The organism is Pseudomonas sp. 008, from assembly GCF_016861935.1.
Classification (GTDB): domain Bacteria; phylum Pseudomonadota; class Gammaproteobacteria; order Pseudomonadales; family Pseudomonadaceae; genus Aquipseudomonas.
In genome coordinates this window covers 57,413-114,604 of record NZ_BOMA01000013.1, presented here as the reverse complement: position 1 = coordinate 114,604, position 57,192 = coordinate 57,413, and the positions used below count along the sequence as shown (strand labels likewise).

Genomic DNA, 57,192 nt, shown 5'->3' with positions numbered 1-57,192 from the left:
CCAAAGGGTCTTTACTGGTTAAATTTTAACCAGACCTCATTATTCGCCGACACTGATCTTCAGGCCAGCAGCTATTGCAAAAGGTGCCAGGGTTATCGCCAGGGCGGTCAGGCTACCAAGCCACAAGAGATAACCGGTCGCCGGCATGCCCTGCAATGCCGCCTGCAAGGCGCCACTGCCGAGAATCAACACCGGGATATACAGCGGCAGAATCAGCAGCGCCAGCAACAGGCCACCACGCTTCAATCCTACCGTCAGCGCCGCGCCCACCGCACCGAGCAGGCTCAACACCGGTGTACCGAGCAATAAAGAAAGCAGCAACACCGGCAGACAAGCGGCAGGCAAACCGAGCATCAGCGCCAGCAATGGCGCGAGCAAAACCAGTGCCAGGCCGGAAAAGGCCCAGTGTGCCAGCACCTTGGCCAGCACCAGAAGAGGCAGGGGGTGCGACGAAAGGACCCACTGCTCAAGGGATCCGTCTTCGAAATCACTGCGGAAGAGCCCGTCCAGCGAGAGCAAGACCGATAAAAGCGCCGCCACCCAGACCAGTCCCGGAGACAAGGTTTGCAACAATTGAGTCTCGGGGCCGACCGCCAGCGGGAACAAGGAGACGACGATGGCGAAAAATACCAACGGGTTCGCCAATTCGGCAGGACGGCGGAACAGCAAACGGGCCTCACGGGCGACCAACAGGCCGAAAACACTCATACGGCCCAATTCCCCAAATCAATGTCGCGATAACCGGCCGGCATCCGGCTCAGCGTGTGGTGAGTGGTCAGCACCACCATGCCGCCGCGCTCGCAGTGCGCGGCCAGGTGTTCTTCAAGTTGCGCCACGCCTTGTTTATCGAGCGCGGTGAACGGCTCGTCGAGGATCCACAACGGCGGGCTGTCCAGGTACAACCGCGCCAACGCCACACGACGTTGCTGGCCGGCAGACAGGGTGTGACAGGGAACATCCTCGAAACCGCGCAGCCCCACCGCCGCCAGCGCTTGCCAGATCGCCTCATGGGAGGCCGGTTGATGCAAGGCGCAGAGCCAGCTGAGGTTTTCCTCGGGGGTCAGCAGGTCCTTGATGCCAGCGGCATGGCCGATCCACAGCAGGTTGCGCGCCAGTTCGCTGCGTTGTTCGTTCAGTGGCTGGCCGTTGAGCAACACTTGACCGGCGGTCGGGTGCATCAAGCCGCAAAGCAGACGTAACAGGCTGGTCTTGCCACTGCCGTTGGGGCCGCTGATCTGTAACATTTCGCCACTGGCCAGTCGCAATTCGAGATTTTCGAAAAGCAGCCGAAGGTCTCGCTCACAGGCAAGGGCAACGGTTTGCAGGACAGGACTGGTCAAGGGTTCACGGGCCTTATGCGGTTCAAGTCGGCTCTGGCGCGGCCGTTAAAGAGATGCAGCATAGATGCTATGACGGCTTGTTCTAGAGAGCTGCGTCAATCAATTGCAATGTTTTCGCCACTCAGCGAAAGACGGGCGGCATTATACATGGCGTTCCCTACTCTCAAGAGTGCAATTTCCTCAGGTTGTGTCCGCGTATGACAGGCGAAATGAACATCCTCCCGCTCCCGCCAACCACCCCGGCGACTTCGCGTCCATTGGTGATCAGCGGCGAGTTGCTCAAGCTGCTGACGCCGATGGAGGGCTTGATCACGGCCGGGCAGACTGCCAAGGCTGAAGTGCTGTCGCTCAAGCAGGCGGATCAGACCTTTCAACTGTTGCTCAAGGTCACCCTCGACAGCGGCCGCCAGACCACGGTCCAGGCCACCAGCACTCAGCCGTTGCCCCAAGGCGCCAGCCTGACGATTACCCAGCCGTCGGCGGGTAATCTGGCGGTCACGGTGCAACAGGCCATCGCCTCCAGTGTCGCCACCCTCACCCGTATCGACACCGCGCAACTGCCGGTCGGCACCCTGCTGCAAGGTAAAGTATTGACCTCTCAGATGATGCCGCAGGTGCCGGGCCAGCCGACGGTGTTTCGCTCGATGGTGAGCCTGCTCAACACCGCGCTGAGCGGCAGCACGCTGAGCATCGACAGCCCGACACCGCTGCGCATCGGCACCTTGCTGAGTGCCTTGGTGCAGGACACCCAGACACTCAAATTCGTGCCGCTGAGCAGCCGTCAGGAACAGTTGGCGGTGACGCAACAATTGGTCAGCCAGCAAAGCCGCCAAGGTTCTCTGGATGGCTTGATCAAACTCCTGCAAAACCTGCCGCCCTCGGATCAGACCTCCAGCGACCTGCGCGCGGCCGTGGACAAATTGCTCGCCGGCCTGCCGGACGTCCAACAATTGAGTACGCCCAAAGGCCTGGCCCAGGCGCTGGCCAACAGTGGCCTGTTCCTCGAAGCCAAATTGCTGACCGGACAAAACCCGACGCTGGCGCCAGACATGAAAGGCGACCTGCTCAAGCTGATCGCCCAACTGACGCCGGGCTTGCCGGCCAACACCAATCTCACCGCAATCATTGCCGCCAACACCCTGGCCCAGGCCATGCCGAGTTTCGTGCGCAATGCCCTCGGCATGCTCGGGCAAGTCAGCGCCAAACCGTCACCGACCAGTTTTCCGCTGCCCGAGCGCCTGCTGCAAAGCGCGGAAGGCGAAGATGATCTCGAGCACCTGCTGCGCCTGGCGGCTGCGGCGGTTTCACGTTTACAAAGTCATCAGCTGTCGAGCCTTGAGCAGACTGGCGTCACCAGTGACGGGCGGTTGATGAGCACCTGGCAACTGGAAATCCCCATGCGCAACCTGCAGGACATCGTGCCGTTGCAGGTCAAATTCCAGCGCGAAGAAGCCCCCGAAAAAGAACAACCGCGCGAACGGCGCGACGAACGCGAACCCAAGCAACCGCTATGGCGCGTCGAGCTGGCGTTCGACATGGAACCGTTGGGGCCGTTGCAGATTCAGGCCCAACTGATCCAAGGCAGCCTCTCCAGTCGGTTGTGGGCCGAACGGCCGTACACCGCGAGCCTGATCGAAAACAATCTGGCCGCGCTGCGCCAGCGCCTGCTGGATTCCGGGCTGAACGTCGGCGATCTGGATTGCCACCTCGGCACACCGCCACAAGGCCCTCAAACCCGTCTCGAACAACGCTGGGTCGACGAAACCGCATGAACGAATCCACCGCACCGCGCCAGGCCATCGCCCTCAAGTACGACGGCAGCCACGCCCCTACCCTTACGGCCAAAGGTGACGAAGAACTGGCTGAAGAAATTCTGCGGATTGCCCGTGACTACGAAGTGCCGATTTACGAGAACGCCGAGTTGGTAAAACTGCTGGCGCGGATGGAATTGGGCGAGAGTATTCCCGAGGAGTTGTACCGCACGATTGCCGAGATCATTGCGTTTGCCTGGAATCTGAAAGGCAAGTTTCCGGCGGGGCATGATCCGCATGCGGTGACGGTGGAGAAGGATGTCACCGAGCGCGGGGATGATTATTGAATCTTTGTTGAATGTAAGAAGATCGCAGCCTCGTTTCACTCGACAGCTCCTACAGGGCGTACACCATCCCAATGTAGGAGCTGTCGAGTGAAACGAGGCTGCGATCTTTTGCCCTTTTCAGTTTCTGTGCAACTTGCTCATCAACTCCGCCTCAGCCTGGGTCAACCCGCAAGACTGAGTCAGCTCATCGACGCTGGCCCCCATCCCCACCAGACGCGCGGCCTGGGCGAATGAAAGGCTCGATGGATCACGCTGTTCCAACTGCGCCAGTTTGTCCGGCAACGGTCCGACCACCGCGCGCAGTTCGTGCAGGTCTTCACCCATGCGCACGTTGCCGCTTTGGTAGTCTTCGACGCGTTTGGCCAGATCCTTGATGCGCTGATCGCGCAGCGCATCGCCCTGGGCCTGTTGTGCGGCGATCTGCCTTTGAGCGCGGATGTACGCCAGGAACATCGCCAGCGTGCCTGCCCACAAAAGGAACAGGACAATCACAGCCACCTCAAGAATCAATCAGATACTCTCCAGTTCCGACCATTCTTCTTCGCTCATCATCTTGTCCAGTTCGACCAGGATCAGCAATTCGTTGTTCTTGTTGCACACGCCTTGAATGAACTTGGCGGACTCCTCGTTACCGACGTTCGGTGCGGTCTCGATTTCCGACTGACGCAGATAAACCACTTCAGCCACGCTATCGACCATGATCCCGACCACTTGCTTGTCGGCTTCGATGATGACGATGCGGGTGTTGTCACTGACGTCGACCGTACCCAGGCCGAAACGCTGGCGGGTGTCGATCACGGTGACCACGTTGCCGCGCAGGTTGATGATACCCAGCACGTAGCTCGGGGCACCCGGTACCGGAGCGATTTCGGTGTAGCGCAGGACTTCCTGAACGCGCATCACGTTGATGCCGTAGGTTTCATTGTCCAGCTTGAAGGTGACCCATTGCAGGATCGGATCTTCGGAACCTTTTGCCGCCGTCGCCTTGTCATTCATACCCTGACCCCTCGAAAAACCGCCCTAGCGGTGTGTATTCAGTGCACCGGCACTTGAATGCCGATGCGTGTTTTTTATGTCGGTTTGTGGTTCGGCTTACTGCCGCCCATGTGCTTCGCCCCGCCGCTGGCGATCAATTCGGCCAGTGCGGCGACATCGAGCAAGGCGCACATGTGTTCAATCACCGTGCCGGCGAGCCATGGCCGCTGCCCCCGGTGACTTCTCCATTTGATTTCATTCGGGTCCAGGCGCAACGAGCGGCTGACCTGATGCACCGCCAGCCCCCACTCATAGCCCTGGACCGAAATAACGTATTGCAGGCCCTGGCGGAAATCATCGCGGTAGCGGTCCGGCATGACCCAGCGTGCGGTATCCAGCACTTTCAGGTTGCCGGCCTGGCTTGGCAGGATCCCGAGGAACCATTCCGGCTGACCGAACAACGGCGTCAGCTCGTGGCCGGCCAGGGAATAAATCGAGCCCAGGCACACCAGCGGCACCGCCAGGGTCAACCCGGCGACATCGAACAACAGGCATTCGAACGGCTCGGCCGCCCAGGCCGGACGATCGTCGTTTTCCACCGGAGGCGGCGTGTTGCTCGGCGGCAGATGAACTTCCACCACCGGCGGCACCAACGCTTGCAGTAGCGGTGCAATGGTCGAGACAGGTGCCAGAATCGGTGCCGGTGCGTCGATCACAGCTACCGGCGTTTTCACCACTGGCGCGACGACAGGAGCTGCGGCCACTGCGGGTGTCTGCGCATCCCGGGCCTGTTCTTCGAGCACCGCCGCCTGGAACTCGTCCAGGGCAGCTTCAGCCTCGACAACCTCGGGCAGCACCTCGACTTCTGGCAGCAACTCTTCGGTCGCGTCCTGCAGCAAGCCATCCAGATAAGACTGAAGGGCCAATTGCGGGCGCGAGGTGATCTTCACCGGCCGGGTCATGCGAATACCATCGTAGGAATCAGGCTCATCTCAAGCCACCTGCGGAACAAGTTGCTGGGCGAGCAGATGCTTGAGCAGTGCGCGGTAGGCGAGAACGCCGCGACTCTTGCCATCGAATTGCGAAGGCGTCAGCCCTGCCCGGCTCGCGTCACGCAAGCGGGTGTCGATCGGGATGTAGCCTTGCCAGATTTCTTCCGGGTACTTGTCGCGCAACACGCGCAGAGTGCCAAGCGAAGCCTGGGTACGGCGGTCGAACAGGGTCGGCACGATGTTGAACGGCAACGCCAGTTTGCGCGAGCGGTTGATCATCGCCAGCGTGTTGACCATGCGTTCCAGGCCTTTGACCGCCAAGTGCTCGGTCTGCACCGGAATCACCAACTGCTGGCTGGCCGCCAAGGCATTGACCATCAGCACGCCGAGCAACGGCGGGCTGTCGATCACGGCGTAATCGAAGTCTTGCCACAACTGCGCCAGACTCTTGGCGATCACCAGGCCCAAACCGCTCTGGCCCGGCGACTGGCGCTCAAGGGTGGCCAGCGCGGTGCTCGACGGCAACAGGGAAATGCGTTCGTCACTGGTGGGCATCAACAGCTGACCGGGCAAGCCTTGCGGCACGTTGCCCTTGTGCAGAAACAGGTCGTAGCTGCTGTGCTCCAGGCTGTCGGGGTCGTAACCGAAGTAGCTGGTCATGGAGCCGTGGGGGTCGAGATCGACCACAACCACGCGCTTGCCCGCCTCCGCCAGTAAACCGGCTAAAGCAATGGAGGAAGTGGTTTTACCGACACCACCCTTTTGATTGGCAACTGCCCAGACTCTCATTCGGATTGTTCCTCCCGGTCGAAAAGGCCAACCGAGAAATAGCTCAACGTATTAATGCGGGTGACGGAGAATTGACGGCACTCTCGCGTCCCGGCGACTTGACCGGGGTCGGTGCAGTTTGTGTGCCAGCCCGCTTCAATGCGGCATCCGGTTGTGCATGAGCCGTTCCGGTACCGGTGAGGCTACGGCGTACATCAAGATTGCGTGACACCACCAGCACCACCCGACGGTTGCGCGCACGGCCTTCTGCGGTGGCGTTGTTGGCCACTGGCTGGAATTCGCCATAACCCACCGATGCCAAGCGACCAGGGTTCACGCCCTGCATCGCCAGCATCCGCACGATGCTCGCCGAACGGGCCGAGGACAGCTCCCAGTTGGTCGGGTATTGCGCGGTGCGGATCGGCTGATCGTCGGTGAAGCCTTCGACGTGGATCGGGTTGTCGAATGGCCGCAGGATCGCGGCGACCTTGTCGATAATGTTGAACGCAATGTCGCTGGGCATGGCGTCGCCGCTGCCGAACAACAGGCTGGAGTTGAGTTCGATCTCAACCCACAACTCGTTGCCGCGCACGGTCATCTGATTGGAACTGATCAAGTCGCCGAACGCCGCGCTGATGTCATCGGCGATGCTTTTGAGTGGATCATTGGCGGCCTGGGCGATGCCGGCGTCGATCTGTTCGCTGTCCTTGACCAATGGCTTGGCCGGGGTCACGGTCTTCGGTCGTTCTTCGCCGATGGGAATCGGCTTGAGGGCGCGGTCAGAGTCGGTAAACACTCCGATCAACGCCTCGGAAATGATCTTGTACTTGCCTTCGTTGATCGAAGAGATCGAGTACATCACCACGAAGAACGCGAACAGTAAGGTAATGAAGTCGGCGTAGGAAACGAGCCAGCGTTCGTGATTGACGTGTTCTTCAGGTTGCCGACGACGAGCCATAATCCATTTCCCCCATCAATCCATGAAGCCCTGAAGCTTCAACTCAATAGAGCGAGGGTTTTCACCTTCGGCGATCGACAGGATCCCTTCCAGCAACATTTCGCGATAGCGCGACTGCCGCAACGCGATGGACTTGAGCTTGGCGGCAATTGGCAGCAGCACCAGGTTGGCACTGGCCACGCCGTAGATGGTGGCGACGAAGGCGACGGCGATGCCGCTACCCAGTTGCGATGGATCGGCCAGGTTGCCCATGACGTGGATCAGACCCATCACCGCACCGATGATACCGATGGTCGGCGCGTAGCCGCCCATGCTTTCAAAGACTTTGGCGGCTTCGATGTCGCGGCTTTCCTGGGTGTAGAAGTCCACTTCCAGAATGCTGCGGATCGCTTCCGGCTCGGCGCCGTCCACCAGCAGTTGCAGGCCTTTGCGCGAGTAGCTGTCGGGTTCGGCGTCGGCCACCCCTTCCAGCCCGAGCAAACCTTCCTTGCGAGCGGTCAGGCTCCAGTTCACTACGCGGTCAATGCCGCCGGCCAGGTCCACGCGAGGTGGAAACAGAATCCAGGCAAGAATCTGCATGGCACGCTTGAAGGCACTCATCGGCGATTGCAGCAGCGCGGCACCGATGGTGCCACCGAGGACGATCAACGCTGCCGGGCCGTTGGCCAGCGCGCCAAGGTGACCGCCTTCAAGGTAGTTGCCGCCGATGATGGCGACGAACGCCATGATGATCCCGATAAGGCTGAGCACATCCATCAGATGCAAGCCTCAACCAGGTGCCGACCGATGTCGTCGAGGCTGTACACCGCATCCGCGAGTTCGGCTTTGACGATGGCCATCGGCATGCCGTAGATCACACAACTGGCTTCATCCTGGGCCCAGATCGCACTGCCGCCCTGCTTGAGCAGACGCGCGCCTTCGCGACCGTCGGCGCCCATGCCGGTCAGTACCACCGCCAGAACTTTGTCGCCGTAGGACTTGGCCGCCGAGCCGAAGGTGATGTCCACGCACGGCTTGTAGTTCAGGCGTTCGTCGCCCGGCAGGATTTTCACCGCGCCACGGCCATCGATCATCATCTGCTTGCCACCCGGTGCCAGCAGCGCCAGGCCCGGACGCAGGATGTCGCCATCCTCGGCTTCCTTGACACTGATGCGGCACAGCTTGTCCAGGCGCTCGGCGAAGGCCTTGGTGAAGGCGGCCGGCATGTGCTGGATCAACACGATGGGTGCCGGGAAGTTGGCCGGCAACTGTGTCAGAACCCGTTGCAGCGCAACCGGGCCGCCGGTGGAGGTACCGATGGCGACCAATTTGTAGGCTTTGCGTTTCGGCGCAGGCGATGACGGAGTCGCTGCATGGGAGCGCGCCGCAATCGGTGCCGGTGCCGGACGCGCAGGCGCGCTGCTGCCGTAGCTGCCGACGCTCGAAGGCGCAGGCGTCGGGGCTGGCGCAGCGACCGGTGCCGGAGGTGTATAGGCACTGACACGACGGTTACTGCGCGAGATGCTGAGAATCTTCTCGCACAGCAGTTGCTTGACCTTCTCCGGGTTACGGGAGATGTCTTCGAAATTCTTCGGCAGGAAGTCCACTGCGCCGGCATCCAGCGCATCGAGGGTGACCCGGGCGCCTTCGTGGGTCAGCGAGGAGAACATCAACACCGGGGTCGGGCAGCGCTGCATGATGTGCCGCACCGCCGTGATGCCATCCATCATCGGCATCTCGTAGTCCATGGTGATCACGTCTGGCTTGAGGGCCAGGGCCTGATCGATCGCCTCTTTTCCGTTGGTCGCCGTACCGACGACCTGGATGTTTGAATCCGCTGCAAGAATTTCCGAGACGCGGCGGCGGAAAAACCCCGAATCGTCCACCACCAGGACTTTGACTGCCATAAACACTCCGTTAGACGGGGCGAGGCTCTGGCGCCCCGCTCCCCCAGAATCAAATACGCCGTGCGGCGTAACGCTTGAGCATGCTCGGAACATCGAGAATCAGAGCAATGCGGCCGTCACCGGTGATGGTGGCACCGGACATGCCCGGGGTTCCCTGGAGCATTTTGCCCAATGGCTTGATGACCACTTCTTCCTGGCCCACCAACTGATCGACGACGAAGCCGATCCGTTGAGTGCCCACCGAAAGGATCACCACATGGCCCTCGCGCTGCTCTTCGTGAGCGGCGGAGCTGACCAGCCAGCGCTTGAGGTAGAACAAGGGCAGCGCCTTGTCCCGCACGATCACCACTTCCTGGCCGTCCACCACGTTGGTGCGCGACAGGTCGAGGTGGAAGATCTCGTTGACGTTCACCAGCGGGAACGCGAACGCCTGGTTGCCGAGCATGACCATCAGCGTCGGCATGATCGCCAGGGTCAACGGGACCTTGATGACGATCTTCGAGCCTTTGCCCTTGGTCGAGTAGATATTGATGGTGCCGTTGAGCTGGGCGATCTTGGTTTTCACCACGTCCATGCCCACGCCACGACCGGACACGTCGGAGATCTCGGTCTTGGTCGAGAAGCCCGGCGCGAAGATCAGGTTGAAGCAATCGGACTCGCTGAGACGGTCCGCCGCATCCTTGTCCATCAAACCTTTTTTCACGGCGATACCGCGCAAAACGTCAGCGTCCATGCCCTTGCCGTCATCGGAGATGGACAGCAGGATGTGGTCGCCTTCCTGCTCTGCGGACAGGATCACTTTGCCGCTGCGAGGCTTGCCCATCGCTTCGCGATCAGCCGGCTCTTCGATACCGTGGTCGACCGAGTTGCGCACCAAGTGGACCAACGGGTCGGCCAGGGCCTCGACGAGGTTCTTGTCGAGGTCGGTTTCTTCACCGACCAGTTCCAGGTTGATCTCTTTCTTGAGCTGGCGAGCCAGGTCGCGAACCAGACGCGGGAAGCGCCCGAAGACTTTCTTGATCGGTTGCATCCGGGTCTTCATGACCGCGGTTTGCAGGTCGGCCGTGACCACGTCGAGGTTCGACACGGCCTTGGACATGGCTTCGTCGCCGCTGTTGAGGCCCAGACGGACCAAGCGGTTACGCACCAGTACCAACTCGCCGACCATGTTCATGATTTCGTCGAGACGCGCGGTGTCGACCCGCACGGTGGTCTCGGCTTCGCTGGTCGGTTTTTCCGCGGGCGGCGCGGCCGGGGCACGAGCAGGAGCCGGTGCAGCAGCGGCAGCAGGCTTCGGTGCTTCTGCTTTGGGCTCGGGGGCTTTTGGCTCGGGTGCTTTGGCCACAGGTGCTGGCGCCTTGGCAACCGGAGTCGCTACCGAAGCAACAGCAGAAGCAGTGCCCACTTCAGTGAACTTGCCCTTGCCATGCAATTCGTCGAGCAGCGATTCGAATTCATGATCGGAGATCAGATCGCTACCGGCCGCAGCGGCGGTTGGCGCAGCCGGGGCTGGCGCCGAAGCGATTGCCGATTCCAGCGCATCGACCGCAAAGTTGCCTTTGCCATGCAACTGGTCGAGCAGTGCTTCGAACTCGTCGTCGGTGATATCGGAGCTGTCGCCGGCGGCTTTCGGAGCAGCCGGTGCAGCAGGCGCTGCGGCCACTGCATCGGCGGCGAACTGGCCTTTGCCGTGCAGTTGATCGAGCAACGACTCGAACTCGGCATCGGTGATTTCGTCACTGGCGGCTGCATCGGCGGCAGGCTGCGAAACAGGCTGCGCAGCCGCTACGGGCGCCTCGGCCTGGGCCTTGACGGCGTTCAGCGAGTCCAGCAGTTGTTCGAATTCGTTATCGGTAATGTCGCCCGTTTCGCTTTCGGCGACCGGTGCTTCAACCACTTCAGCGACCGGTGCCGGTGCGGCTTCCATTTGCGGCTCGGCCAGACGGGCCAGCGCCGCGAGTAATTCAGGCGTGGCAGCCGTGATCGGGCTGCGTTCGCGGACTTCGCTGAACATGCTGTTCACCGCGTCCAGCGCTTCGAGAACCACGTCCATCAGTTCCGAGTCGACGCGACGCTCACCCTTGCGCAGGATGTCGAACACGTTCTCGGCGATGTGACAGCACTCCACCAGCTCGTTGAGCTGGAGGAAGCCGGCGCCCCCTTTTACAGTGTGAAAACCGCGAAAAATTGCATTGAGCAAGTCCGCATCATCAGGTCGGCTTTCCAGCTCGACCAGCTGCTCGGACAGTTGCTCTAGAATCTCGCCGGCCTCAACCAGGAAATCCTGAAGGATCTCTTCATCGGCGCCGAAGCTCATTAAGGGGGTGCTCCTACAGGTCTAAAAACCCAGAAAACTAAAATCCAAGACTGGATAACAAATCGTCCACATCGTCCTGACCGGACACAACGTCTTCTCTTTTATCGGCATGAATCTGCGGACCTTCACCCTGAGAGAGATGTTTTTGTGGATCTTTTTCAGCAAGCATCGCCTCACGGTCGTGTTCGATACCCGCAAAGCGGTCTACGTGACTGGCCATGAGCACGAGCTTGAGCAGATTGCTTTCAACTTCGGTGACCAATTGGGTCACACGCTTGATCACCTGACCGGTGAGGTCCTGGTAATCCTGGGCCAGCAGAATGTCGTTGAGGTTGCTCGACACGACGCGGTTGTCTTCACTGCTGCGTGTCAGGAAACCATCGACCCGCCGGGCCAGTTCGCGGAACTCTTCAGCCCCGACTTCGCGACGCATGAACCGCCCCCAATCCGTGCTCAGCGCCTGGGCTTCATCGCTCAGGCTGTTGATCAGCGGCGTGGCGTTTTCCACCAGGTCCATGGTGCGGTTGGCCGCGGCCTCGGTCAGCTTGACCACATAGGACAGGCGCTCAGTGGCATCCGTAATCTGAGACACTTCCTCGGCTTGCGGCATGTGCGGGTCAATCTGGAAATTGACGATCGCGCTATGCAGCTCGCGGGTGAGCTTGCCCACTTCCTGATACAGGCCGCGGTCACGGGTCTGGTTGAGCTCATGGATCAGTTGCACAGCGTCGCCGAACCTGCCTTTTTCAAGGCTTTCGACCAGTTCGACCGCGTGTTTTTTCAGGGTCGACTCGAAATCGCCCTGTGAAGATTCGTTATGCTCCATAGCTCCCCCGTGCGCAGTACATCAGCCGATGCGTTCGAAAATCTTCTCGATTTTTTCTTTCAACGCCTGGGCTGTGAAGGGTTTGACCACATAGCCGTTAACACCGGCCTGGGCCGCCTCGATGATTTGCTCGCGCTTGGCTTCGGCAGTCACCATCAGCACTGGCAGATGCTTGAGCTTTTCATCGGCGCGCACGTGACGCAGCAGATCGATACCGGTCATGCCAGGCATGTTCCAGTCCGTTACCAGAAAGTCGATGCTTCCGCTGTTGAGAACCGGAATGGCAGTGGTGCCATCGTCAGCCTCGACCGTGTTGGTGAACCCAAGGTCACGCAACAGGTTTTTTATGATCCGCCGCATCGTTGAGAAGTCATCAACGATGAGGATTTTCATGTTCTTGTCCAATTCGACCTCCAAGCAGTCTTAAACGCGCCCAGCACCTGGACGCGCCATTTCAATCAATCCGGCAAAGCACTCAATGACTGTCTGGAGCACAACAGATCGAGACCGGTACGGTTCAACACCACACCAGCTCCATTCGCAGTGTCCCCACACTGCCTTCAGCGCGCTCGCCACTCCCCCAAACGCCCCCGCAAACGGGCCGCGCACTGGCTGTGTAACTGGCTGACCCGAGATTCACTGACCCCCAGGACCTCACCGATTTCCTTGAGATTCAACTCTTCGTCGTAGTACAGCGCCAACACCAGTCGCTCACGCTCCGGCAAATTGGCAATCGCGTCCGCCAGCGCCGCCTGGAAGCGTTCATCTTCCAGATCGCGTGACGGCTCGAGATGAGCACTCGCGCCATCCTCATGCAGCCCTTCGTGTTCGCCGTCCTGCAACAGATCGTCGAAACTGAATAACCGGCTGCCCAGGGTGTCGTTCAAAATCCCGTAATAATCGTCGAGACTCAATTGGAGTTCGGCCGCAACTTCGTGATCTTTAGCGTCACGGCCGGTTTTAGCTTCAATCGAGCGAATCGCGTCGCTGACCATGCGGGTATTGCGGTGGACCGAACGTGGCGCCCAGTCCCCCTTGCGCACTTCATCGAGCATCGCGCCGCGGATTCGAATACCCGCGTACGTCTCGAAACTCGCGCCTTTGCTGGCGTCGTATTTGGTTGATACTTCAAGCAGGCCGATCATCCCGGCCTGGATCAGGTCTTCGACCTGGACACTGGCCGGCAGACGCGCCAGCAAGTGGTAGGCAATGCGTTTGACCAGTGGCGCGTAACGCTCGATCAGCTCGTACTGCGCGTCACGTGCCGACTTCTTGTAGAGGTTGTAACCGCTGGCTGTCATAGCACGGGTCCTGCCGTTTGTTGCACGAGGCGCTCGACGAAAAATTCCAGGTGCCCACGCGGGTTGGCCGGCAGTGGCCAGGTATCGACTTTCTGCGCAATGGCCTTGAACGCCAGGGCGCACTTGGAACGCGGAAAGGCTTCATACACCGCGCGTTGCTTCTGCACGGCCTTGCGCACGCTTTCGTCGTAAGGCACCGCGCCGACGTATTGTAAGGCGACGTCGAGGAAGCGATCCGTGACCTTGGTCAACTTGGCGAACAGGTTGCGGCCTTCCTGCGGGCTCTGCGCCATGTTGGCCAGGACGCGGAAGCGGTTCATGCCGTAGTCGCGGTTAAGCAGTTTGATCAGCGCGTAGGCGTCGGTGATCGAGGTCGGCTCGTCGCACACCACCAGCAAGACTTCCTGCGCGGCGCGCACGAAGCTGACTACCGAGTCACCAATGCCCGCAGCGGTGTCGATCACCAATACGTCGAGGTTGTCGCCGATGTCGCTGAATGCCTGGATCAGGCCGGCATGCTGGGCCGGGCTCAGATGAACCATGCTCTGGGTGCCGGAGGCGGCCGGGACGATGCGGATACCGCCAGGCCCTTGCAACAGCACGTCGCGCAGCTCACAGCGGCCTTCGATCACGTCGGCCAGCGTGCGTTTGGGTGTCAGTCCCAACAGAACGTCGACGTTCGCCAGCCCCAGATCGGCATCCAGCAGCATGACGCGCCGGCCGAGCTCAGCTAGAGCCAGGGACAAGTTCACTGACACGTTAGTCTTCCCGACGCCACCTTTGCCGCCGGTCACCGCGATCACCTGTACGGGATGCATGCTGCCCATGTTATTTCTTTACCTTGTCTTACTTAGACGGAGGCCACATTACTGGCTGCGCGTTCACCATCGGAACAATGCATGGCAGACCATCGATGTAGGTACAAAAAATGTTCATTAACACCTCAGCCAACCTGCTTGGTCGGGCTGTGGTAAATATCAGCGAACATGTCAGCCATGGCTTCTTCGCTGGGTTCTTCCTGCATTTGTACGCTAACGGCGCGGCTGACCAACTGATGACGACGCGGCAGATGCAAATCATCCGGAATCCGCGGACCATCGGTCAGGTAAGCCACCGGCAACTCATGACTGATCGCCAGGCTCAACACCTCGCCCAGACTTGCCGTTTCATCCAGTTTAGTCAGGATGCAGCCGGCGAGGCCGCAGCGTTTGTAACTGTGATAAGCGGCGGTTAGAACCTGTTTCTGGCTGGTGGTTGCCAGGACCAGATAATTTTTTGATTTGATGCCACGCCCGGCCAGGCTTTCGAGCTGCATCCGCAGTGCCGGGTCGCTGGCCTGAAGGCCGGCGGTATCGATCAGCACCACGCGTTTGCGCAGCAAGGGCTCCAGCGCCTGCACCAGGGATTGACCCGGGTCGACGTGGGTCACCGACACATTGAGGATCCGGCCCAGCGTCTTGAGCTGTTCCTGGGCACCGATGCGATAGCTGTCCATGCTCACCAGCGCGATGTTCTGCGCGCCGTACTTGAGCACGTAACGGGCCGCGAGCTTGGCCAGTGTGGTGGTCTTGCCCATGCCGGCGGGGCCGACCATGGCAATCACCCCGCCCTCTTCCAGCGGCTCGATTTCCGGGGTAGCGATCATCCGCGCCAGGTGCGCGAGCAACATGCGCCAGGCCTGACGCGGCTCTTCAATATCGGTAATCAGTGCCAGCAGATCGCGCGACAACGGGCCGGACAAGCCGATGCGTTGCAGGCGACGCCAGAGGTTGGCCTGCGCCGGACGGCTGCCTTGCAGCTGATTCCAGGCCAGCGAGCCAAGCTGCACTTCCATCAGTTCACGCAGGCTGTTGAGTTCGAAACGCATCGAATCGAATGCGCGCGGATCGACACCGGTCGCCGCTGCAGGCGCGGGAGCCGGGCGCCGAGGCTCGGCCAGCGTCGGTTCGATCAGCGGTTCGGCGGCGGTCAACGGCAGGCCGGCGAACAACTGGCGATTGGTGGTCTTGTCGCTCTCGCCATCGCCGCGCAGGCTCAGTTCGGCCTGGGCGGTGACGATCCGCGACTGGGTCTTGCGCAGCTCATCCTCGAGTTCCATGTTCGGAACACGCGGGGCCAGCGCCGACAATTTGTAATCCAGGGCAGCCGTCAGCTCGACACCGCCGGCGATCCGGCGATTGCCAATGATGGCGGCATCAGCGCCCAGCTCATCACGAACCAGTTTCATGGCCTGACGCATATCGGCGGCGAAAAAACGCTTAACTTGCATAAACCACTACCTCAGCCGTTGGGCCCTACTGTCGCAACGATGGTCACTTGCTTGTTGTCAGGAATTTCCTGGTAAGCCAACACGTGCAAACCCGGCACTGCCAGCCGACCGAATCGCGAGAGCATCGCGCGAACCGGACCGGCCACCAGCAGAATCACCGGCTGACCTTGCATTTCCTGACGCTGCGCCGCATCGATCAACGAACGTTGCAGTTTTTCCGCCATGCTTGGCTCCAGCAGAACGCCCTCTTCCGAGCCTTGTCCTGCCTTCTGAAGACTATTGAGCAATATTTGTTCCAACCTTGGTTCCAAGGTGATCACAGGCAGCTCCGACTCAGTGCCTACAATGCTTTGCACGATTGCACGGGATACGCCGACGCGCACCGCGGCCACCAAAGCGGCGGTATCTTGACTCTTGGCGGCGTTGTTCGCGATGGCTTCGGCGATGCTGCGGATGTCCCGCACCGGCACCTGTTCGGCCAGTAACGCCTGCAAGACTTTGAGCAGCTGCGACAGCGAAACCACCCCCGGCACCAGCTCTTCGGCCAGCTTCGGTGAGCTTTTGGCCAGCAATTGCATGAGTTGCTGGACTTCTTCGTGGCCGATCAGCTCGCTGGAGTGCTTGTACAGAATCTGGTTCAAGTGGGTCGCCACCACCGTACTGGCATCGACCACGGTGTAACCGAGGGATTGCGCCTGGGCACGCTGGCTGATTTCGATCCACACCGCTTCCAGGCCAAAAGCCGGATCTTTGGCGGTGATGCCATTGAGCGTGCCGTAGACCTGACCCGGGTTGATCGCCAGTTCGCGCTCCGGGTAAATCTCCGCTTCAGCCAGGATCACGCCCATCAGGGTCAGGCGATAGGCGCTAGGCGCCAGGTCGAGGTTGTCACGGATATGCACAGTCGGCATCAGGAAGCCCAGGTCCTGGGAGAGTTTTTTACGCACCCCCTTGATCCGCGCCAGCAACTGCCCACCCTGGTTGCGATCCACCAGCGGGATCAGGCGGTAGCCCACTTCCAGGCCAATCATGTCGATCGGCGTCACGTCATCCCAGCCAAGTTCCTTGGTTTCCTGAGCCCGGGCCGGCGACGGCAGCAACTCCTGCTGACGCTTGACCTCTTGCAGGGCCTGAACCTTGACCGCGTTCTGCTTCTTCCAGAACAGGTAAGCGCCACCAGCCGCCAGGGCTGCCATGGACAGAAAGGAGACGTGCGGCATGCCGGGCACCAGGCCCATCACCGCCATCAAGCCTGCGGCCACCGCCAAGGCTTTCGGCGAGGCGAACATCTGACGATTGATTTGCTTGCCCATGTCCTCCGAGCCGGAAGCACGGGTCACCATGATCGCGGCGGCGGTCGACAACAGCAGTGATGGCAATTGCGCCACCAAACCGTCACCGATGGTCAACAGCGCATAAACCTTGCCGGCATCACCAAAGCTCATGCCGTGCTGGAAAATACCCACCGCCATGCCGCCGATCAGGTTGATGAACAGGATCAGCAGGCCGGCGATGGCGTCACCGCGCACGAATTTGCTGGCACCGTCCATGGAACCGTAGAACTCGGCCTCCTGGGCGACTTCCATCCGGCGCAGTTTCGCCTGGTTTTGATCGATCAGGCCAGCGTTCAAGTCGGCGTCGATCGCCATCTGTTTACCGGGCATCGCGTCGAGGGTGAAACGCGCGCTCACCTCGGAAATCCGCCCGGCGCCCTTGGTCACCACAACGAAGTTGATGATCATCAAAATCGCGAAGACCACGATACCGACCACGTAGTTACCGCCGATCACCACTTCACCGAAGGCCTGGATCACCTTACCGGCGGCGGCATGGCCGTCCTGACCGTGGAGCATCACCACCCGCGTGGAGGCCACGTTCAGCGCCAGTCGCAGCAACGTCGCCACCAGCAGAATGGTCGGGAACACCGCAAAATCCAGCGGCCGCAAGGCGTACACGCAGACCAGCAACACGACGATGGACAGGGCAATGTTGAAGGTGAAAAACACGTCCAGCAGGAACGGCGGCACCGGCAACATCATCATGGCCAGCATGACCAGCAGCAACAGCGGCACGCCCAGATTGCCCCGACTTAAATCGGCAACGTTTGTGCGAGCACTGTTGATTAACTGAGAGCGATCCACCGGTTTTCCCCGTTCCTTTAAAGCAAACTTTTGACGCCTGAAGCAGGCGCAGGGCGGCTACTGCAAGAAGCCTTCCAACTTTTGCCAAGGAGGGAAATAGATAGATTTGTTGAGCCGGGCAGCAGCCGCCGAGCTGCGCGAGGCTGCGCAGCAGTCGCAAATCCTTTGCGAGGACTGCGTCCTCGAACGCAGCCTCGCAAGCTCGGCAGCTGCTACGAACAAGGTGGATCAGAGTTGGGGCATGACATCGCTCAAGTTCACTGCCCTGCCATTCGTCCAGAGACCTGCACAGCCGTAAGTTTTGATAGTAGCCAAAACGGCCTTATGGGTATTGGATGGTGATCATCAGCGTTGGTAATACCAAGCGCCGGAGCAGCGATCATGCCCAAGAAAGCGGTCAAGTCATTCAACGATGCCAAAGGCTTCGATCTGGTTGCGCCCAAGCAACAGGACGACAGGAAGAAACAGGAGAACAGTATCGCGAAAGAGCCCGGCAATGAAAAAGCCAATAAGCGGCATCAGCGCCCGTAGGCGCTGTCGAAGGCGGCGATCTTTTTGATTTCAGAACCGTAGACCCAATCAGGAATCGCGCCGCAGATCCGGCGGAATCGGCAAATCATCCTTCAACGGATCCGGACGTTTACCCTTGCCCGCGCGGTACTGGCGGATCTGATAGACGTACGCCAATACCTGAGCCACCGCCAGATACAGCCCGCCAGGAATCTCCTGATCCAGTTCCGTTGAGTAGTAGATCGAACGCGCCAGCGCGGGCGATTCGAGTAACTGCACTTGGTTGGCCACGGCAATTTCACGGATTTTCAAGGCCAGGAAGTCGCTACCCTTGGCGATCAGCATCGGCGCCCCACCCTTCTCCGGATCGTACTTGAGCGCTACGGCGTAGTGGGTCGGGTTGGTGATGACCACGTCGGCGTTGGGGATCGCGGCCATCATTCGCCGCTGCGACATCTCGCGCTGCAACTGACGAATGCGTTGCTTGACCTCCGGTCGCCCTTCCTGATCCTTGTGTTCGTCACGGATTTCCTGCTTGGTCATCAACAGCTTTTTGTGGCTTTCCCAGAGCTGCACCGGCACGTCGACCAACGCGATGATGATCAGCCCGCACGCCATCCACAACGTGCTCCAGCCCACCACTTGCAGACTGTGGATGATCGCCATGTCCAAGGGTTCATGGGCGATGCGCAGCAGATCGTCGATGTCTGACGACAACACCGCCAGCGCCACGAACAACACGATGAAGAACTTCGCCAGGGCCTTAAGCAACTCCACCAGCGCCTTGGCCGAGAACATTCGTTTCAGGCCTGCGCCGGGGTTCATGCGACTGAACTTGGGCGCCATGGAGCCGGCTGCGAACAGCCAACCCCCCAGGGAAATCGGACCAATCAGCGCGGCCAGCAGCAATGTGATCATCACCGGCTGAATCGCGATCAAGGCGATTTTTCCCGAATGCAGCAAAAAAGTGCCCATGGAGCGCTGGTCCAGAATCACTTCCCGCGACAGCGTGAAGTTCATCCGCATCAACTCCATTAAATCCTGGGCCAATGCGCCACCAAAAATCAGCAAGGCGCCGGCGCCGGCCAGCATCACCGCCAGGGTGTTAAGCTCCTTGGAACGCGCAATCTCGCCCTTCTCACGGGAGTCCTTTTTGCGTTTCTCCGTGGGGTCTTCTGTTTTGTCCTGACCGCTTTCGCTCTCAGCCATGACTCAGCGCGCCTGTGCCAGTTCGCGTAACAACTGCAAGGCTTCGGCGGCCAGTGGTTGATACTGATTGAGGATGTCCGCCAGGCCGACCCAAACGATAAACAAGCCGAGCACCAGGGTCAGCGGGAAGCCAATCGAGAAGATGTTCAACTGCGGCGCCGCCCGGGTCATCACACCAAACGCGATGTTGACCACCAGCAGCGCGGTGATCGCCGGCAACACCAGCAACAGCGCCGCACCAAGCACCCAGCCGAGCTTGCCGGCCAGCTCCCAGAAATGACTGACCATCAACCCGCCACCGACTGGCAGCGTGGTGAAGCTTTCAGTGAGGACTTCGAACACCACCAGATGGCCATTCATCGACAGGAACAACAGCGTCACCAGCATGGTGAAAAACTGTCCGATCACCGCCACCGACACGCCGTTCGTAGGGTCGACCATCGAAGCGAAGCCCATGCCCATCTGGATCGCGACAATTTGCCCCGCCACCACGAACGCCTGGAAGAACAGTTGCAAGGAAAAACCCAACACCGCGCCGATGATGATTTGCTCGGCGATCAGCAGCAGCGCGCTCAGGTCCAGCGCGTTGACCGCGGGCATGGGCGGCAGACCCGGCGCGATAACCACAGTGATCGCCAGCGCGAAGTACAAACGCACACGCTTGGGCACCAGCGTCGTGCCGAAAATCGGCATGACCATCAGCAACGAGCCGATGCGAAACAGCGGCAACATGAACGTCGCCACCCAGGTGCTGATCTGGGTATCGGTCAGTTGCAGCAGCGACATGGCTTAACCGATGACCTGAGGAATGCTGTGGTACAGCTGCAGGATGTATTCCATGAAAGTCTGCACCAGCCACGGGCCGGCAACGATCAGCGTCACCAGCATCACCAACAGACGCGGCAGGAAGCTCAGGGTCTGTTCGTTGATCTGGGTGGCAGCCTGGAACATCGCCACCAACAGCCCCACCAACAAGCTCGGGATCACCAGCACAGCGACCATCATGGTGGTCAGCCACAGCGCTTCGCGAAAGATGTCTACGGCAACTTCGGGCGTCATGGTGAAACACCGCCGAAGCTGCTGGCCAACGTGCCGATGATCAACGCCCAGCCATCCACCAGCACGAACAGCATGATTTTGAACGGCAGGGAAATGATCAGTGGCGAGAGCATCATCATACCCATCGCCATCAGCACACTGGCCACCACCAGGTCGATGATCAGGAACGGAATGAAGATCATGAAGCCAATCTGGAACGCGGTTTTCAGTTCCGAGGTCACGAACGCCGGCACCAGAATCGTCAGCGGCGCCTGATCCGGCGTAGCAATATCAGTGCGCTTGGACAGGCGCATGAACAGCTCCAGATCGCTGCTGCGAGTCTGGGCCAGCATGAAGTCCTTGATCGGCACCTGAGCCTTGGCGACTGCATCCTGAGCGGTGAGTTTCTCCGCCAGATACGGCTGCAAGGCATCCTGATTCACCCGATCGAACACCGGCGCCATGATAAACATGGTGAGGAACAGCGCCATGCCGGTAAGGATCTGGTTCGACGGTGTCTGCTGCAACCCCAGGGCCTGACGCAGGATCGAGAAAACGATGATGATCCGGGTGAAACTGGTCATCAGCATGACGAACGCCGGGATGAAACTCAGCGCCGTCATGATCAGCAGGATTTGCAGGCTGACCGAGTATTCCTGAGCGCCATTGGCATTGGTGCCCAGGGTGATCGCCGGGATCGACAACGGATCGGCGGCGAACGCCAGTGGCGCAGCCAGCATCAGGGCCAGCGTCAAGACGATGCGTAACGCACCCATTACTTCTTATCCTTCTGATCCTTGCCAAGCATCTCCAACAGACGCTGGGCAAACTCCGGAGTCGCTTTCTCGGTTGCGCTCGGCACTTGCACCGGCTCCTTGAGCACATGCAACGCGGTGATGGTGCCGGGGCTCAGGCCGAGCAGAATCTGTTCGTTGCCGACCTGCACCAGCATCAAACGGTCACGGGGGCCGAGGGCTCGGGAACCGATCAACTCGATCACTTGCCCCTTGCCGGCCGGCCCGGCCTGCTGGACCCGGCGCAGCAGCCAGGCGAGGAGGAAGATCAACCCCAGCACCAGCAACAAACCGAACACCAACTGCGTCAATTGCCCGGCCACACCACTGCTGACCGCTGTCGCAGCTGTCGTCACTGGCTCGGCCGCCAGCACGCTGGATGGCAAGGCCAATAGAACCGCAAGAACCTTGTTCACTCAGCGCAGCTTCTTGATGCGTTCGCTTGGGCTGATCACGTCGGTCAGGCGGATGCCGAACTTTTCGTTGACCACGACCACTTCGCCGTGGGCGATGAGCGTGCCGTTGACCAGCACGTCCAGCGGCTCGCCGGCCAGGCGATCGAGCTCGATCACCGAACCCTGGTTGAGTTGCAGCAGGTTGCGGATGTTGATGTCGGTGCTGCCGACTTCCATGGAAATCGACACCGGGATATCGAGGATCACATCCAGGTTCGGACCATCCAGCGTCACTGGATCGTGGTTCTTCGGCACGCTGCCGAACTCTTCCATCGGCAGACGGTTGGAGCCCGACGTACCGGCATCGGCCGCCAGCAGCGCATCAATATCGGCCTGCCCTGCGTCACCGGTTTCTTCCAGGGCCGCAGCCCATTCGTCGGCCAGTGCCTGGTCGTCCTGGGCGTTCATATCGTCGTTCATCATTTGTCCTCGGCGGGCAACAATTCAGTTAAATGCGTAGGGAGGTACGAGCGCCGGTCAGCGGCGCTCGATCGGCTCGATCACTTGCAACGCGAGGTTGCCCTTGTGCGAGCCCATCTTGACCTTGAAGGCCGGCACGCCGTTGGCGCGCATGATCATTTCTTCCGGCATCTCGACCGGGATCACGTCGCCGGGCTGCATGTGCAGGATGTCGCGAAGGCGCAGCTGGCGGCGGGCAACGGTGGCACCGATCGGTACGTCGACGTCCAGCACGTCCTGGCGCAAGGCGTTGATCCAGCGTTCGTCCTGATCGTCGAGGTCCGACTGGAAGCCGGCATCGAGCATCTCGCGCACCGGCTCGATCATCGAGTACGGCATGGTCACGTGCAGGTCGCCGCCACCGCCATCGAGTTCGATGTGGAACGTCGACACCACAATGGCTTCGCTCGGGCCGACGATGTTGGCCATGGCCGGGTTCACTTCCGAGTTGATGTACTCGAAGTTCACTTCCATGATCGCCTGCCAGGCTTCCTTCAAATCGACGAAAGCCTGCTCCAGCACCATGCGCACCACACGCAGTTCGGTGGGGGTGAATTCACGCCCTTCGATCTTCGCGTGACGGCCGTCGCCGCCGAAGAAGTTGTCCACCAGCTTGAACACCAGTTTGGCGTCGAGGATGAACAGTGCGGTGCCGCGCAGCGGTTTGATCTTGACCAGGTTGAGGCTGGTCGGCACGTACAGCGAGTGCACGTATTCGCCGAACTTCATCACCTGCACGCCACCGACGGCAACGTCCGCCGAGCGGCGCAGCATGTTGAACATGCTGATGCGGGTGTAGCGGGCGAAACGCTCGTTGATCATTTCCAGCGTCGGCATGCGTCCACGGACGATGCGATCCTGGCTGGTCAGGTCGTAGCTTTTGACACTGCCGGGTTCGGCAGCGTTATCGGTCTGTACCAGACCATCGTCGACGCCATGCAACAGCGCATCGATCTCATCCTGGGACAGCAGGTCCTGCACGGCCATGTCGTGTTCCTACTGCAGTACGAAATTAGTGAAAAGCAACTGTTCGATCACCACTTTGCCCAGCTCTTTCTGCGCCACTTCCTGGACGCTGGCCGTGGCTTTCTGACGCAACATCTCCTGGCCGACCGGGGTCGCCAGCGTGGCGAAATCCTGACCGGAAAACAGCATGACCAGGTTATTGCGGATCACCGGCATGTGGACTTTGAGCGCCTCCAGATCAGCCTGATTACGCCCCAGCATGGTGATGCTCACCTGCATGTAGCGCTGACGGCCATTCTGGGTGTAGTTGGCCACGAAGGCTGGAGCCATTGGCTCGAAGATCGCCGGCTGCTTGCCGACCACAGCGGTTTCAGCCGCGGCGGCAGGCTTGCTCTGGGCGCTGTGCATGAAGAACCAGGTCGCTCCCACGGACAAGCCGATCGCCAGCAGCAGAGCCACGACGATCACAATGATCAGCTTGATTTTGCCTTTGGTTGCGGGGTCTTTTACTACTGCTTCGCTCTTCGCCATGCCAATAATCCGTCACTATTCGGGTTTTCACAGTCGCACGGCAAGGCAAGAGCAAGTGTTATGCCAGAAGTGTCTGGGGGATTTGAGGCGCAGACTTAAAGAGATCACAAGAAAGGTAGGAGCGAGGCTTGCCCGCGAAGAACGATAACCCGGTTGGGGTTATCGTTCTTCGCGGGCAAGCCTCGCTCCTACTGGGTTTTGCGTTTGATCAGGCGTAGTAATCGACCGCGCTGGAGCCGATCACGCTGGTGGTGTTGGCGGCCACCTCAGCGACAGGCGCAGGAAGCTCTTCATCCATCGAATCGAGGCGACCGCCACTGGCATTGGTGCGCCCGCCCTGCCCCTGTTGAGCCTGTTCCTGCCCCTGGCCCTGCCAGCCACGGGACTGATCGGAAACGTTGACGTCGACCTGGCCCATGCCCTGCTGCGCGAACATGTCCCGCAGGCGATGCATTTGCCCGTCGAGCGCTTCGCGAACGCTTGGGTGAGCGCTCATGAAGGTCACTTGGGTCTGCTGATCCGGAACCATGTTCACCCGAATATCGAGGCGTCCCAGTTCGGCCGGTTGCAACTGGATATCCGCCGCCTTGAGATTGGCGCTAGACAGGTACATGACCCGGTTGACCACCTCTTCAGTCCAACCGCTCTGATGCATGGCGATCGGTTGGTTCACCGGCAATGCATTGGCAGTCTTGGGTGTTGCCGCCTGGGTCAGAGCCGCCAGACGATTGGCGAAGTCATCGACACGGGTGTCGCTGCTGGCGGACTTGAGATCCTTGAGGCCGTCATCGATCAGGCCACTGAAAGCCTTCTCGCCATCCTGGCTGGTGCTGTCCTGATCGGCCTGCACATCGAGCATGCTTGCCATGCCCGCGGCAAAAGTCTGTGCCGAGGTCAGCTCGCCGTCGACGTGAGCCTGGGTCGGCGCCGCTTTTGGCTGAGCCTGGCTGGCGGCCGAAACGTGCCCGCTCTGCTCCATGGCCATGCGCACGGCTGGCAGCGCATCGAGCGGATCGGCTTCGGGATCGAAATCAGGATCGGCCGTCGTAGCCGTCGGCGCCGCGGTTGCGGTAACGGCGTTAGCAACGGGCACTTCAATGGCTGACTGCACGGTGGCGACAACCGGTGGCGTTTCCGGCACGGAGGCTGGCAGCACCGGCTGCAACACTTGCATCAACGCCGGATCGAGGGCCGGATCAACAGGCGCGGAATCGACTACCGGCGTCGCTGCCTCAGCGGTATCGGGCGCGTCATCGCTGGCGGTCTTGTCATCGGCCTGCGCCGGTTTATCGGCGGGCAAGGATTTGCCGCTATCGGCAACCGTCGGCTCCTGGGCGGCAGACGAGTCGTTGCCCACGTCCTTTTTGCCAGTGTTGTCCGGGGCTTTGTCACGTGCGGGTTTAGCAGATCCGTCCATCGTGACCGAGGGCTTATTCTGGGCTTGATTGGCGTAGACCTGAGCGAAGCTGGACGCCTTGTCACCGGACTCAGCCATCGACGCCGGGGTATTGGCGGACGCGGCTTGAGTCTTGGCCGCTGCCGCGGCCTGAAGAAGAATATTTGGGGTAACGGGCATGGAACGGTCTCCGCTGCACTGGGATCGTAGGTACAGTTGAGTAAGTTGACTGCAAGGGTCGAGCCAGCTTTGTTCGCTGGCCGCCAAAAGCGCCGGATGGTTAAACTGTAATGCGATCCGTAGCGGCTAGTGGTTGTCTTATTCAGCCAGGGAACGTTGGCGCTCTGCCTCAAAAAGCGGTCGAACAATCGCGAATTCGCCGTCGATTTCTCCAACCAGCGCTTCAATGCCTTCGAGTTTTTTCTCTTTGGCTCGCTGCTCCAGTTCATGGCACAGCTCAGCCAGCCGAGTCGCGCCCATGTTGCTGCTGCTGCCCTTGAAACTGTGCGCCGTGGCGCCTAACCGATCGGCATCGTCAGCCTTGCGCAGCAAGCTCAATCGCTCTTCGGAATCACTGAGAAAGGTATCGAGCAATTCTGGATACCCGTCCTCCATAACTTCTTGCAACGCGCTCAGCACGTCGCGATCCAGATGTGTGTCGTCCACTTGTTCACTCCTTTGATCAAGAATGCCTGGGATCATGCCTGAGCTTCCCAGAAAAACTCCACGCGAGCACTGCGCCCATTATCGGACCAGCTCGCATGATGACTCAACTGTCGGATCAAACTGACGCCACGTCCCGACAAACGGACATCGTCGACGGGACGCTCCATCACCCGTACCACATCGAAGCCCTTGCCACTGTCTTCGACTCGAACAGTCAGGCAACCACCTTCGCCTTTTGGCGTCACCTGCAAATGTACCCGCACATAGCCGTCCTGCAATTCGTCCAGGCGCGCACTGCGCTGCTGATAATAACGCGCAAAACCCGAAGCATCGCGTTTGAGACTCGAATCCAGACCTAGCACGCCATGCTCCAGGGCATTGGAGTAAAGCTCTGCCAGCACGCTGTAGAGCGCACCACTCTGAGCGCGCAGACCAGGCACCTCAAACAGCAATTGCAACAGGTACGGCAGCGGGTTGAAGCGTTTGAGGGTGGCGGCGCGAAATTCGAAACTCACCGACCAGTCCAGCGGGCAGGACTGACCGCTGTCGGAATATACCGGTGCTGGCGGGCTCAGTTGCGCCGCATCCAACAGGCTGACCTCAACCATGCTCACGTCATCGCGAGCCTCGCCGCGAAAGTCCCGCAGGGCCTGCTCGATTTCTTCGAACAGCGCATCGGGCTGACGATTGGCTGCAAACACCTGCTCCAATCGCTCTACGCCAAATAACTGCTCATTGGCATCGCAGGTATCAATCACTCCGTCAGACAACAGGAACACCCGATCCCCGACGGCCATAGGGAACACCTCGGTGCGGTCATCGAAGGTTTGCGGGCTCAGCACACCCAACGGCAAGTGCCGTGCCGTGAGCGCTGTACGCTCGCCACTGGTGGCGTTGTGCAAATAGCCGTCCGGCATCCCGCCGTTCCAGACCTCCACCGACCCTCGCTGAAAGCTCAGGCGCAACAGGGTCGCGCAGCAGAACATGTCGACCGGCAGAATACGTTTGAGCTTGGCGTTCATCTCGCGCAGGGTTTCGGACAAACCATAACCCTTGGCGGTCATGCCATAGAAAACTTCGGCCAACGGCATGGCACCGACAGCGGCCGGCAAACCATGGCCGGTAAAATCACCGAGCAACACATGCATGTCGCCGGCCGGGGTAAACGCGGCCAGCAACAGATCACCATTGAACAGCGCATAGGGCGATTGCAGATAACGGATGTTCGGCGCATTCAGGCAACCGGAGTGGGCTACCTTGTCGAACACGGCTTTGGCCACGCGCTGTTCGTTGAGCAGGTAATCATGGTGCCTGGCGATCAGATCGCGCTGTTCCAGCACCGTGGCCTGCAAACGCCGCAAGCGGTCCATTGCCTTGATCTTGGCCGCGAGGATCACCTGGTTGTAAGGCTTCGCCAGAAAGTCGTCGCCCCCGGCCTCCAGACAACGCGCCAGGGCTTCGCTTTCGGTCAGCGACGTCAGAAAGATGATCGGCACCAGGGTTTCGCCGGCCAGCGCCTTGATCTGCTGCGCGGCCTCGAAGCCATCCATCACCGGCATCATGGCATCCATCAGCACCAGGTGCGGCCGCTGCGAGCGAAACGCCTCGACCGCCTCGGCGCCATTACTGGCTGTCAGCACTTCATGACCCTGACGACGGACGATAGTCGACAGCAGCATGCGATCGGCCGCACTGTCTTCGGCGATCAGAATCGTCAGCGGCTCGAGCGGCTGCATGACAGTCAACTGATGTCGAACAGCTTGTCGAAGTTGGAGATGGCGAGGATTTTCTTCACATCGCTACTGCTGTTGACGACACGAATATCGGAGTTGTCGCCACCGGCGTGATCGCGCAGCAAAAGCAACATGCCCAGCGCCGAACTGTCGAGATACGTGGCGTCCTTCAGATCTACGACGATGGACTCGGGTTTCTGGTTGAGTCGCTCGTAGGACTCACGAAACTCCTGATGACGACCGAAATCGAATCGCCCCTTAACCGAAATCGTCAACTTTTGCCCATCCGGGGATACTTCTGTAACGACTGACATTTCACGGCTTCCTTGTCATTGGCGAACGTACGTGTAGAAGGTTTAGCACCTGATGGGGGCTGGAGCAAGGCTGAAAAAACTGTACGGTTTGTGAAATCGCCTTCGCGGCCTACTTGATTCAATACGAATCCTGACGCGGCAACCGCTGGGACAACTCATCCAGCAGCTTCTGCTCGCGCTTGTCTTCCAGTTGCCGTGCTTCATCCATGTAGCGCTGAACCAGTTTGCGCAAGCCTTCGACCCGGGCAAATGCCTGTTGCCAGGCTTCTCGGGCCTTGTTCAGGTTGTTTTGATGCCAGTTCAAGCTCTGGCGCTGCTGGTCGATGGCCGTGCCCAATTGCGCGAGAAAACCCTGATAGCCCAGCAACCACTGGCCCGAAACGCCGCCGCTGCCGCGCACGATCCATTGCTCCTGGTAGTCGAGACGGAAGGCTTCGAGGTCGGCGAGTTTGCTTTCCGCCAAACGAACCTGGCCCTGGAAGTGCCCCAGGCGCTGGACGGCGGTTTTCTCGGCCTTTTCAGCCATGTCCACCACAGGCGCCAGGCGTGCCGCGCGACTCGAGGCCATGACCGGTTAACCGCCTGGCGCTGGCGCGAAGACCGAAGCAAGATGGTTTTCGCTGGCGCCCATGCTGATGTTGTCGTTCAAGCCCTGGCGCAGGTACAGGGACATGGCCGGTTGCAGATTGATCGCGGTGTCGGTTTCCCGGTCACCGCCGGGCACGTAGGCGCCGACACTGATCAGGTCGCGGCTCTGCTGATAGCGCGACCAGTATTGCTTGAACATCTGCGCGTGGTTCAGGTGTTTGATACCGACCACCGACGGCATGACCCGACTGATGGACGCTTCGATGTCGATGGCCGGGTAATGCCCTTCCTCGGCCAGACGCCGGGACAGCACGATGTGCCCGTCAAGCACGCCCCGCGCCGAGTCGGCGATCGGGTCCTGCTGGTCATCGCCTTCAGACAATACCGTGTAGAACGCAGTGATCGAACCGCCGCCCTTTTCGGCGTTACCGGCCCGCTCCACCAGTTTCGGCAACTTGGCAAACACCGACGGCGGATAGCCCTTGGTCGCCGGCGGTTCGCCGATGGCCAGGGCGATTTCCCGCTGGGCCTGGGCGAAACGGGTCAGGGAATCCATCAGCAACAGGACGTTCTTGCCCTTGTCGCGAAAATACTCGGCGATCCGCGTGCAGTACATGGCCGCACGCAAACGCATCAGCGGCGCATCGTCCGCCGGCGACGCCACCACGACCGAACGCTTGAGCCCTTCTTCACCGAGGATGTGCTCGATGAACTCTTTAACTTCGCGACCCCGCTCACCGATCAGCCCGACCACGATAATGTCGGCCTCGGTGAAACGGGTCATCATGCCCAACAGCACACTCTTGCCGACGCCGGTACCGGCGAACAGCCCGAGGCGCTGACCGCGACCGACCGTCAACAAACCGTTGATGCAGCGAATGCCCACGTCCAGCGGTTGGCTGATCGGGTCACGCTTGAGCGGGTTGATGGTCGGACCGTCCATCGGCACCCAGTCTTCAGCCTTCATCCCGCCCTTGCCATCCAGCGCACGACCGGCGCCATCAAGCACCCGCCCGAGCATGCTCATGCCCATCGGCAAACGACCGGCGTCAGCCAAAGGAACCACGCGCGCGCCAGGGGCGATGCCCGCGACACTGCCTACCGGCATCAGAAAAACTTTGCTGCCAGAGAAGCCCATGACCTCGGCTTCGACTTGCACCGGGTGATAGCTGTCATCGTTGATGACCATGCAGCGGCTGCCCATGGCGGCGCGCAAGCCTTCGGCTTCGAGGGTCAGGCCGACCATACGCAGCAATCGACCTTCAAGGATCGGCGCGCCAGCCAGCTCCGTGGCCTCGGCGTAGCTGCCGAGGCGCTTGGCGAAGCTGGTGCGTTCAAGGCGCATCGGGTTCTTCCAGTTCTGGCTCGACCGGGGCGACCGCAGGCTTTTCGTCGATCGGCAATTCCAGGCTCAGGTCCGGCGCAGCCGGGTGCAGCGCCTGATCGTGAAGTTGGTCGAACAGCTTGGCCATGACCTGGGTTACACGGGTTTCGACGGTCGCATCGATACGACTGTGCTCGGTCTCGACCCGGCAACCGCCTGGCAACAAGGATTCGTCCTCGACGATGCGCCAGGTTTCTTCATGGCGCTCGCGCAGGGCTTTGACCTGTTCGAAATCCTGCGGGTTGACGTACAACCGCACATTGCCCACACCCAGTGGCAAGAGCTTGAGCGCTTCACGCATGACGTGTTCGATCTGCGTCGAGTCGATGGCCAGCTCGCGCTGAATCACCTGCTTGGTGATGTGCTGCACAAGGTCGACCAGCGACTTTTCGATCTGGGTGTCCTGCTCGGCAATGGGCTCGAACAGGTTGGCCATCAACTGTTCCAGACCAGCGATCTTGGCCGTCAGGGCCACTTCGGCTTCCTGACGGACCTTGAGCGTGGTGCTATGGAAACCTTCTTTCTCGCCAACCGCGAAGCCTTCGTTGTAGGCCTCCTGGCGAATGCTCTCGAGCTCTTCAAGCGTCAGTGGCTGGACTTCTTCCAGCGGCACTTCTTCCATTTCCGGCGGTTCGGGTTCCGGTTCCGGCTCGGGTTCCGGCACAAACGGGTCGAAGCTGGGCAACGCCCAGACATCGAAACCTGCGACGTCCTTGCCACGGATCAGGTCGGTCTGGGACTCATCATGTTTGGACGACATAGTGACCTTAGATCATCTCTTCGCCGCCCTTCCCGCCGAGAACGATTTCTCCGGCTTCGGCCATACGGCGGGCAATGGTGAGGATTTCTTTCTGCGCCGTTTCCACGTCGCTGACACGCACCGGGCCTTTGGCCTCGAGGTCGTCGCGCAACAGTTCGGCCGCTCGTTTGGACATGTTCTTGAAGATCTTTTCCTTGACGCCTTCGTCCGATCCCTTGAGGGCCAGCACCAGGACGTCCGAGGACACTTCGCGCAACAGCGCCTGAATACCGCGGTCGTCGACATCGGACAGGTTGTTGAACACGAACATGAGGTCTTCGATCTGACCGGACAGGTCTTCGTCGACTTCGCGGATCGAGTCCATCAGCTGACCTTCGATCGAGCTGTCGAGGAAGTTCATGATGTCTGCCGCGCGCTTGATGCCACCCAGGGTGGTGCGCGAGGCATTCGAGTTGCCGGAGAACTGCTTCTCGAGAATCTGGTTGAGCTCTTTCAGGGCCGCCGGCTGCACGGTGTTCAGCGAAGACACCCGCAGGATGATGTCCAGCCGCACCTTATGGTCGAAGTTGCCCAGCACTTCACCGGCCTGGTCCGGATCGAGGTACGCCACCACGATCGCCTGGATCTGCGGGTGCTCGTAACGGATCACGTCGGCGACGGCGCGCGGTTCCATCCACTTCAGGCTGTCGAGGCCACTGGTGTTGCCGCCCAGCAGGATCCGGTCGATCAGGCCGTTGGCCTTGTCTTCGCCCAGGGCCTGGGTGAGCATTTTGCGCACGTAGTCGTCGGAGCCGACGCCCAGGCTGGTCTGATCGCCGACGATGTCGACGAACTCACTCATGACCTGTTCGACCTGCTCGCGGTGCACGTTACCCATCTGGGCCATGGCCACGCCCACACGCTGAACCTCTTTGGGCCCCATGTGGCGCAGCACTTGCGCGGCATCGGTAGAACCCAGGGACAGCAGCAGGATCGCGGCTTTATCAACCCGGGACAGTTTGGCGACAGCGGCTCGGTTATCACTCATCTGCGTTAATCCACTCTTTCACGACCTGGGCCACGCGACCCGGATCTTCTGCCACCAGACTCTTGATTGCGTTCAACTGTGCGTCATAGCCTTCGCTCGGACTCGGCAGCAGGATACTGGTCGGGCCACCGAGGCTGACGCGGTCGTTGGCCAGTTCGCCGTCCAGGCCGCCCATGCCGCCGAGTTCCACGTCGCTGCCAAAGGCCGCGAGTTGCTTGCCTTTGCCGCCACCGGTGATGTTGTTGAGCACCGGACGCAGCACACCGAACACCAACACCAGGATGAACAACACACCCAGCACTTGCTTGACGATGTCCCAGAACCACGGCTGGGAATAGAACGGAATATCGGCGATCACTTCACCGCGCTCGGCGGAGAACCGCATGTTGATCACGCTGACGCTGTCGCCACGGCTGGCGTCGAAACCGACCGCGTCCTGCACCAGACGAGTGAAGCGCGCCAATTCATCGGCGCTCCACGGCGCACGGGTGGTTTCGCCATTGGCCGCGTTGACCTTGACCTGATCGTCCACCACCACCGACACCGACAGGCGATTCAAGCGGCCCTGCTGTTGCTTGGTGTGGCTGATGGAACGGTCGAGTTCGAAGTTCTTGGTGGATTGTTGACGCTTGTCCGCCGGGTACGGCGCCAGCATCGGCTGACCGGTGGCCGGGTCCATGATTTGCTGACCGTTGGCATCGAGCAGTGGCTGGCCTGGCTGCACCATGCCGGCCGACGCGGTGGCGCCCCCAGTAGTTTGCGGCGCCGAGGCAGGCGACGGCGGCTGGTTGCTCAAGGCACCCGGCACACCTTGCGGGCCATTGCTGGCGGTACGTTGTTCGTTGACCGACTGCTCGCTGCGCAACGCCGGTTGATCCGGGTTGAACTGCTCGGAAGTCGATTCGACGGCACTGAAATCCACATCGGCCGAGACTTCGGCTTTATAGCGGTCGTTGCCCAGTACCGGTTGCAGAATGTTGTGCACGCGCTGAGTCAGCATGCTTTCCATGCGACGGCTGTAATCAAACTGCTTGCCGGCCATGGTCAGCTCGGAGTTTTCCGCCTGATCCGACAGCAGGTTGCCCTTCTGGTCGACGACGGTGATCTGCGATTTGCTCAGTTCAGGAACGCTGGTTGCCACCAGATTGATGATGGCGACGACCTGGCCTGGCTCCAGCGAGCGACCGGAATACAGTTCAACCAGAACAGAAGCGCTGGGCTTGCGCTCGTCACGCACGAACACCGAACTCTTCGGAATCGCCAGGTGCACGCGGGCACCCTTGACGTTGTTCAGGCTGGAAATGGTCCGCGCCAGTTCGCCTTCGAGGCCGCGACGATAACGGGTCGCCTCCATGAACTGACTGGTACCCAGCCCCTGTTCCTTGTCGAGGATCTCGAAACCGATGTTGCCGTCGCTGGGAGTGACACCAGCGGCCGCGAGCTTGAGCCGCGCACGGGACAGGTCATCGGCCTTGACCAGCAAGGCACCGGAATTCGGTTCGACGGTATAGGGAATGTCGGCGGCGGCCAGGGTTTCCATGACCTGTTTGGCGTCCATGCCGGCAAGGCTGCCGTATAGAGGCCGGTAGTCCGGCTGCTGGGACCACAACACCACGGCAAAACCAATCGCCACGCTCGCAGCCAGGCCGACCAACAGGCCCACCTGACGCAACATGGTCATCTCGGAGAGGTTTTCCAGGAAAGACAACCCGAACAGCGGCGGTTTGCCGTCTATTGGAGTGGCCTTGGCCGGAACATTATCGGCGATTGCTTCTGCCATGACTCAATCTCGTCCTTAAACCGGCATCTGCATGATGTCTTGGTAAGCCTGAACCAGCTTGTTACGCACTTGGGTCAGTGCCTGAAAAGACACGCTGGCCTTCTGTGAGGAAATCATCACGTCCGTCAGGTCGACGCCGCTTTTACCGATCTCGAAGGCACTGGCCAACTGATTGGACGCCTGCTGGGTGTCGTTCACTTTATTGACGGCCTGACCGAGCATGTCGGCAAAGCTGCTGCCACCCACTTCAGGGACTGCGGCAGTCGATTTCGGCGCAGACATGGCATCCATTTGCATGGCGCGCATATCCAGCATCAACCGGTTGAATTCAATACCTTGGCTCATGGTCTGCTCTCTTTGGCTACTCGCAATTTTTTGACACTCACTCGGCGAGTAGTGAGGTGTTAGCAACAAGGGTGCCAGCTCCGTGGCCGCTCTAAACAAAAGCTCTCCTATGCTTTTTTTGCCGACCTTTACGTGGCGAACAAATACGCTTCCACGTCCATTCCGGCGTCGCGCATCTGTGCCAGTTTGTAGCGCAAGGTGCGCGGGCTGATGCCCAGTCGCTCGGCGGCTTCCTTGCGACGACCGCGCTCGGAGCGCAAGGTGTCGATGATCATCTGGAACTCACGGCGCCGCAGGTCATCGCCGAGGGCGCCCGCCGATTCGGCTTCGACTTCCACTGCTCGTGCAGGCGCCGGCGCCAATGCTGGTAATGGCGCACACGCCACAGGCCCAGCCAGGCAGAAATCCTGCGGCTGGATCAAACCGCCCTGTTGCAGGATCAACGCACGCTGGATTGCGTTATCCAGCTCACGCACATTGCCCGGCCACGGATAGCCGATCAGGCAGGCCTGCGCCTCAGGCGAAAGCTTTGCCGCGGCATGCTTCATTTTATTGACGTGTTTGGCCAGCAGGCGCTCGGCCAGCGGCAGGATGTCGGCGGTGCGCTCGCGCAGCGGACGCCAGGCCAACGGGAACACCGACAGGCGATAGTAAAGATCTTCGCGGAAACGCCCCGCCGCCACTTCACCGGCCAGGTCACGGTTAGTGGTAGCGACCACTCGAATATCCAGCGTGATCGGCTTGCGTGCGCCGACTCGCTCGACTTCGCGCTCCTGCAATACGCGCAGTAACTTGGCCTGCAGGCCGAGGGGCATTTCAGAAATTTCATCGAGCAGGATCGTCCCGCCATCAGCCTGCTCGAACTTGCCGGCCTGCGCCGCGATGGCGCCGGTGAACGAACCCTTCTCGTGACCGAACAAAGTGGCTTCAAGCATGTTGTCCGGGATCGCTGCGCAGTTGATCGCAATGAACGGCTGACTGGCGCGATGGGAGTGCTGATGGATGTAACGCGCCAGCACTTCCTTGCCGGTCCCGGACTCACCGGAGATCAACACCGTGGAATCACTGCGCGCCACCCGCGCGGCCAATTCCAGCAATTGCGCACTGGCCGGCTCGAACGCTACAGGCCCCTCGCTCTCGGTCGCGCCGAGATTGCCCAAGGCGTGACGCGCCACCAGGTCGAGCAAGGCTTTGGGCTCGAACGGCTTGACCAGGTAATCCGCCGCGCCCTGACGCATGGCGTCGACCGCACGCTCGACCGCACCGTGAGCGGTCATCAACAACACCGGCAGTTGCGGCTGACGAGCCCGCAGCAATCCAAGCAGCTGATGACCGTCCATGCCCGGCATGTTGACGTCACTGACCACCAGGCCAAATGCCTCGGCGCCAACTGCAGCCAGCGCCTCTTCCGCCGAACCGACCGCCTTGTAATCATGCCCGGCAAGCAACAGCGTATCGGCCAGTGCTTCCCGTAGCGCGCGATCGTCCTCGACCAGTAAAACCTTGATGGTCATATCCTTCACTTCACTCCCTGAGCGCTGGGCTGCTCACCCGCAAAAAGCGGCAGGATCACCTGCGCGCAAGTGCCGCGACCCGGCCGCGAACGCAACTGCAATTCTCCCTGATGAGCACGGGCCACTGCCTTGACCACGGTCAGGCCCAGACCGGTACCGGTGGTTTTGGTGGTGAAAAACGGCTCGCCCAAACGTGCCAACACCTTCGTGTCGATACCACTGCCGCTGTCGCTGACCGATACGCGCAGGTTGTTGTCGCGGGTATACAGGTGAACCTTCAAACGGACGTCGCCGGCACTGGCCTGAATGGCGTTTTCGATCAGATTGAGGATTGCCCCGACCAGCGTGTCGCGATTGCACAGCAACTCACCGGCATGACTGTCGCATTGCCAGCGCACCGGCAGATCCTGAACATGAGTCAGCGCGGCCGCTTGCAGCGACTGCATCAGCATTTTTGGGGTGACGCGATCGGTCAACGGCAGCTCACCGCGAGCGAACACCAGCATGTCGCGCACCTGATGTTCCAGCTCATGCAGTCGCTCTTTCAGGCGGCCGGCAAAACGCTGCTGCGTGGCGACCGGCAGTTCCTGCTCAGTCAAATGACTGGCATAGAGCAACGCGGCGGACAACGGCGTACGAATCTGATGGGCCAACGATGCGACCATGCGACCGAGCGACGACAAGCGCTCATGGCGGGCGAGTTGATCTTGCAGATGACGGGTTTCAGTCAGGTCGTTGAGCAACACCAACTGACCGGGTTCGGCATCCAGCGAGCGGGTAGCGATCGACAGGCGCCGACCGTCCTTGAGGGAGATTTCGTGACCGTCGTCTTCGCGCGGCGCAAAGCATCGCGCAATGACCTGGCGCCACAGCTCGCCTTCGAGCGGCAAGCCGAGCAACTCACACGCGGCGGGATTGGCTTCACGCACGATGCCTTGGGCGTCGATGACAATGACGCCGCCGGGCAATAGATCGAGGAGGTTTTGCAGCCGGTTGGCCAGACGCTCTTTTTCCGCCAGCTCCTGCATGCGCTGGGCGCTGACCACCGCCAGCTCACCCTTGAGCTCGGTGACCCGGGCTTCGAGCATGCTGTAGGAATCGGTCAATTGGCTCGACATCTGGTTGAACAGCGCAAACGCCTGCTCAAGGCCAAGCCGGCTTGCCTGCTCTACGGACGACGGTTGCCCCGAAACATCAGGGACAGGAGACATCTGGGCGGCTTGGGGCATTGTGCTCTCTCGCGTGGTGACCGTCAGTTAAACGGAACGTTGCGAGGGACGTAGCAATACCCGTGCCTAAAAAAAATTGCCTATAAATGAAGGGGTTGAAAAACAGGCGTCAATCATCCGCCTGTTCATCACCATCACGACGGCTCATGCCGTACTTGCGCATCTTCTCCACCAGGGTCGTGCGACGAATACGCAGCCGTTCGGCCGCCCGCGCCACAATGCCGTTGGCGTCATCCAGCGCCTGCTGAATCAACCCTTGCTCCAGACCGCCGAGGTAGTCTTTCAGGTCCAGGCCTTCCGGCGGCAGCAGCGCATTGGCGGTGAAGTCCGGGGTATGACCGTTGATGGCCACCCGCTCTTCGAGATCACTGCGCAGGCTGTCGACCATCTGCTCGTCTTCGTCATCGACGTAGCGGAATTTCTTCGGCAACTCGACCACGCCGATCACCCCGTACGGGTGCATGATCGCCATGCGCTCCACCAGGTTGGCCAGCTCGCGAACGTTGCCCGGCCAGCCGTGACGGCACAGCGACATGATCGCCGCCGAGTTGAAACGGATCGAACCGCGCTTCTCGTGCTCCATGCGCGAGATCAACTCGTTCATCAGCAACGGAATGTCTTCGACGCGCTCGCGCAGTGGCGCCATCTCGATCGGGAACACGTTCAGGCGATAGTAGAGGTCTTCGCGGAACGTGCCGATCTCGATCATGCTTTCGAGATTCTTGTGGGTTGCCGCGATGATCCGCACATCGACGCTTTGGGTCTTGTTGCTGCCCACGCGCTCGAACGTGCGCTCCTGCAAGACGCGCAACAGCTTGACCTGCATCGGCAACGGCATGTCGCCGATTTCGTCGAGGAACAGCGTACCGCCGTTGGCCAGCTCGAAACGCCCGGCACGGCTGGTGATCGCCCCGGTGAAGGCACCCTTCTCGTGACCGAACAATTCGCTTTCCAGCAACTCGGCCGGAATCGCCCCGCAGTTGACCGGAACGAACGGCGCTTCACGACGCTTGGAGTGGTAGTGCAGATTGCGCGCGACCACTTCCTTGCCAGTGCCGGACTCACCGAGGATCAGCACGCTGGCGTCGGTGTCGGCAACTTGCTGCATCATCTGACGGACGTGTTGAATCGCCCGGCTGGTGCCGACAAGGCTGCGGAAAAGATTCGGTTCACGGTGACGACCGCGCTCACGGGCCTGGTCATACATCTCGCGATAGACCTGGGCACGGTGCAGCGAATCGAGCAGCTTGCTGTAGCTGGGTGGCATTTCGAGCGTCGAAAGCACTCGGCGACGCTGGTCTTCCGGCAAGTCAATGGAAGAATTATCGCCCATTAACAAAACTGGAAGGAACTCATCCCAGGTTGAGAGTGTCTTTAACAGGCCCAAAAGTGCACCAGGAGCATTTACCGTCCCGATGAGGACACAGATTACTTCACGACTTGATGACAGAGAGCCGACCGCCTGCTGCCAGTCATGGCTGCCACAGGGTAAATTTTCTTCGCCGAGAAAATTCAAAATCACCGCCAAATCGCGGCGACGGACGCTATCGTCATCAATCAGCAGAATTTTGGTTTCACGCCACATGCAATAGCAACTTCCCTAGTCAACTCAATGCCCAAAATGAGGGGCAAGCTAGACGCTTGCAGACACGTTGTGCCTGTAGACGCCTGAAATCTGGAACCAGCCACTAGTTAAGTCAAAAAACCGTGCACAGTCAAATTTATGGCGCACTATGTTTGGATTAACTGAGGGTTAATTAACCAAACAGATGGTAAACCTTTGCCGCGTTCTGTGCTTGGTGGATCTGCGACATCTCGTCGACTATCGCCTGACGCTCCCCCGTCGCCGCCTCCAGAAGCTGCTTATACACCCCCAGCAACTCCTCAAGGTTGTCGCGCAACGCGGCCTCGTCCACCGAAGCTTCACTCAAGACGTCTTCCATGCAGGAACGGCAAGCCAGGTCCAACTCGCCAATGGCTTCCCAGTTGCGCTCGGCCAATGCCTCAACCAGGGCGTCCCGGGTTTGTTCGATTCGCTGCAATACAAGACTCATGGTGATCTCCTTAAAACCGGGGAGCAGGTGCGCCAATAGCATCCCAACCGTCTTTCACCGTGCGAAGCAAATCGGCAACTTCGTCGAGGATTTTTGGATCGGTCTTGATGTTGGCTTCCGCCAGACGTTTCATCATGTAAGCATAGAGACTGTCCAACTCACCGACGGACTCTGCCTGCTTCTCCAGGTCCAATCCCTCTCGCAAACCACCGATAATGCCGATGGCCTTGCCGATTAGAACACCCTTGTTGGCGACATCCTTGCGCTCCATGGCGCCTTTGGCCTGAGCAATGCGATCCAGACCGCCTTCCATAAGCATTTGCACCAGACGATGAGGGCTAGCCTCGGAAGTCTGGGCTTGCGCGCCAATCTTCTGGTATTGGCGAAGGGCTAACATTGGATTCATGTTGTACCTCATCAGAATTCTGTGGTTCGTCTAACCAGTGTATCGACGACGCGTCAAAAAACTTTAGATTCAAAAACAAAAAGCCCGGAGCGTGAAAACGCTGCCGGGCTTTTGGCACTCTAGGTGTTACGAGTTCTTTTGCTGCGCGGCCATGGCCTCGAACATCGACGTGATGTTACTGGCGGTAGCTTTCAATTTGCCGACCAGAGCATCCATGTCATTGTACTTTTTAGTCAGTACCGCGGTCAGGGTATCGATTCGGCGATCCAGGGCCGCCTGATCATTGCCCAACTTGGTCTTTGTCTTGTTCAGGCTTGTTGTGCGCTGATCCAAAACACCGCCGACATCGGAGAATGGCGCGATAGCCTTCTGCATACGCGCCAGCAGACCATTGTCACTGCCAGCATCGCCAGCAAACATCTTCTGGACTTCACCACCCAGCTTCTTGTCGTTCATCGCACTGGTGAACTTAGCGCTGTCGAAGTTGAGGGCACCGGTTTTCTGATCGGTGGTGATACCCAGCTGCGCCAGAACAGTCAGTTTGTCGCCCGCACCAGTTTCCGACAGCGGGCCGCGTATGGCCGACAGAATCGAACGGGGCAACGCGTCGCCGGTCAATGCAGCTGCAACGGTCGGATTGCCGTCATCGTCGAGCGAAGGCTTGGTCAATTTCGTGATGCCGTTGGCCAGAGCGTTGTAGGCATCGACGAACTTCTGGATCGAAGCCTTCAGACCATCGTTGTTGCCGGCCACGGAGACGGTCGAAGTGCCGGTTGCCACCAAGTTCAAGGTCAGCCCTGAAACGGACTTGTCTACCGTATTGCTCTTGCTGGTCAGGGCCATGCCATCGATAGAGAACTTTGCATCAATGGCTACAGCACCGATCGAACCGGCCGAGGTGGCAGTCATTGCCGGCCCGCCGCTGGCGCCAACAACATTGCTGCCGTCAATGGTCAATTCCGAAATGTCGCCGCCGACGGAAATGTCGGACCCCGCCCCCGTATTTGTCGAGCCAAGCACCAGACGCGACCCGAAGGAGTCGGTGACAATGTTGGCACTGATGCCCGCGCCCTTGAGCGAGGCATCGGCATTGATCGAATCGCGAACCGATTGCAGCGTCGCCCCGGCCTTGACGTCGAGGTTGTAGGTGCTGGCGCCCTGCGTGATGCTCAGCGTACCCGCAGTGATCGGGCTGGTCGTACCGCCGGCGAATGCCGCGCTGGTGACTTTCGAAGAGGTGGCCAGATTATCTACTTTCACGACGTAACTGCCGTTTACCGCCGAGTTGCTGGCAGTGGCGCCGACGATCTTCACATCGGAGGAAGTGGCTGCAAAACCCTGAAATTGCGGGGTAGTCGTGCTGGCCAGATCCTTCATGGTGTTTTTGAAGGCAGCCATCAACGACTTCAAGGTACCGATACCGGAAATGCTTGCGGTGTTGGTCGCAGTCCCACGGTCAATCTGACCTTGCTTGGCTGCTTTGTCAGCATTTACCAGAGCTTTGACGATAGCACCGGTATCAAGGCCGGAGCCTAAACCCGTACCTGGTAGAATTGGACTTGCCATGTGGAACTCCCTTCAGTGTGTCGCCGGCCTTTTGACCACTACAACGCCCAAAAGAACATAGCAACAAAATTCGTGCCAGTTGTCAGACTTTTGCGCTGAACAACAGGCTGCTTGCATCATTCAAACTGTTCGCCAGCTTAAGGACTTCTTCGTTGGGGATTTGACGAATCACCTCACCGGAGTCACTGGCAATCACTTTGACCACAACTTTGCCTGAAGGCTCGTCAATCGAGAACTCCAGGTTACGCTTGACCGATTGAACGAACTTTTCGATTTCCTGAACGGCCATCTTCAGTTTTTCCTGCTCGGTCTGGTCTTTTTTACCTTCTTCCTTGACGGCAACCACTGGCGCAGTTTCCGCTCGAGGCTTTTCCGCAGGCTTGTCGGCAACAGTCGTCGCCTGCTGGGCCGCAGGATAAGACAAGTTCAGCTTGACGCTCATATCCATGTCCATCACCTCTTAAAGTAAAAAGGCGAGAGAGCGCGGCGTGCGCACTCCCCCGCCAAAACTCACCCAGCTATTACTGAAGCAGCTTCAGTACAGCGGATGGCAGTTGGTTGGCCTGGGCCAGAATTGCGGTGGAAGCTTGTTGCAGAGTTTGTTGCTTGGTCAGCTGTGCAGTTTCAGCAGCGAAGTCGGTATCTTGTACACGACCCAGTGCAGCACTGGCGTTTTCGTTGATGTTCTGCAGGTTGGAGATGGTGCTGGTCAGACGGTTTTGTGAAGCACCGAGGTCGGCACGAGCGGCGTTGATGGTAGTCAGAGCCGCGTCGATCGCAATGATCGAAGCCTTGGTGCTGGCCTCTGCAGTGACGGTGTCGTTGCCAGTGATGGCAATAGTGGCTTTATCAACGGCCAGTGTTGTAGCCGTCGTGTCGACCAGAGTGACGGTGATCTGGTTGGTCGCACCAGTGTTGGAACCCACCTGGAAAGTCATGGTGCCACCGGTACCGTCGATCAGGTTCTTGCCGTTCAGGTTGGTCGACTGGGCGATACGGGTCATTTCGTCCGACATCGAAGCGAATTCTTTGTTCAGAGCGTCACGGTCAGCAGTACCGTTGGAATCGTTTCGTGCTTGAACAGCCAGTTCACGCATACGCTGCAGAATGTTGGTCTGCTCCTGCATCGCGCCTTCAGCGGTCTGAGCGATCGAGATACCGTCGTTGGCGTTTTTGATCGCCATGGTCTGACCACGGATCTGCGAAGTCATACGGGTAGCGATTTGCAGACCGGCGGCGTCGTCTTTGGCGCTGTTGATTTTCAGACCGGAAGACAGGCGAGTCATCGAAGTCGACAGAGAGTCGGAAGCGCGGTTCAGGTTTTTCTGAACGTTCAACGATGTAACGTTAGTGTTTACTGTTAAAGCCATGACGAATTCCTCGTTGGTTGGGTACTGCGGCTTCCGGCCCTGGCAACCGCCGGGTATGGCCTAGAGAACCTTCGTAATAGTTATCGTCGAGATTGCAACTTGCTTTAGGGGATTTTGAAAAAAATTTGCCATCACGTTGCCACCCCTCGTAAATCAAGGGGCTGGCAGTATTCAGGCAGCGAAAAAATGACGCCAGGGAAATGCCGGTGACGGACTGGCGAGAACTCGCCTGCACCGGCAGAAGAGAAATTGTTTAAATGGACAGACTGTCGCGCAGCAACCGGACCAGTTCGTATTCCAGGTAGTCCGCCAGCGCCAACCAATTCTGCGCCTCCTGGCACTCGAACATTTGGCCGAGCAATAGCACCCACTGCTGCTGAGTAACCTGCGGCATCAGATCGAAGGACACCTGCACTGCTGAGATCAATTCGATCATCACCAGCCCTGCTTCTACATCACGCCCCAAACGGAACAATGCCGCGCATTGCTCTAAGTCGACGAAGGAATCAAACCCACTCATGACGCCAACTCCGGATGAAAAGCCGTACCGGCGATCATCGCCCCTGCCCGGCTGCTGTTATAGAAACGCACCTGAGGATGCCCTGCGATAAATCGCTCCAGTTCACATAGATAGCTGCGGAAGTTCAGTTGGGTTTTGATACGTTGCCCACGGCCATCGAGCACCCAGTGTTTGGCCGCGCCCAGTTGGGGCCCCAAGTCGCCGTCGCTCCAGCCAGCATGGGTTTTGTCGTTAGGAAAGGCAAAGTCGGCACCGAACAGGGTGATCTGCGCCGCGCCCATCTTCACCGCCAGGTCCACCGCCGGATGAATCACGCTGCCGCCGACATACAGCTCGCCTTTGGGCCATTGCCGACGCAGCTGTTGATAGGTCGGGCTAGCGGAATAACCAGCGTACCGTGGCCCTTGCCAGGCAGCCATAACCTGAGGGTCGACCATGGGCATATACGCCAGAGTGATGTCGACTGTATCTTCGGATGGTAGATGCCGGGCCGAGATACGCTGGTCGATGCTGACCACCACATCGGGGCGGATTCCATGATTGAGCAGCGGTCGGTAGGCGGTATCGACGCAAATGAACAATGGCCGCTCGGCCTGACTGCGAATCGCGCGCAAGGTCTCGAAGTGCTGCTCCAGGCTCGGGCCCGTGGCAATGACGAACACCTCCTGTCCTTTGCGCGAACCGAACAACTCGGCCACATCGCGATCGGCTTGCACCAGCTCCAGACTCGCCTGCAAGCGCTCGACGATGTCCGGGGCCTCAGGGTCGAATTCACGGTTATTGAAAGTCAGGTGAGTTTCGCTGATCAAACGGTCACGGATCTTTGCATTGAAGTCATCGGCCAGCACCAGCTCGGATGGCAAGGCAAAGAACGGCAGCTGGATTTCCGTCAGATCGCCGGCATACAACAGCTCGACTCGCGGATCATTGAGCCACTGCTGCTGATCTAGCAGTTGCAACACCAGCGCAAACACCGCGCCATTGAGAATATGCACGTACAGCCGTTCAAGCCCGGAGCGCGCCAACAAGTCCATTTGCAGGTCACCAAGTCCGGTGCCGTAGACATGTACTACCGGACTGTCACCTGGCAGGCTGTCGGCCTGAAGCCTGGCCTCTCGGATGCGGTCGTGGCGACTGGTCAGCTGGATGCCGTTGATGCTCAACGTCGAGCCCAGGCCTTCGACCAGATCAGCCTGCAACAGGCTCGTGTCCTCAACCAGCAAGCGCGCCGACAGCAGCGGCCAGCGTCGCTGTATGACTTTGGCGTTGTGCTCAAAGAACTCGCTCATGAAGCCTCGCTTTGCATTCGGGCAAAAAAATAGCGCTCAAGGTTACACCTTGAACGCTTTTTTTTGCCTGGGTTTTACTGACTGAATCGGTTGGCTCAAGGGCGATAGATGATCGCCGACCCCCAGGACAGCCCTACCCCGAAACCACTCAGCGCAACGCGCTTCCACTTCGACTCCAGCACGTGTTTTTCCAGCAGCAATGGAATGCTCGACGACACGGTGTTACCGGTCTCGACCATGTCCTTGATGAACTTCTCGGGCTCGCCCTCGAAGCGTCGCGCCACGGCATCGACAATTGCCGCGCTGCCCTGGTGAATGCAGAAAGCATCGATATCGTCGGCCGTCAGGCCCGAATCAGCGAGCAACTCATGCAAATGCGCCGGCACTTTGAGCAGCGCGAAGTTGAACACCTGACGGCCGTTCATGAAGAACACCCCGTCGGTGACCTTCAGGTGCGGCGCGCCGGAACCGTCGGTGCCGAACTTGGCCTTGCCCAACTGCCACGGCGCGTCTTCGCCCATCCAGGTGGCGGTGGCGGCATCGCCGAACAGCATGGTGGTGTTGCGGTCTTCCGGGTCGACGATCTTCGAATACGGATCGGCGGTCACCAGCAGGCCATTCTTCAGGCCTGCGGCTTCCATGAAGCCCTTGATGGCGTAGATGCCGTAGACGTAACCGGAGCAGCCCAGGGAGATATCGAACGCGGCCACGGTCGTCGGCAGGCCCAATTTGTCCTGAACGATGGCGGCGGTGTGCGGCAAACCTTCTTCGTCGCCGTTCTGGGTCACGACGATCAGCACGTCGATGGCTTCGCGCTTCAATTCAGGGTTGTTGGCGAACAGCGCGTTGACTGCTTCGACACACAGGTCCGAGGTTTCTTGCCCGGCGTCTTTGCGCGGCAGGAAGGCCGAACCGATTTTGCCCAGGATGAACTCTTCATCCTTCTCGAATTTTGCACCTTGTGCGTAATTGTCCACGCCGGCTACAGGAACGTAGCTCGCAATGCTCTTTATGCCAATCATTACGGCTTCCCAATAATAAACAGCCCAATACCACCGCTCGCAAGGAATCGAGGGGCGCCGACAAACAACAATAACGTCGCCCTCAAGGGGGTGACAGCGGGAAGAGTAAAAGGCCATCACTGAGTCAAAAAACAGACCAGGCGCCCTCTCCCCTTTTTATACAATACAGTGAAGATGCGCGTAATGACTCGCAGGTCACGCTATTTTGCCGAATCAGGTCCACGAAGAGACATTCGACCAACGAACAATCCGGCGATGTTTCGCGCTCGATGGCCAGACGAGTGCGCCGGCCTGGACGGATCCAAGTGCCTGGGTGGGAAATGTCGATGAATGGTCCGCGAGGTTCTATCGCTGGATTACAACTGGAACCGCGAGGCAAGTATCTCAGGGAGCGCGTCAAGGTCAGGGATGGATACTTGCGCATCGTAGCCAGGCAGAGCGATGACGTTGCGATGCCCGCCTGTCTGTACCCGGACAGTCAATGCGCCAAGGAGATTGAGGTTCACGAAGTCCTTGGCGGGGTTATCGCCGACGTAAACCATGTCGGCCCAGCTACAGCCTTCTGCTTGACGAATAATCTCGAAACAGTGAATGGAAGGCTTCGCATGGTGGATACCAAAACGGTGAGTGATGAGGACTCGATGAAACACTGAAAACAGGCCAAGCGCATCGACTTTGTTCTTCTGCACGATCTTGTGCCCGTCGGTGACGAGATAGAGCGGCACTCGCCCATGCAGTTGTCCGAGCAGGACCCTGGCAGCGGGAAATAACTCGAGACTCGGGCGATGATGCCGATAAGTTTTCACGCACTCTGTCACTCGTGCTTTGGACAACTGCCCATACAACTCAAGCCATCGATCAAAAACTCGCCCTCGCCCCTCGCGCTCAAGCACTTCAAGCATAAACTGCAGCGAACGCTCAGCGTCCCATCCGAAGGCGTCCTCGCCGTGACGGGCAACGGCGCCGAGCCCGCTTGTGACGAAGCTGCTCTCATCATAGAGCGTATCGTCCAGGTCAAAGATCAGGATCATGCAGCACCAGATCAGCGGGGAGACGAACCTGTCTCACCTCACCTGCAATACGGTTGAAAACAGGTGCCGGCCCCTGCCCGAAGGCCTCAATGAGGCTCCAATAAAGAACGTCCAGCCCTGCAGCTATGGCTATTGTGGAGGCACCGCCAAAACGGGGATTGCATTCAATGATCTGCATGGAATCGTTGATCACGATCGCTTGCATCACCACTGGGCCATGCAGGTCCAGCGTCTCCAGGGCGCGAACGGCTTCACGTTCAAGCGCTTCACTACGCAAAGTGGTCGTAATCTGCGACTCACCAGCGATCACACGGTCGCGCCTGCGCAGCAGCACTCCCACAACCGCGCCATTGCGATCAATCCAGCCGTCGATGCTGATCTCCGGCCCCGGCACGAATGGCTGGTAGATCGGTGTATCCAACATCGTTGCGTGATGGCGGGCGGCATCGAGCGACAAATCAAGCCCGATCGCCCGGGAACCGGCGCCGTAACGCTCTTTCACCACATAAGGTCCGACACCGACGGCCTCGGGTGTCGCCGCTGCATTGATTACCGGGAGCCCGATCTTTCTGCCGAAGTCAGCGAAAGCCAGCTTATCAAGGCAGCGTTCGATGGCCTTGGGGTTCGAGACGACGACTGAAATTCCCGCTTCAGAGAACGCTGCGCTGTGGCGCGCCCAAAAGAGCAACTCTCCATCGCGAGTTGGAAGAACCACCGCTATCTCGCGTTCATGACACCCTTTGATGAGCGCAGGCAGTTCAGCGTCCGTGATACGCGGCATTTGCCAGAACCCGTCAGCAATATAGCGAGTTGGCGCCTCAGGATCGACATCGCCAGCGATGACGCGTGCATCGGGATGTATCCGCCTGGCAGCCTCCTGCATGGCGCGCACCAGCGGCGCTTTACGCGAAGCGGAGGTGACGAGCACATTGTGAGCCCCTCCCTCCCGACGGCCTTTTAGGTGAGTCTGACTGTCGTTCAATGAGCATTTTTCCATTCGCAGGCCAGCGCGCCGTGGGTAAACGAGTCCATAGGTTTGCCGCCAATCAGCACGTGTTCACGCAAGCGTCCCTCGCAACGAAAACCCGAAGCCTCGAGGGTCGCGATGTGGCGAGTACGGTGTGCGAACGTTTCGGTGCAGAGGCGTCGCAGCCCGAGATCCTCAAAAGCCAGTTGCTTCATCAAGTCCAGGAAACGTGAAAAAAACGCTATGAGTTCTTCTGATTTTTTTTCGAGATCCGGGGTAAGCAAAAATGAAACCTCGGCCCTTCGGTTTGGCCAGGAAATGTGGACCAATCCACCATACCCGATCAATACACCGGCGCTTTCTATCGCCAGCAAAATCTGCGAGGGCTCCGAGCTCGCGATCTGCGACCAGACATGCTCAGCAAAATAACGCTCCTGCTCTTCGGGTGATATCAGAGCAGTTTGACGCAGGACATCCATCTGGGCGTTTCGCCATTGCCGTATTGCGTGGATGTCGGTCGGCTGCACAGCTCGAATATCAAGCACCCCGTCCGACAGGTACGGATTCGGCATCACCAGGTATCGAACGGCGACCGCACTCATTCGACCACCAGATATGAGATGAGCGGGTTGGATGGATCGCGCCGAATTGCGTAACGAGACAAACCTAGAACCTCACGCACTGCGATAGTTTCGCCCGGAAATTCCGGTGTATTGAGTTCATCGAAAGCCAGAATGCTGCCCTTGGTCAGATACGGCAAGATCGCCTCGAGACAGTCGCGGGTCGGCTTGTATATGTCGAAGTCAAAATAGGCCAGCGCCACGACGGTTTCGGGATGTTCTTTCAGATACCCAGGAAGTGTCAGCGTGGCATCTCCCTGGACCAACTCGTGCTTTTTTTTGTGTGGAATGGGTGCGTTTTGCGTATGGAAGTCGAGGATTTCCTCGAGCTCCTCCTTCCAGTTCTCAACCACTGCGTAGTCACCCGGCTGTACGCGTCCCCCATCTTGAGGGGTAACCGAAGGAAAACCATCAAAGGTATCGAAGCCGATGATCTTGCGGTTGTAGTTGAATGGCTCGTGTATCCCCCTTAACGTGGAGAACAACGCCATGTTCTGCCCCCAACGCACGCCGAACTCCATGATGACCCCGTGAACGGGTACGATCATCTGATAGATCTTCTGCATGAAGTTGATCCGCGACAACGTCTGTCGCGTGAGATACAGGCCGATGTTGTCCAATAACTCACGGTCGGGTATCCGTGAGGCGCGAAGCCGGTCGACCAGAATTTGTTTGCGGTCAGTCTCGGACTGCGTCGAGCCGACGAGTGTTCGTATAGTTTTGTCTGTCATTTATTGACTCCTCAGGGTTTCGGTCTAAAGAACGCAGTCAGATTGCGACCAAACCCCACATCAGCAAGTGCGGCGTAGAAGCGGTTAGACGCTTCGATGCCTGCCTGCCCGATCAGCCGTTCGAACGTTAATCGGGCCCGGTGGGCTGCTGGCCCTTGGGAACGATCAGCGACATAGTTCGATCCCTCATGAGAGAGAAAAAGGTCGATAGGAAAATCACCCTGAATAGCAAGGCAATCCCATTGCGTTGCCTCAGCCGTTCGACGCAGGCTGTCCGCGGTGAAGTACGACAGGTGATCGGGCATGGCGATCCAGAATCGGTCACGTATCGCCCCCGTTGCGTACAGTTCCTCGTGATAGGCGGTGCCATCGTTCGGAACAGTGATCACCAGAAGCCCGTTTGGTGCCACTAAACAGCGTAGTGATTGCAGCAGGCTGACAGGATCCAAGACATGCTCCAGCACGTTACCCAGCCAGACCAGATCGTATTGTTTGTTAGATGCGATACGGGTCTCGAGCAGTTCGAAGACATCACCCTGCTCCACATGGTCAGCGTAGGCGGGGTTAATCTGTTGCACGCCTGCGCGACTGTAGTCGATACCTTGAACCTGCCACCCGATCTGCTCGAAGAACTTGAGAACGAAGCCTTCACCGCAGCCAACATCAAGGAGACTACCGGGCTGATCATCCCCTAAGAGCATTTGAGCCTGACCGGCCCTCTGCGCGATTCGAAGCTCTATGACTTCGAGCTCTTCGACAGAGTAGGATTTTCGATAACTATCACTGGCCTCTTTCTGGAAGTAAGTCTGAGCATAATATTCATGCAGAGCCTCTGGCGTGGGGCGATCCACAACCTCTAGAAAACCCAGTTCATGCCGGCGTAGACGGGGATCATTCATAAAAAAACCCTTCATGTTTCAGCTCGGCAAGCGCCCAGTCTTCCTCGGTATCAATGTCCTGCACCTGCATTGTGGGCAAAACGATCGAACCGGTGTTTGGCCCCATCAGTACGTGGTCGCGCACAAACGCCTCGGTGCGGAACCAGTACCACTGACCGGCATCGTGATAGGCGACTGGAAGGTCTTGTGACCTGGCGTTGAGGTTTTCAGGGAAGTTCATGACGATGCGACCATCGTCCCCACGTTGAAGCGATCGCCAGACCGGATAAGAAAACGCAGCGACGGGCATGATCACGTTGAACCGGCTTCCAAGGAGCTGTACGCGTCCATCCGTGAGGTCCCGGGGCCGCACGAAAGGTGCGGTCGGATAGAGGCAGCAGGCAAGATCAAAATGCACGCCAGCCTCGCGGTACTGACCTAACACTTCAAGGAGAACTTGCGAAGTCGTCGCATGATCATCCGCCGTGGCTGCCGATCGCAGGAATGGCACCTCGGCGCCCAAGGCGCGCGCAATTTCTGCAATCTCTGTGTCATCGGTGCTGACCATGACGGTGTCGAAGGCACCGGATTCGAGTGCCGCTTCGATAGACCAGGCAATCATGGGGCGACCACGGAAGGAGCGGATGTTTTTGCGAGGGATTCTCTTACTGCCACCTCGAGCAGTAATGATGGCGACTGCGGTAGGCGCATTTGTCATATATCAATCCCTCCTTCGATCATCGAGGTGTCCAGTGGCTCGCCAAAGGCAAGCTCGCGCAAAGCCCTGCGCCCAAGCACGGCATCAAGAAATTTGGGTTTGAGTCCGTTACCGGGACGGATAGAGCGCACGTTCGCCTCCGTCAACACCTCGCCCTCGGCGACAGGCGCTACGACGTAAAGTGAGCGGCGATTTTTCAGAACAATCTCTTCCGACCGTGTGGGCTCGAATGCCGGAACGCCGACCGCCACATGCGCAATGCGCGCCGCCGCCACGAGTTCGGCAAGTTCTTCGGGCTCCAGCGAGAAGGCGCTATCGACCCCACCGTCTGCGCGAGCAAGGGTGAAATGCTTTTCAATGAAGGACGCCCCCAACCCCACAGCAATCGCGGACACCACCGTGCCGAGCGTATGGTCGGAGAGCCCGACCACTACATCGAAACGCTGAGCGATCTCGGCGATAGTCGCCAGATTTGCCTCCTCTGGTGGAGCCGGATAAGCGGCTGTGCAGTGAAGTACAACAATCTCTGTTGCTCCCGCCCCACGCGCAGCCTCTATCGCTTCACTGATTTCCTCGAGTGTCGCCATGCCAGTGGACATCACGATGGGCTTGCCCGTGCGAGCCACTTTGCGAATGAGGGGCAGGTCGATCAATTCAGGCGATGCAATCTTGTAAGCAGGTGCGCCAAGAGACTCGAGAAAATCCACGGCCGTGGCGTCAAAGGGCGATGAAAACACGGTAATCCCGATCTTGCGCCCATGTTCAAAGATCGCTTCGTGCCACTCCCAGGGCGTGTGTGCTTCTTCATAGAGCTCATAGAGGCGACGACCATTCCAGAGGCCCCCGTCCACCATGAATTCCGCCCCGCAGTGATCGATCGTGATGGTGTCGGCGCGGTAAGTCTGGATCTTGACCGCATCAGCGCCAGCCAGCTTGGCAGCTTCAATAATGCGAAAAGCACGGTTGATGTCACCGTTGTGGTTCCCGGACATCTCGGCAACGATGTAAGGAGGCTCGGCCGGACCGATGCGACGTCCTGCTATGTTCAGAACCGGTTGCCGAACGTTCTGCAGTTTCACAAAGTCACCCCAGTTGTATTGGTTATCAAAAGAGTCATCAGGATTCGTTTGCTGCCACCGCGGGTCATTACGCCTCAAGGACCAGCCGTCGCAATTGCTCGACCACATAGTCCTGTTGTTCATCGCTCAGCAGAGGAAACAGCGGCAGGCTGATGGCCTCGGCGTAATAACGTTCAGCCTGGGGGAAATCACCCTCGGCAAAACCCAGGTCGCGATAGTACGGCTGCAAGTGCAGCGGAATATAGTGCAGATTCACCCCGACACCGGCTGCTCGCAAGCCTTCGAACACCTGTCGATGACTGAGGCTGATCCGCTCCGTCTGCAAGCGCACCACGTACAGATGCCACGCCGATTCGGCTTCAGGCTGCGTGCTGGGCAAGGTCAGCGGCAAGTACGCCAGCAACCGGTCGTAACGCGCCGCCAGTTCACGGCGGCGTTCGATAAAGCCATCGAGCTTGTTCAGCTGTGACAGACCGAGGGCCGCTTGCAGGTCGGTGATCCGGTAATTGAAGCCCAGTTCCACTTGCTGGTAGTACCACGGGCCGTGGCTGGGTTCGGTCATCTGCCCGGGGTCACGGGTCATGCCGTGGCTGCGCAGACGCTGCAAGCGCTCGGCCAGTTCCGGGCGATTGGTCAGCACCATGCCGCCTTCGGCGCTGGTAATGATCTTCACCGGGTGGAAACTGAACACGGTCATTGCCGCGAATTCGCCGCATCCCACCGGGCGCCCGGCATAGGACGCGCCGACCGCGTGGGAAGCATCCTCGATCACCGTGAAACCGTAACGCTCGGCCAGTTCGGCGATCATGCGCATATCGCAGCTCTGCCCGGAGAACGCCACCGCCACCAACACTTTCGGCAGCTTGCCGTCGCGCTCGGCGATTTCAAGCTTCGACGCCAAGGTGTAGGCGTCGAGGTTCCAGGTCAGCGGGTCAATGTCGACGAAATCGACGTCGGCGCCACAGTAGCGGCCGCAGTTGGCCGAGGCCAGAAAAGTGTTCGGCGTGGTCCACAACCGATCGCCCGGCCCCAGGCCCGCCGCGAGGCAGGCAATGTGCAACGCCGCAGTGGCATTGCACACCGCCACCGCGAAATCGGCCTGGCAACGCTCGGCCATGGCTTGTTCGAAACGCTCGATGGTCGGCCCTTGGGTCAGCCAGTCGGACTGCAACACGGCGACCACCGCATCGATGTCCGCCTGATCGAGGCTTTGCCGACCGTAGGGAATCATGCCGACAACTCCGCGTGCAGGTCGGCGATCTGGCCGACCGACAAGAAATGCGGGTTGGTGTCGGAGCGGTACTCGAAGTCTTCGCCCACCGGCCGCCCCTGCTCGCCCAGTTTGTCCACGGCAAAATCCACGTCGACGCTGGTGAAACGGATCGACGGCTGAATGGTGTAGTGATCGTCGAACTCCAGGGTCATGCGCGCGTCGTCCAGCGGCACCATCAGTTCATGGAGTTTTTCCCCTGGACGAATGCCGACGTGTTTATGCGGCAGATGTTCAGCCATGCCCTGCGCCAGATCGACGATGCGAATCGACGGGATCTTCGGCACAAACACTTCACCGCCGTGCATGCGGGCGAAGCTGTCGAGCACAAACTTCACGCCGTGATCGAGGGTGATCCAGAACCGCGTCATGCGCTCATCGGTGATCGGCAGCTCTTTGGCGCCCTCGGCAATCAGTTTGCTGAAGAACGGCACCACCGACCCCCGCGAGCCGGCGACGTTGCCATAGCGCACCACGGCAAACCGGGTTTGTTGCTCGCCGGCAATGTTGTTGGCAGCCACGAACAATTTGTCCGACAGCAACTTGGTCGCGCCGTACAAATTGATCGGGCTGGCAGCTTTGTCGGTGGACAGCGCGACAACTTTTTTCACACCGTTGTCGATGGCCGCGGCGATGATGTTTTCCGCACCGTTGACGTTGGTGCGGATGCATTCGGTGGGGTTGTATTCCGCCGCCGGCACTTGCTTCAGCGCCGCGGCGTGCACCACGTAATCGATACCGCGCATGGCCTGACGCAAACGGTCGGCGTCACGCACATCACCGATGAAGTAACGCATGCACGGTGCATTGAACGTCTGCTGCATCTCGTACTGTTTGAGCTCATCGCGGGAAAACACCACCACCCGCTTGGGCTGGTATTGCTCCAGCAAGCGGCGGATGAAGTTGCGTCCGAACGAACCGGTGCCGCCAGAGATGAAAATCGATTTACCGTTGAACATGCCTTGAGTCCTTTTACCTGTCAGCCAGGCTTATGCGAGCAACTGCGCCCAGTTCACGCTGGTCGGTTCGCTGAGAGTAAAGCCCTTGCCGGTCAAGGCCAGGTTCTGGTTGTAGGCTGAGTCCTGTTCGAAGCGGGCGGGCCACTTGTCACGCAGGGCCGCACGGGCCTGTGGTGCATCAGGCAATACGCCCGGGTGCAGCAGCTGCGCTTGTGGCGTCCAGACAGTCAGGTAACCGGCATCGGCGACTTTCAGGCACAGGTCGATATCAGCGAAGGCTTCGTCGAAATGCTCTTCGTCCAGCCCACCGATCGCCTCATACAGATCCTTGCGAATCATCAGGCACGCACCGGCCACCGCCGAATAGTTCTGCTCCACTTGATGGCCATTCAGGTAGCCCTTGGCGTCTTTACGCTCGCCGATAAACACCGAGCCGATATCGCCATTCAAACCCAGGACCAACCCGGCCTGGGTGGTGACACCACGCATGTCCATCAGTTTGGCTCCAACGATACCGACTTCCGGACGCTGGGCCTGGTTGACCAGACTTTCGAGCCAGTTGGCGTTGACCACTTCGCAGTCGACCGACAACAGCACCAGGTAATCACCCTTGGCTTCGGCGCACGCGAAGTTGTTCAGTGCCGATGTCGTCAAGCGCTGACCGCTGCGCAGGATGCGGATACGATCACCCTTGCCTTCAAGGCTGCTCAACCAGGTTGCCAACTCTTCGGACTGGCTGTGATTGTCGGCGATCAGCACTTCGTGGCGCTGGTAGCGGGTGCGTTGCAGTACGCTGACCAAGGCTCGTTGCAAAGATTCAAGGTTGTCCTGGCTCTGGAGGATGATCGACACCAGCGGTCGCCCGGCGTGTTGATAGTCGATCTGGTAAGTCAGCGGCAGTGCCGAACTGACTTGAGCACGATAGCCACGCGCCGCCAGAGAGCGAGTCAACACCTGACGTTCCTGAGCATTTTCCTGCTCCACCGGGGCATCGCAAATCAGCAAGGGTTCGGCCAGATGCGCCAGCCCTGCCAGACCACCGTCCTCAATCAGACGCAGTAACAGATCGAACTCCAGAGCCTTGGGGTACTCCGTCGAGAAACCTTTGGCCTGAACCAACACATCACGCTGAATCAACCAGTGCCGCGCCATCAGCGACGGTACGGATTGCAGCAGGTCGAGGTTGACCCCGGGGCGGAACACATCCGCCAGGGCGCCGTTGGCCTGACGCTGAATTTCGTCCATCGCCACCGCACGCACCCCCTCGGCGCCGGTCAGCTCAAGGCTGGCGCGCAGCAACCCGCTGGCGGTGAACTGGTCACCGGCCTCGGCCAGCAGCAGCCAGTCGGCGGTGGACTGAGCGACGATCTGGTTGATGCGCTCGACGTAATTGGTCGTGGTGACTTTGACGAAGTGCACCGTGTCACGCACGGTGGTGGTCGCCGGTAAATCACCGGTGGTAAACACCACCACATTGAACGCCTTGCAGTGGCCACCGACCAGACTGTCGAACGTCGCCTGCAACTTGACCATGTCGGCGTCCAGATCCAGCAGAAGAATACCGAACTGCGGGCCACCGCTGTGTTTGGCCAAATGCGCGGTAATCGATTTGAGTTGCGCGGCATCCGGATTGCGCACATCGAGCCAGCTCAGCAACCGCCCGGACGGCATGTTCTCGAACAGCCGGCGATCTTGCTGACCCGGTACAGCGTCCAGTCGCTCGGCCCAGGCTTGTAGTTTGATGCCCTCTTGCGGCTCTTCGCTGTCCTTTAACGACTCTGCCAGGCGCTTGACCACGGCCCGGTTGAACACGTTCAGACTCAAGGCCTTCCACAATCGGCTACGCACTGTGCGATCAGTGTCGTTGGGATGAATTCGCATCAGTTCATGCTGCTTGAGCAAGATGCCTTCCAGTTCCTGAAGTTGCAGGCGACCAGCGGGCATCGCGTGCAGCAGGAATTCGAATTCGGTCAGCAGGTCGAACATCGGTTTGTTGTAGAACGGCATTTCGACGAACTGCTCGGGGCCGAACGAGCGAACCGGCTCGCACCCCGCCTCGATCCAGGCCGAACGGAAGATCGGGGTGAATATGAGCGAGCGACCTTCCAGCAGGCAATCGGCCATGGCTGTAAAACTGTCCAGAGCAATCTGTTTGACCCGGGCCGGGTCGCTATCGCTGAACTGTGTCGGGATCGAGGCCAGAAATTGCGCAAACTGCTCGCGGTCTGCGACGGTTTTCGCATCCTTGTACGTCAGCACGGTCAACACATTGGTGCCATGATCGGAGCTGCCATAATTCGCCTCACGCACAGCGAAGGGAATCGGCAGGATCCGCGCCTTGGCACACGCCAGCAGGTAGAACGTGTGGCCGATTTCCTGCCACTCGAAACTGGTACCGGCAGGCAACAGGCTGTACCACTGTTGCAGCAGGTCAGTGCGAGTCACCGCATAGAACGGCGGCAGGAACTGCCCCATAAACTCCATGACCCGATCTTCAGGCTGCTGCGAGTTGTAATCCTCTTGCACCCTTTGGTCGCGGCGGTAGTAGTTCACTTCGGTGGCACGGGCCAGGTACATCATCCCGTAGCCATGACACAGGCCATAGTCAGGGTTGGCTTCAAGAAACTCCAGCGACTCGGTCAGGGCGCCATGCAACAGGAAGTCGTCATCGGCAGCAAACACCATGTACGGCGTGATGACCTGACTGACGCCGTAGGTGAGTTTTTCCTGCAGCCCCTGATAGGTGTATTGCGGCAAGTGGCGATAGTCGACTGATGGGAAGTCCCGGGCCATGTGCTCATCGCCCTCGACAGACGAGTCCAGAACCAGAACCGTGCAGGGATAACTACTGTAGTACTGCAAGGTGCGCCGCAGAAACGCGTTCCGGTTGTGGGAAATCACCACCACCGTAAACCGCTCGCTCAGCGGCGCAACGTTGTTTTGAGCACTGTTTTGAACCTGCATCTTTCTATCCCCACAACCGGCTAATCGCCAAGAACCTGAAACCACTTTTGATTAACGAACGCGACGCAGATAACCATCCGGCGCTACGGTGATCAGCAGCTTGTTTTGCAGTTGCCGATCAATTTCGAAGTCCTTGTTTTCTTCCAGGTACTTCCACACAGCGGTCTTCGGGTTATCGCCCCGGCCCCACGGACGATCCGGAAAGAAATCGGCTGGCATGTCCTCAACCACGGTGTCCATGACCACGCAGTAGCTGTCTACCGATACCAGTGGCGCGTACAGACGCAGCTCTTGGAGTACGTGATCGTGGGTATGGTTGGAATCGAGCACCAGAATGACTTTCTTGCCTTCGGCCGCGGCACGTACCTGCGCAGCAATCGCCGGATCGATGCTCGAACCTTCGATCATCGAAATGCGCTTGATCATTGGGTGGCTTTCGATGGCTGCGCGGTTGTGCGCACGAATGTCGAGGTCGATGCCCAGCACTTCACCGTGGCCTTGCAGCTCCAGCAGCGATGCGTAGTAAATGATCGAGCCGCCGTGGGCGATACCGCATTCGATCACCAGGTCCGGTTTGACCTGCCAGATGATTTCCTGCATTGCCATCATGTCTTGGGGCAGCTGGATGATCGGACGGCCCATCCACGAGAAGTGGTAGCTGTATTTGTGTTTGGCCGATTCATTGAAGAAATCCCGGGCCAGAGCGGTGAGTTTCTGGTCATCGCCCTGACGGGCGATTTCTGCCTGGCACTCGACCTGGAAGGCTTTATTGATGGTGTTGTCGGTCATTTCAGATCTCAATAGTCACTGGAACGAAGCGTTGTCGACGGTGTGATAGACGTAGCGTCCACCGGTCATCCGCTTGATTTCTTCGAAGTAGTTGGAATTCATCACAAACACGTTGGCGCCTTCAGGCAAGGCATCCATGGCCTCTTGCGGCGAGGACACCCCGGATACAACTCATGCCTCATACTCTGCTCCCAGTAGCTGTTGCAAGCGGTCCGCCACGCCCCAGAACGCCATCGGTTCATGGGTCGGGTATGGGTAATGGCCCAGGTTCAAACGGATCGACGCGCCACGCTCACACAACCGCTGCTCGACCAGCGCCCTGACCGATACCGGCTGGCCGCTGGAACAATTGATCACGCCATCGAATTCGCGCTGTTGCAGGATCGCGGC

60 protein-coding genes and 1 pseudogene (1 of these 61 running past the window's edge) are annotated in these 57,192 nt (G+C 59.3%); 3 read left to right on the top strand and 58 right to left on the bottom strand.

Annotation, left to right across the window (positions count from 1 at the left end; all coding sequences use genetic code 11):
• Positions 1-39 precede the first annotated feature (39 nt).
• Entirely contained in the window at positions 40-708 is a 669-nt protein-coding gene (gene ccmB / locus JUI81_RS23890) for a heme exporter protein CcmB (RefSeq protein ID WP_007939195.1), read from the bottom strand.
• Positions 705-1,340, bottom strand: coding sequence for a cytochrome c biogenesis heme-transporting ATPase CcmA (gene ccmA / locus JUI81_RS23885; protein WP_007939196.1), 636 nt, complete (start codon positions 1,338-1,340; stop codon positions 705-707). The genes ccmB and ccmA overlap by 4 nt, the downstream gene beginning before the upstream one ends.
• Before the next feature lie 197 nt (positions 1,341-1,537).
• On the opposite strand from ccmA, the gene JUI81_RS23880 reads away from it, so the two are divergent.
• Together JUI81_RS23880 and JUI81_RS23875 are read left to right on the top strand one after the other, a co-directional pair.
• Positions 1,538-3,112, top strand: coding sequence for a flagellar hook-length control protein FliK (locus tag JUI81_RS23880; protein WP_204125186.1), 1,575 nt, complete (start codon positions 1,538-1,540; stop codon positions 3,110-3,112).
• Entirely contained in the window at positions 3,109-3,438 is a 330-nt protein-coding gene (locus JUI81_RS23875) for an EscU/YscU/HrcU family type III secretion system export apparatus switch protein (protein WP_018925069.1), read from the top strand. Before JUI81_RS23880 ends, JUI81_RS23875 begins: the two co-directional genes overlap by 4 nt.
• A 117-nt stretch (positions 3,439-3,555) precedes the next feature.
• Here the strand turns inward: JUI81_RS23875 and JUI81_RS23870 are convergent, their stop codons facing one another.
• The 14 genes from JUI81_RS23870 to flhA all read right to left on the bottom strand — a co-directional run bounded on the left by JUI81_RS23870 (position 3,556) and on the right by flhA (position 17,871).
• On the bottom strand, positions 3,556-3,948 hold the full coding sequence (locus JUI81_RS23870) for a DUF2802 domain-containing protein (protein WP_019579590.1): 393 nt from the start codon (positions 3,946-3,948) through the stop codon (positions 3,556-3,558).
• A complete protein-coding gene (locus JUI81_RS23865; RefSeq protein ID WP_007938663.1) occupies positions 3,949-4,434 on the bottom strand; it encodes a chemotaxis protein CheW in 486 nt (161 codons plus the stop codon).
• A gap of 74 nt (positions 4,435-4,508) precedes the next feature.
• A complete protein-coding gene (locus JUI81_RS23860) occupies positions 4,509-5,375 on the bottom strand; it encodes a CheW domain-containing protein (RefSeq protein ID WP_096479720.1) in 867 nt (288 codons plus the stop codon).
• Positions 5,376-5,405: 30 nt separating this feature from the next.
• Entirely contained in the window at positions 5,406-6,194 is a 789-nt protein-coding gene (locus JUI81_RS23855) for a ParA family protein (protein ID WP_018925066.1), read from the bottom strand.
• A gap of 43 nt (positions 6,195-6,237) precedes the next feature.
• On the bottom strand, positions 6,238-7,134 hold the full coding sequence (gene motD, locus JUI81_RS23850; RefSeq protein WP_370695253.1) for a flagellar motor protein MotD: 897 nt from the start codon (positions 7,132-7,134) through the stop codon (positions 6,238-6,240).
• A gap of 12 nt (positions 7,135-7,146) precedes the next feature.
• Positions 7,147-7,887, bottom strand: a complete 741-nt coding sequence (locus JUI81_RS23845; RefSeq protein WP_007938659.1) for a flagellar motor protein — start codon at positions 7,885-7,887, stop codon at positions 7,147-7,149.
• Entirely contained in the window at positions 7,887-9,017 is a 1,131-nt protein-coding gene (locus JUI81_RS23840) for a chemotaxis response regulator protein-glutamate methylesterase (protein ID WP_204125185.1), read from the bottom strand. The genes JUI81_RS23845 and JUI81_RS23840 overlap by 1 nt, the downstream gene beginning before the upstream one ends.
• A 49-nt stretch (positions 9,018-9,066) precedes the next feature.
• Complete coding sequence (locus JUI81_RS23835) at positions 9,067-11,334, bottom strand: chemotaxis protein CheA (protein WP_204125184.1); 2,268 nt, start codon at positions 11,332-11,334, stop codon at positions 9,067-9,069.
• A gap of 37 nt (positions 11,335-11,371) precedes the next feature.
• On the bottom strand, positions 11,372-12,160 hold the full coding sequence (locus JUI81_RS23830; RefSeq protein WP_204125183.1) for a protein phosphatase CheZ: 789 nt from the start codon (positions 12,158-12,160) through the stop codon (positions 11,372-11,374).
• Positions 12,161-12,181: 21 nt separating this feature from the next.
• Positions 12,182-12,553 carry a chemotaxis response regulator CheY gene (locus JUI81_RS23825; RefSeq protein ID WP_003183998.1) on the bottom strand — a complete coding sequence of 124 codons (372 nt, stop codon included), beginning with the start codon at positions 12,551-12,553 and terminating at the stop codon, positions 12,182-12,184.
• A gap of 167 nt (positions 12,554-12,720) precedes the next feature.
• Entirely contained in the window at positions 12,721-13,461 is a 741-nt protein-coding gene (gene fliA, locus JUI81_RS23820) for an RNA polymerase sigma factor FliA (protein WP_007894214.1), read from the bottom strand.
• Positions 13,458-14,288 carry a flagellar synthesis regulator FleN gene (gene fleN, locus JUI81_RS23815; RefSeq protein ID WP_003222917.1) on the bottom strand — a complete coding sequence of 277 codons (831 nt, stop codon included), beginning with the start codon at positions 14,286-14,288 and terminating at the stop codon, positions 13,458-13,460. Before fleN ends, fliA begins: the two co-directional genes overlap by 4 nt.
• 116 nt (positions 14,289-14,404) lie before the next feature.
• Positions 14,405-15,730 carry a flagellar biosynthesis protein FlhF gene (gene flhF / locus JUI81_RS23810; protein ID WP_019579585.1) on the bottom strand — a complete coding sequence of 442 codons (1,326 nt, stop codon included), beginning with the start codon at positions 15,728-15,730 and terminating at the stop codon, positions 14,405-14,407.
• An 11-nt stretch (positions 15,731-15,741) separates the two neighbouring features.
• Positions 15,742-17,871, bottom strand: coding sequence for a flagellar biosynthesis protein FlhA (gene flhA / locus JUI81_RS23805; protein ID WP_007938653.1), 2,130 nt, complete (start codon positions 17,869-17,871; stop codon positions 15,742-15,744).
• Between the two features lie 381 nt (positions 17,872-18,252).
• Between flhA and JUI81_RS23800 the strand changes: the two genes are divergently transcribed.
• Positions 18,253-18,402 (top strand): hypothetical protein, encoded by a 150-nt coding sequence (locus JUI81_RS23800; RefSeq protein WP_019579584.1) that lies wholly within the window; start codon positions 18,253-18,255, stop codon positions 18,400-18,402.
• Between the two features lie 48 nt (positions 18,403-18,450).
• Here JUI81_RS23800 and flhB read toward each other — a convergent pair whose 3' ends face one another.
• From flhB to JUI81_RS23590, 42 genes and pseudogenes are all read right to left on the bottom strand, one after another.
• Positions 18,451-19,590 (bottom strand): flagellar biosynthesis protein FlhB, encoded by a 1,140-nt coding sequence (flhB, locus tag JUI81_RS23795; protein ID WP_019579583.1) that lies wholly within the window; start codon positions 19,588-19,590, stop codon positions 18,451-18,453.
• A 3-nt stretch (positions 19,591-19,593) separates the two neighbouring features.
• Entirely contained in the window at positions 19,594-20,376 is a 783-nt protein-coding gene (gene fliR / locus JUI81_RS23790) for a flagellar biosynthetic protein FliR (RefSeq protein WP_019579582.1), read from the bottom strand.
• A gap of 3 nt (positions 20,377-20,379) precedes the next feature.
• Positions 20,380-20,649, bottom strand: a complete 270-nt coding sequence (fliQ, locus tag JUI81_RS23785; RefSeq protein WP_007938648.1) for a flagellar biosynthesis protein FliQ — start codon at positions 20,647-20,649, stop codon at positions 20,380-20,382.
• Entirely contained in the window at positions 20,646-21,404 is a 759-nt protein-coding gene (fliP, locus tag JUI81_RS23780; protein WP_007938646.1) for a flagellar type III secretion system pore protein FliP, read from the bottom strand. Before fliP ends, fliQ begins: the two co-directional genes overlap by 4 nt.
• The gene (gene fliO / locus JUI81_RS23775) at positions 21,404-21,838 is read right to left on the bottom strand and encodes a flagellar biosynthetic protein FliO (RefSeq protein WP_028939994.1); all 435 of its coding nucleotides are present in this window, start codon (positions 21,836-21,838) and stop codon (positions 21,404-21,406) included. Before fliO ends, fliP begins: the two co-directional genes overlap by 1 nt.
• Positions 21,839-22,297: a flagellar motor switch protein FliN gene (gene fliN / locus JUI81_RS23770; protein WP_019579580.1), complete on the bottom strand. Its 459-nt coding sequence runs from the start codon at positions 22,295-22,297 to the stop codon at positions 21,839-21,841.
• Between the two features lie 57 nt (positions 22,298-22,354).
• The gene (gene fliM / locus JUI81_RS23765; RefSeq protein ID WP_007938639.1) at positions 22,355-23,323 is read right to left on the bottom strand and encodes a flagellar motor switch protein FliM; all 969 of its coding nucleotides are present in this window, start codon (positions 23,321-23,323) and stop codon (positions 22,355-22,357) included.
• A 9-nt stretch (positions 23,324-23,332) separates the two neighbouring features.
• A complete protein-coding gene (gene fliL / locus JUI81_RS23760) occupies positions 23,333-23,833 on the bottom strand; it encodes a flagellar basal body-associated protein FliL (RefSeq protein WP_019579579.1) in 501 nt (166 codons plus the stop codon).
• 208 nt (positions 23,834-24,041) lie between these two features.
• Positions 24,042-25,409 carry a flagellar hook-length control protein FliK gene (locus JUI81_RS23755; RefSeq protein ID WP_204125182.1) on the bottom strand — a complete coding sequence of 456 codons (1,368 nt, stop codon included), beginning with the start codon at positions 25,407-25,409 and terminating at the stop codon, positions 24,042-24,044.
• 138 nt (positions 25,410-25,547) lie between these two features.
• A complete protein-coding gene (locus JUI81_RS23750; protein WP_019579577.1) occupies positions 25,548-25,895 on the bottom strand; it encodes an Hpt domain-containing protein in 348 nt (115 codons plus the stop codon).
• Positions 25,896-25,927: 32 nt separating this feature from the next.
• Complete coding sequence (locus tag JUI81_RS23745; protein WP_204125181.1) at positions 25,928-27,631, bottom strand: fused response regulator/phosphatase; 1,704 nt, start codon at positions 27,629-27,631, stop codon at positions 25,928-25,930.
• A gap of 5 nt (positions 27,632-27,636) precedes the next feature.
• On the bottom strand, positions 27,637-27,942 hold the full coding sequence (locus JUI81_RS23740) for an STAS domain-containing protein (protein ID WP_018925047.1): 306 nt from the start codon (positions 27,940-27,942) through the stop codon (positions 27,637-27,639).
• Positions 27,943-28,060: 118 nt separating this feature from the next.
• Complete coding sequence (fliJ, locus tag JUI81_RS23735) at positions 28,061-28,510, bottom strand: flagellar export protein FliJ (protein WP_018925046.1); 450 nt, start codon at positions 28,508-28,510, stop codon at positions 28,061-28,063.
• A 6-nt stretch (positions 28,511-28,516) separates the two neighbouring features.
• Entirely contained in the window at positions 28,517-29,875 is a 1,359-nt protein-coding gene (fliI, locus tag JUI81_RS23730; RefSeq protein WP_019579574.1) for a flagellar protein export ATPase FliI, read from the bottom strand.
• Positions 29,865-30,674 (bottom strand): flagellar assembly protein FliH, encoded by an 810-nt coding sequence (gene fliH, locus JUI81_RS23725; protein WP_019579573.1) that lies wholly within the window; start codon positions 30,672-30,674, stop codon positions 29,865-29,867. Before fliH ends, fliI begins: the two co-directional genes overlap by 11 nt.
• Before the next feature lie 7 nt (positions 30,675-30,681).
• On the bottom strand, positions 30,682-31,701 hold the full coding sequence (fliG, locus tag JUI81_RS23720; RefSeq protein ID WP_003184041.1) for a flagellar motor switch protein FliG: 1,020 nt from the start codon (positions 31,699-31,701) through the stop codon (positions 30,682-30,684).
• Complete coding sequence (fliF, locus tag JUI81_RS23715) at positions 31,694-33,481, bottom strand: flagellar basal-body MS-ring/collar protein FliF (protein WP_204125180.1); 1,788 nt, start codon at positions 33,479-33,481, stop codon at positions 31,694-31,696. The genes fliG and fliF overlap by 8 nt, the downstream gene beginning before the upstream one ends.
• Positions 33,482-33,496: 15 nt before the next feature.
• Positions 33,497-33,826: a flagellar hook-basal body complex protein FliE gene (fliE, locus tag JUI81_RS23710; RefSeq protein ID WP_018925042.1), complete on the bottom strand. Its 330-nt coding sequence runs from the start codon at positions 33,824-33,826 to the stop codon at positions 33,497-33,499.
• 128 nt (positions 33,827-33,954) lie between these two features.
• Entirely contained in the window at positions 33,955-35,340 is a 1,386-nt protein-coding gene (locus JUI81_RS23705; RefSeq protein WP_019579572.1) for a sigma-54 dependent transcriptional regulator, read from the bottom strand.
• Positions 35,341-35,345: 5 nt separating this feature from the next.
• Positions 35,346-36,551: a PAS domain-containing sensor histidine kinase gene (locus JUI81_RS23700; protein ID WP_204125221.1), complete on the bottom strand. Its 1,206-nt coding sequence runs from the start codon at positions 36,549-36,551 to the stop codon at positions 35,346-35,348.
• 127 nt (positions 36,552-36,678) lie between these two features.
• Positions 36,679-38,154: a sigma-54 dependent transcriptional regulator gene (locus JUI81_RS23695; RefSeq protein WP_007938611.1), complete on the bottom strand. Its 1,476-nt coding sequence runs from the start codon at positions 38,152-38,154 to the stop codon at positions 36,679-36,681.
• A 172-nt stretch (positions 38,155-38,326) separates the two neighbouring features.
• Entirely contained in the window at positions 38,327-38,623 is a 297-nt protein-coding gene (locus tag JUI81_RS23690) for a flagellar protein FliT (protein WP_204125179.1), read from the bottom strand.
• Positions 38,624-38,633: 10 nt separating this feature from the next.
• Positions 38,634-39,029 (bottom strand): flagellar export chaperone FliS, encoded by a 396-nt coding sequence (gene fliS, locus JUI81_RS23685; RefSeq protein ID WP_204125178.1) that lies wholly within the window; start codon positions 39,027-39,029, stop codon positions 38,634-38,636.
• Between the two features lie 126 nt (positions 39,030-39,155).
• Complete coding sequence (gene fliD / locus JUI81_RS23680; RefSeq protein ID WP_204125177.1) at positions 39,156-40,595, bottom strand: flagellar filament capping protein FliD; 1,440 nt, start codon at positions 40,593-40,595, stop codon at positions 39,156-39,158.
• 82 nt (positions 40,596-40,677) lie between these two features.
• Positions 40,678-41,043 (bottom strand): flagellar protein FlaG, encoded by a 366-nt coding sequence (locus JUI81_RS23675; protein ID WP_026286326.1) that lies wholly within the window; start codon positions 41,041-41,043, stop codon positions 40,678-40,680.
• Between the two features lie 73 nt (positions 41,044-41,116).
• Positions 41,117-41,965 carry a flagellin domain-containing protein gene (locus tag JUI81_RS23670; protein ID WP_204125176.1) on the bottom strand — a complete coding sequence of 283 codons (849 nt, stop codon included), beginning with the start codon at positions 41,963-41,965 and terminating at the stop codon, positions 41,117-41,119.
• A gap of 253 nt (positions 41,966-42,218) precedes the next feature.
• On the bottom strand, positions 42,219-42,485 hold the full coding sequence (locus tag JUI81_RS23665; protein WP_204125175.1) for a hypothetical protein: 267 nt from the start codon (positions 42,483-42,485) through the stop codon (positions 42,219-42,221).
• Positions 42,482-43,774, bottom strand: coding sequence for a motility associated factor glycosyltransferase family protein (locus JUI81_RS23660; protein ID WP_204125174.1), 1,293 nt, complete (start codon positions 43,772-43,774; stop codon positions 42,482-42,484). Before JUI81_RS23660 ends, JUI81_RS23665 begins: the two co-directional genes overlap by 4 nt.
• 95 nt (positions 43,775-43,869) lie before the next feature.
• A complete protein-coding gene (locus JUI81_RS23655) occupies positions 43,870-44,796 on the bottom strand; it encodes a ketoacyl-ACP synthase III (protein ID WP_204125173.1) in 927 nt (308 codons plus the stop codon).
• A 356-nt stretch (positions 44,797-45,152) separates the two neighbouring features.
• On the bottom strand, positions 45,153-45,827 hold the full coding sequence (locus JUI81_RS23650; RefSeq protein ID WP_204125172.1) for an HAD family hydrolase: 675 nt from the start codon (positions 45,825-45,827) through the stop codon (positions 45,153-45,155).
• Positions 45,811-46,755, bottom strand: coding sequence for an ATP-grasp domain-containing protein (locus tag JUI81_RS23645; protein ID WP_239077731.1), 945 nt, complete (start codon positions 46,753-46,755; stop codon positions 45,811-45,813). The genes JUI81_RS23650 and JUI81_RS23645 overlap by 17 nt, the downstream gene beginning before the upstream one ends.
• Positions 46,756-46,805: 50 nt before the next feature.
• Positions 46,806-47,396: a GNAT family N-acetyltransferase gene (locus tag JUI81_RS23640; protein ID WP_204125170.1), complete on the bottom strand. Its 591-nt coding sequence runs from the start codon at positions 47,394-47,396 to the stop codon at positions 46,806-46,808.
• A complete protein-coding gene (locus JUI81_RS23635; protein ID WP_204125169.1) occupies positions 47,393-48,145 on the bottom strand; it encodes a TylF/MycF/NovP-related O-methyltransferase in 753 nt (250 codons plus the stop codon). The genes JUI81_RS23640 and JUI81_RS23635 overlap by 4 nt, the downstream gene beginning before the upstream one ends.
• Positions 48,146-48,156: 11 nt before the next feature.
• A complete protein-coding gene (locus JUI81_RS23630) occupies positions 48,157-49,059 on the bottom strand; it encodes a bifunctional 2-polyprenyl-6-hydroxyphenol methylase/3-demethylubiquinol 3-O-methyltransferase UbiG (RefSeq protein ID WP_239077730.1) in 903 nt (300 codons plus the stop codon).
• Positions 49,037-49,741, bottom strand: a complete 705-nt coding sequence (gene pseF, locus JUI81_RS23625) for a pseudaminic acid cytidylyltransferase (protein WP_204125168.1) — start codon at positions 49,739-49,741, stop codon at positions 49,037-49,039. Before pseF ends, JUI81_RS23630 begins: the two co-directional genes overlap by 23 nt.
• Positions 49,738-50,820 carry a pseudaminic acid synthase gene (pseI, locus tag JUI81_RS23620; RefSeq protein WP_308442606.1) on the bottom strand — a complete coding sequence of 361 codons (1,083 nt, stop codon included), beginning with the start codon at positions 50,818-50,820 and terminating at the stop codon, positions 49,738-49,740. Before pseI ends, pseF begins: the two co-directional genes overlap by 4 nt.
• A 67-nt stretch (positions 50,821-50,887) precedes the next feature.
• A complete protein-coding gene (gene pseC, locus JUI81_RS23615) occupies positions 50,888-52,051 on the bottom strand; it encodes a UDP-4-amino-4,6-dideoxy-N-acetyl-beta-L-altrosamine transaminase (protein WP_204125167.1) in 1,164 nt (387 codons plus the stop codon).
• Complete coding sequence (pseB, locus tag JUI81_RS23610; RefSeq protein ID WP_019579558.1) at positions 52,048-53,049, bottom strand: UDP-N-acetylglucosamine 4,6-dehydratase (inverting); 1,002 nt, start codon at positions 53,047-53,049, stop codon at positions 52,048-52,050. Before pseB ends, pseC begins: the two co-directional genes overlap by 4 nt.
• A 30-nt stretch (positions 53,050-53,079) precedes the next feature.
• The gene (locus tag JUI81_RS23605; protein WP_204125166.1) at positions 53,080-56,013 is read right to left on the bottom strand and encodes a TIGR00180 family glycosyltransferase; all 2,934 of its coding nucleotides are present in this window, start codon (positions 56,011-56,013) and stop codon (positions 53,080-53,082) included.
• Positions 56,014-56,064: 51 nt separating this feature from the next.
• Complete coding sequence (locus JUI81_RS23600; protein WP_204125165.1) at positions 56,065-56,802, bottom strand: cephalosporin hydroxylase family protein; 738 nt, start codon at positions 56,800-56,802, stop codon at positions 56,065-56,067.
• A 15-nt stretch (positions 56,803-56,817) separates the two neighbouring features.
• A pseudogene (locus JUI81_RS23595) lies at positions 56,818-56,961 on the bottom strand (methyltransferase); the annotation flags it as partial.
• Between the two features lie 12 nt (positions 56,962-56,973).
• Positions 56,974-57,192, bottom strand: the 3' end of a protein-coding gene (locus tag JUI81_RS23590) for an NAD(P)-dependent oxidoreductase (protein ID WP_204125164.1). Its footprint extends 639 nt past the window's final position; the window shows 219 of its 858 coding nt (coding positions 640-858); its start codon lies beyond the right edge, outside the window — the gene reads right to left on this strand; it ends in the stop codon at positions 56,974-56,976.

Coding starts and splice junctions, on each gene's coding strand:
- ccmB (WP_007939195.1), bottom strand. CDS start 708: ATGAGTGTTTTCGGCCTGTTGGTCGCCCGTGAGGCCCGTTTGCTGTTC.
- JUI81_RS23880 (WP_204125186.1), top strand. CDS start 1,538: ATGACAGGCGAAATGAACATCCTCCCGCTCCCGCCAACCACCCCGGCG.
- fliN (WP_019579580.1), bottom strand. CDS start 22,297: ATGAACGACGATATGAACGCCCAGGACGACCAGGCACTGGCCGACGAA.
- JUI81_RS23670 (WP_204125176.1), bottom strand. CDS start 41,965: ATGGCTTTAACAGTAAACACTAACGTTACATCGTTGAACGTTCAGAAA.
- JUI81_RS23755 (WP_204125182.1), bottom strand. CDS start 25,409: ATGCCCGTTACCCCAAATATTCTTCTTCAGGCCGCGGCAGCGGCCAAG.
- flhB (WP_019579583.1), bottom strand. CDS start 19,590: ATGGCTGAGAGCGAAAGCGGTCAGGACAAAACAGAAGACCCCACGGAG.
- JUI81_RS23640 (WP_204125170.1), bottom strand. CDS start 47,396: ATGAGTGCGGTCGCCGTTCGATACCTGGTGATGCCGAATCCGTACCTG.
- pseF (WP_204125168.1), bottom strand. CDS start 49,741: ATGACAAATGCGCCTACCGCAGTCGCCATCATTACTGCTCGAGGTGGC.
- JUI81_RS23840 (WP_204125185.1), bottom strand. CDS start 9,017: ATGGCAGTCAAAGTCCTGGTGGTGGACGATTCGGGGTTTTTCCGCCGC.
- JUI81_RS23740 (WP_018925047.1), bottom strand. CDS start 27,942: ATGTCAGTCGTTACAGAAGTATCCCCGGATGGGCAAAAGTTGACGATT.
- JUI81_RS23700 (WP_204125221.1), bottom strand. CDS start 36,551: ATGTCTCCTGTCCCTGATGTTTCGGGGCAACCGTCGTCCGTAGAGCAG.
- pseB (WP_019579558.1), bottom strand. CDS start 53,049: ATGTTCAACGGTAAATCGATTTTCATCTCTGGCGGCACCGGTTCGTTC.
- JUI81_RS23695 (WP_007938611.1), bottom strand. CDS start 38,154: ATGTGGCGTGAAACCAAAATTCTGCTGATTGATGACGATAGCGTCCGT.
- JUI81_RS23600 (WP_204125165.1), bottom strand. CDS start 56,802: ATGACCGACAACACCATCAATAAAGCCTTCCAGGTCGAGTGCCAGGCA.
- JUI81_RS23630 (WP_239077730.1), bottom strand. CDS start 49,059: ATGAAGGGTTTTTTTATGAATGATCCCCGTCTACGCCGGCATGAACTG.
- fliF (WP_204125180.1), bottom strand. CDS start 33,481: ATGGCAGAAGCAATCGCCGATAATGTTCCGGCCAAGGCCACTCCAATA.
- fliR (WP_019579582.1), bottom strand. CDS start 20,376: ATGTCGCTGCTGCAACTGACCGATACCCAGATCAGCACCTGGGTGGCG.
- fliQ (WP_007938648.1), bottom strand. CDS start 20,649: ATGACGCCCGAAGTTGCCGTAGACATCTTTCGCGAAGCGCTGTGGCTG.
- JUI81_RS23655 (WP_204125173.1), bottom strand. CDS start 44,796: ATGATTGGCATAAAGAGCATTGCGAGCTACGTTCCTGTAGCCGGCGTG.
- fliH (WP_019579573.1), bottom strand. CDS start 30,674: ATGTCGTCCAAACATGATGAGTCCCAGACCGACCTGATCCGTGGCAAG.
- fliJ (WP_018925046.1), bottom strand. CDS start 28,510: ATGGCCTCGAGTCGCGCGGCACGCCTGGCGCCTGTGGTGGACATGGCT.
- JUI81_RS23835 (WP_204125184.1), bottom strand. CDS start 11,334: ATGAGCTTCGGCGCCGATGAAGAGATCCTTCAGGATTTCCTGGTTGAG.
- fleN (WP_003222917.1), bottom strand. CDS start 14,288: ATGGGCAGCATGCATCCCGTACAGGTGATCGCGGTGACCGGCGGCAAA.
- JUI81_RS23875 (WP_018925069.1), top strand. CDS start 3,109: ATGAACGAATCCACCGCACCGCGCCAGGCCATCGCCCTCAAGTACGAC.
- JUI81_RS23650 (WP_204125172.1), bottom strand. CDS start 45,827: ATGATCCTGATCTTTGACCTGGACGATACGCTCTATGATGAGAGCAGC.
- pseC (WP_204125167.1), bottom strand. CDS start 52,051: ATGATTCCCTACGGTCGGCAAAGCCTCGATCAGGCGGACATCGATGCG.
- fliP (WP_007938646.1), bottom strand. CDS start 21,404: ATGGGTGCGTTACGCATCGTCTTGACGCTGGCCCTGATGCTGGCTGCG.
- JUI81_RS23705 (WP_019579572.1), bottom strand. CDS start 35,340: ATGACCATCAAGGTTTTACTGGTCGAGGACGATCGCGCGCTACGGGAA.
- JUI81_RS23865 (WP_007938663.1), bottom strand. CDS start 4,434: ATGAATGACAAGGCGACGGCGGCAAAAGGTTCCGAAGATCCGATCCTG.
- JUI81_RS23800 (WP_019579584.1), top strand. CDS start 18,253: ATGCCCAAGAAAGCGGTCAAGTCATTCAACGATGCCAAAGGCTTCGAT.
- JUI81_RS23675 (WP_026286326.1), bottom strand. CDS start 41,043: ATGGATATGAGCGTCAAGCTGAACTTGTCTTATCCTGCGGCCCAGCAG.
- fliE (WP_018925042.1), bottom strand. CDS start 33,826: ATGAGCCAAGGTATTGAATTCAACCGGTTGATGCTGGATATGCGCGCC.
- JUI81_RS23825 (WP_003183998.1), bottom strand. CDS start 12,553: ATGAAAATCCTCATCGTTGATGACTTCTCAACGATGCGGCGGATCATA.
- JUI81_RS23745 (WP_204125181.1), bottom strand. CDS start 27,631: ATGCAGCCGCTCGAGCCGCTGACGATTCTGATCGCCGAAGACAGTGCG.
- JUI81_RS23690 (WP_204125179.1), bottom strand. CDS start 38,623: ATGAGTCTTGTATTGCAGCGAATCGAACAAACCCGGGACGCCCTGGTT.
- fliG (WP_003184041.1), bottom strand. CDS start 31,701: ATGAGTGATAACCGAGCCGCTGTCGCCAAACTGTCCCGGGTTGATAAA.
- flhF (WP_019579585.1), bottom strand. CDS start 15,730: ATGCAAGTTAAGCGTTTTTTCGCCGCCGATATGCGTCAGGCCATGAAA.
- fliD (WP_204125177.1), bottom strand. CDS start 40,595: ATGGCAAGTCCAATTCTACCAGGTACGGGTTTAGGCTCCGGCCTTGAT.
- fliL (WP_019579579.1), bottom strand. CDS start 23,833: ATGGCGAAGAGCGAAGCAGTAGTAAAAGACCCCGCAACCAAAGGCAAA.
- JUI81_RS23860 (WP_096479720.1), bottom strand. CDS start 5,375: ATGACCCGGCCGGTGAAGATCACCTCGCGCCCGCAATTGGCCCTTCAG.
- JUI81_RS23830 (WP_204125183.1), bottom strand. CDS start 12,160: ATGGAGCATAACGAATCTTCACAGGGCGATTTCGAGTCGACCCTGAAA.
- fliS (WP_204125178.1), bottom strand. CDS start 39,029: ATGAATCCAATGTTAGCCCTTCGCCAATACCAGAAGATTGGCGCGCAA.
- JUI81_RS23855 (WP_018925066.1), bottom strand. CDS start 6,194: ATGAGAGTCTGGGCAGTTGCCAATCAAAAGGGTGGTGTCGGTAAAACC.
- fliA (WP_007894214.1), bottom strand. CDS start 13,461: ATGACAGCCAGCGGTTACAACCTCTACAAGAAGTCGGCACGTGACGCG.
- JUI81_RS23605 (WP_204125166.1), bottom strand. CDS start 56,013: ATGCAGGTTCAAAACAGTGCTCAAAACAACGTTGCGCCGCTGAGCGAG.
- JUI81_RS23665 (WP_204125175.1), bottom strand. CDS start 42,485: ATGAGTGGGTTTGATTCCTTCGTCGACTTAGAGCAATGCGCGGCATTG.
- JUI81_RS23660 (WP_204125174.1), bottom strand. CDS start 43,774: ATGAGCGAGTTCTTTGAGCACAACGCCAAAGTCATACAGCGACGCTGG.
- fliM (WP_007938639.1), bottom strand. CDS start 23,323: ATGGCCGTGCAGGACCTGCTGTCCCAGGATGAGATCGATGCGCTGTTG.
- fliI (WP_019579574.1), bottom strand. CDS start 29,875: ATGCGCCTTGAACGCACCAGCTTCGCCAAGCGCCTCGGCAGCTACGCC.
- JUI81_RS23635 (WP_204125169.1), bottom strand. CDS start 48,145: ATGACAGACAAAACTATACGAACACTCGTCGGCTCGACGCAGTCCGAG.
- JUI81_RS23845 (WP_007938659.1), bottom strand. CDS start 7,887: ATGGATGTGCTCAGCCTTATCGGGATCATCATGGCGTTCGTCGCCATC.